Below are 52,150 nucleotides of genomic sequence, written 5' to 3'. Positions count from 1 at the left end.
GTGCGCGCGGGCCGGTCCGGCCCGCGCGCACGCGGCGATGTTTGGCGCCCTCCGGCACAATGACTCCGTGACGCAGTGGGAGTACGCGCGGCTGGAGTACCGGTCGACCGGAAGCATGGGCATGGATAAGTACCTCGATTGGCGGGCCACGTTCCACTACCCGGGTGGCGTGCAGTCCTGGGGTACGGATGAGAGCTTCAACGATCTGCCCCACCTCAACCGGGCGGGCGCGGAGGGCTGGCAGGTCTACGATCGCGCCGCGATGGTCGTCGGCCAGCCGCAGCGCCTGCACGCCCTCACCTATTCGATGAAGCGACCGGTCACGTAACTCCGCTCGCGGCGACCGCCGGCGCGGCTTCCGGCAACGACCCGCGGGGCGCCCCAGGGTGCTTCGCGGGTGTGGTCGCGCCACGATCCGGCTCGGCCGCGCTCCCCCGGGGTTCGCGCCCGATCGCCGTCCCACGGCACGGCCGCGTCATCGTCCTCTGTGGAGAGTCCTTTCCCTGGAGGAACCCGGTCGGATCGTCGTGACCGAACCGTACGTTTCCCCGCTGTTAACGTACGATTTATCGAGGGTTAGCAAGAAGTTCTCAGTTTCCCGATCCGTGCGAAGCATCCAAATTGGGCACGTACACTGCACGCGTGCGACGGTGGTTCTGGCTGTCATTGACGGCTTTTTTCCTGATGGGCACCGCATGGGCCATCGCCCTGCCCGCGAACGGCACCTATGACGAGAAGGACCACGTCGCTCGCGCCTACGCGGTGGTCACCGGGCAGCTCACGACCGACAAGACGATCGTCAACCGGCGCGGCGACGTCACGCCGGCCTTCCTGGCCCCGGCCAGCCTGCTGCCGAGCGGCTCGACCGTGGACTGCACCTGGGCTCCCCTGCCGCCGAAGCCGGCGAGCTGCCAGCAGTGGACGTCCGACCGGCACAAGATCCTCACCCAGTCGGCGGCCGCGACGTACAGCCCGATCTACTACCTGCCGGTCGGCCTGCCGTTGCTGGTCGCGCCCGACATGACCGGAATCATCCTTGCTCGCCTGATATCGGTGCTGTTGGCCGCCCTGCTGCTGGCGTGCTCCGTGGGCGCCGCCATGCGGATGGGCAGCCGGCTGTTGCCGGTCGGCATCATGCTCGTGTGTACCCCGCTGGTGATGAACCTGGCGAGTTCGATCAACCCGAACGGCCTGGAGATCGTCTCCGGCATCCTGGTGTTCAGCTCGCTGCTGGCCCTGGTGCGCGCGCCCGACGAGCGGCTGGACGACAGATCCGTGCGGCGGCTGCTCGTGATGGCGTGCGCCGGCTCGCTGCTGCTGCTGACCCTGCGCGAGCTCGGACCGGCGCTGCTGGCGATCGACGTGGTCGCCTGCGCGCTGCTGGCGCGCCGAGGCCGGATCGGCGCGCTGTGGCGACGCCGGGACCTCCGCTGGGCCCTCGGTGTCTGCTGGGCGGTCGGCCTGGTGTTCGCGGCCGGGTGGCTGGAGTATTCGGGGTTCGCCAACATCGCCACCAACGCGCGAGCGGCCCTGCACCTGTCGCTGGGCCAGGAACTGCACGAGATCGCCTCGCAGCGGATCCCGTTCTTCGTCCGTCAGATCGTCGGCGAGTTCGACTACGGCGAGACCCACGTGCCGACGTACGTGATCGCCGCCTGGTACCTGCTGATGGCCGCGCTGGTGGTGCCGTGCCTGCGGTACGCGAGGCTGCGGTTCGGCGCGGTACTGGTCGCGCTCCTGGCGGTCTGCCTCGCCATGCTGGTCGTGCTGGACCTGCACTTCCTGCCCGAGATCGGCTGGTTCTCCCAGGGCCGGTACGCGTTGCCGTCGCTGGTCGGCGTGGTGCTCGCGGCGGCCAGCACGAACGGCTTCGAGCGCAGGCTCGCCGGCCGCCGCTGGGCGTGGGGCTACCCGGCCGCGCTGGGCGCGGGTGCCACCGTGTTGAACGTGTACGCGCTGTCCCGGGTGATGACGCGGTTCCGGGCCGGCGTCGCCGCGCCGCTCAACCCGTTCTCCGGCTCGTGGCACCCGCAGCTCGGTTCGGTGCTTCCGCTGCTCGCCGCGTTCGCCGGCTCGGCCCTGCTCGTGGTGGTGGTCGCCTTCGCCGCCGGGGACCACCGGCCGGCCGAGGTCCCCGCGACGGCACCCGACCAGAGCCGGGCATCCGCGGCCGTCTGATCCCGAACGGGCGGCGCGCCCGCGAATCCCCGGCGCGCCGCCGGCTCGTCCGATGACCGGCGGCGATCGACCGCCCGGGCCACGACCGTCAGCTGGATCCACCAAGCGCGGCGGGCACGTCCAGATCCCGCACCGCCATCGCCGTGCGCTCGATGATGCCGCGGCTGACCTCGTCGGGCTGGTACTTCGGCTGGATCGGGCTGCGTCCGATGGTCGCCAGCCACAGGAAGTACGGGTAGAGCGACTGCTGGCGGTAGGCGAGGAACGCGGCGTCGAGGTCCAGGGCCGCCCTGCCGCCGCTGGCAACCTCCAGTCGCTCCAGGTAGAAGGCGAGGAGCTCACGCTCCCAGGCACGCCGATCGTCGACCGCGAGACCGGACGTGATCGTGTAGGCGACGTCGTAGGCCCAGCTTCCCCGAAGGACGATCTGCCAATCGGTGAAACCCATGCGGCCAGCCGAGGTCAGGTAGGTGTTGCCGATGTGCGAGTCGCCGTGCAGGAGCGTCTTGGGCCCCTGGCTCGCCACCTCGAGCGACCTCTTGAGCACCCGATAGAGACTGTCCTGATTGGACTTGAGGTCCTCGGGTATGACGCCTTCGGCGCGCCGAGCGCCGACCTTGGCGCGCTTCTCGATCCTGACCAGCTTGTCGAGGTTGTAGAAGTGGTCGCTGGGCAGCTTCAGCCACGGATGGCGTTCGAGTTCGGGGTCGTTCCAGTAGCGCCCGTGCCAGGTCGCCATGCTGGTCAGCAGATCCTCGATCTGTTCGCGCGAGATCGGCGTCGCCGGCGTGCAGAACGTCGCGCCTTTGGTGGCGACGATGTCCTCCAGGATGGAGATCGAGCGCCCCGAACGCAGGTCCACCCCGGCGTGGTAGCCGTGGGGCGCCTCGATGTCGAGGCCCGGCCGGAGGTGTTTGAAGAACACGGGTTCGCCCGTCAGAATGCCGGCGAGTTCCAGCGTGAGGCGCTGGCTGAACGTCCGCGTCGCCTTCGCGAACAGCCGGGTCGGTAGGCCGGCGGCACGGCCGGCCTCGTTATAGGTGACCGTGAATCGCCAGCGGGTCGACGTGCCGGCGCTGCGATCCTCGGGCACGAACGACTCGACCGCCGCCCCCGGGTGTTCGGCGCAGAGTACGGCGGTCAGCCATTCGCTGGTGATTTCCCGATCCGAGACGGGAATGTCGGCCGAACCGGCCGCGCGAGGGCGTTGTAGCCGTTCCCGGACCAGGTGACTGCCGACCCGCGCCGCCCCCGACGCCGCCGCGATCGCCGGATTGCCCGTGCGTACCCCTGCTGCCACGATTGCCTCCCCAGGCATCGACGACCACCAGACCATGCTGAACAGACGCCAGGAAATCCGGGCTACCTGCCCACACCCCTACAAGAGGCAGATTTGATGACACAGAGGATAAATGACTGAGATCACCGAGCCAACCCCACCTCGATCCCGGCCGAGTCGCGCGGTCGACCCGCAAAACGCACCGCGGGCCGGCGACGCCCCGGCCGCCGGTCAGAACGGCTGGGGACGTCGCGGGGCCCGCGACGCGAGGAACGGTGGAGTCAGCTCAGACCGGGAGCCGATACCTGGGCCGGGCGGCCCGGCAGGGTCTTAGGGTCTTCGATCATCCCGTTCGCGGTGATCGGACGAGTCACCGCCCGCGTCGCCGGCGACCAGAGCAGGCTGGCCTCCCCGGCGAGCAGGATGATCCAGATCCCACCGTTGGTGCCACCGAGCAGCCAGTCCTCCAGGGCGATCGAGGGCACGAGGGCTACCGCCGCGATGGTGAACCAGGCGGGCGGCAGGGGTTTCGCGGGCCGGCGGATCAGCGCGTGCCACACCACCAGCAGCACGCCGAACACGAACGCCAGGATGCCGAGCACGCCGCCGCGCCGGAACGCGCCGACCGCGGCGTTGTCGGTGTTCAGCTCGACCCCGGGGTCGTTGGCCCGGGTGACCACCGCCCGCGAGGTCTTCGCGTCGCCGAAGATCTTCTCGGCCACGCTGGCGTGCTCCCAGTCCTTGAGCACCTGCTTCCAGGTGTCGGTCCGGCCGCTGGTCACGTTCGAGGCCGTGCTGGGCGGGGCGGTGGTGGTAGTGGTGCTGGTGTTGTGCGTGGCGAACCGGGTCTTGACGATGAAGCCGGAGCCACCGGAGATGGCCAGCACGATGCCGAGCATCACCAGCGGGGTCAGCACGGCCACCCACGGACGCTTGTAGGTCGGCAGGTCGGCGCGGCGCCAGCGCCACACCATCAGCGCGTGGATCAGCGCCGCGACGACGGCGACGCCCCACGGCGTCCGCGAGTTGGTCAGAACCAGCACGAAGCACGCGAACCCGGTCGCCGCCAACCGCTGCCACCAGGCGAACGCGCGATCCGGCGCGATCCGGAGGCTGGCCACGATCATCAGCCCGGCCAGGGCGTTGGGTTGGAAGAACAGTCCGTTTCCGCCCCAGAACCGGTCCTTCATGTCCAGCGCACCGTAGTTGTGCGGCGGGATCGCGTGCACGGAGTCGAACATGCTGCCCGAGCCGGCCAGCATCAGCAGCGAGATGGCCACCAGGATGGCCGCCACGATGCCCACGCTCGGGTCGCCGCCACCCTGCGACCTCGGGCGCTTGGCCGCGGCCATCACGCCCATGGCGGACAGCGCGAAGACCCCCGCGTACGCCACGCGCTCGCCGGCGACGACGACGTGCGCGACCAGCACCGCGCCGATGACGCCGAACACCCAGTACGGCAACCCGAGCCAGGCCCCGCCCATCCGCGGCAGGTCACGCAGGCTCTTGTGCCAGGGCCAGGTCCAGAATGCGAAGACGACGCCCTCGATGGCCAGAATGCCCCAGATGAAAATCGGCTGATTCGTGAACGTCCAGGTGGAGATCCCCGCCCCGGCGAAGAACGTGCCGACCACCGCGCCCCGCCACGTGATGCCCGGCAGCGTCACGGCGAATGCGGCCAGCGCGACGGCGATGCCCGCCGCGATCAGCGTCTTGATGCCCTCGACCACGCTCCCGCTGTCGACTAGTTCAATGACAGCGGCGGCCACAGCGATGGCTATACCGATGGCAAATGCCCAGTTGCGCCGTCTATGAGGGGTGACCGTAGTCATTCGGTAAAGGTCCTCGCTTTACTCACGTGAGTCATGGCCCGAGACCGCGCCTCGCGGGCCCGCCGCCGTCCGAGCACAAAGTCTCGCACGGCCCTGCGCGGCCGTGACGGCACCAACCACACCTGCATGAACGTGACGTAATCCGTGAGGCCGGGGCGGCCGTGCCGGTGCGCCTCACGCAGCAGGTCGAGGAACACCCGGGGGTCACCGCTGTCCGCCGCCATCGAGCTGATTACGCCCATCGCCAGCGCCGCGTACGCCCGCGGGGTCACCCTGCTCCGGCTCTCCTTGAGCCACTGGTACTGCTGGCGCCACGGCGAATCGAGGCTGATCCGCTGCCGGTTCTCGTCGGCGTACCAGATGACCAGCGCCTGCTCGGCGTACTCCAGGCCCACGCCCTCGATCTCCAGGGCGCGCAGCGTCCAGTCCAGCTCCTGCATCCGCCGCAGGCCGTTGGTGAACGGAACCTTACGGAGCAGTTCCGTCGGGGCCATGATGGTCGAGGTCTGGATGAAGCCGTCGCCGTGGAACAGGCCCCGGCGGACGGTGAAGTACTCGCTGAGTGGCTGGCCCGGCTCGGGCAGCCGGCGCGGCATCACGAACTCGGCGCGTGGGGTGCGCACCGACATCCGGCAGGACACGATGGGCAGCGCGTGCGAGGACGCCTTGGCCAGCGCCAGCTGCGTCTCCAGCTTCTCCAGCAGCCACTCGTCGTCGTCGTCGAGCAGGGCCACGAACGGCGCCCTGGCCTCCTGCGCGCCGACATTGCGGGCGTTCGGGGCGCCCCCCGACTCGGGCAGCTCGACCAGGCGGAGACGCTGGTCGTCGGCGTACTCGGCCAGGGCCCCACGGGTGGATTCGTCGGGTCCGTCGACGACGACAATGACCTCGATGTCCCGCAACGTCTGATCCAACGCGCTCCGCACGGCCCGGGGAACCAGCTCGGGACGGTTGCGTGTCGGGATGACGACACTGACCTCAGGTCTTTGCACCATGGACGAGCCCATCTGTCTCGGCGACGATGACCGGACGCTCCCGGTCACCCACAAGAAACACCGTGTAGCGGTCGGGAAAGTTGCCTTGCCTGGGCAGCCGATGTCGCGATAACGCGGACACGGCGCATTCTTCCGGCGGGTTGGCCAGGCACGGACACCACTGTGAGGCTGTTAGGAGAAGGCCAGGACAAGCTCTGATGGTCTTTCGGTGAACAACAGCGACACAAGGAGAAAGGTAACGGTCCGCGCACGCACGGCAATGGACCCTACTCCGCGGCGGCGATGACCCTTCGGGTGGGCGGGTACCGTTTCGGCTATGAAGATCCTCGCGGCTAGCCCGTACCACCCGGCTCAGCAGCCTTTTCCCGCCGAGTTCCGAGCGACGGCCGCGTGATGCGTACCGACCCCCGCACCGTCCCGGCGCCGGACAATCCGGGGCCGGACAACCCTGTGCTGAACAACCCTGTGCTGAACAACACCGTGTTGAACAACACTGTGCTGGACAACCCGGTGCTGGCGTCGCTGCGCGGGGCGCACGCCCACCTGGCCGAGGTGAACGGCCGAGCCGCCCGGTACCTCGCCGACGTCAGCCCGTTCGCCGCCCTGGACAGAACCGCTCTGGACGCAACTTCTCCAGACGGCGGCATCGACCCGCGCGCCTGGGACGACCTGGCGGCGCTGGTTGGCCCGGCCACCACCGTGCTGCTGGCCGGCGACGACCCGGCCCCACCGGAGGGCTGGGAGGTCACCATTCGGTTCCCCGGCGTCCAGCTGACCGGCGAGGCGGTCACCGGCGAAGCCGCGGTGATCGCCTCCGGCCCGGACGCGGGAGTCGCCTCCGACCAGGATCGGACCGCCGGACCGCGGCTCGTGATGCTCGACACAGCCGACGTCCCGGAGATGCTCGAACTCGTGTCGCGCACCCAGCCGGGCCCGTTCCTGCCCCGGACCATCGAGGCGGGCACGTACCTGGGCTTGCGCGACAACGGTGCGCTGGTGGCCATGGCGGGCGAGCGGATGCGCCCGCCCGGCTGGACCGAGATCAGCGCCGTGTGCACCGACCCGGCGTACCGGGGCCAGGGGCTGGCGAGCCGGCTCATCCGGGTACTCACGGCGGGCATCCGGGCCCGGGGCGAGACGCCGTTCCTGCACACCGGGGCGTCCAACACCGGCGCGATCCGGGTATACGAGGCGCTCGGCTTCACCCACCGCCGGACGGTGACCTTCGCCCAGGTGCGGACCCCCGGACGCTGAGGCCCGATGGGCGCCGTTGACGAGGTGGTGGGGTTCGCCAGCGACCTGATCAGGATCGACACCACCAACACCGGGGACGAGGCCACCACGGTCGGCGAGCGGGCCGCCGCCGAGTACGTGGCGGGCAAGCTCGCCGAGGTCGGTTACGACGCCACGTACCTGGAGAGCGGTGCCAGGGGCCGGGGCAACGTGGTGGCCCGATTGGCGGGTGGCGACCCGGGGCGGGGCGCCCTGCTCGTACACGCGCACCTGGACGTGGTGCCGGCCGACGCCGCCGACTGGTCGGTGCATCCGCTCTCGGGCGAGGTCGCCGACGGGTACCTGTGGGGCCGGGGCGCGATCGACATGAAGCACATGGTGGCGATGAGCCTGGCCGTGGCCCGGCAACTCAAGCGCGAGGGGCACGTCCCGCCGCGCGACCTCATCTTCGCCTTCGTGGCCGACGAGGAGTCCGGCGGCTTCCGGGGTGCCCGGTGGCTGGCCGAGCACCGCCCGGACCTGTTCGAGGGCGCCACCGAGGCGATCGGCGAGGTCGGCGGCTTCTCGGTGACGCTGCGCGAGGGCGTGCGGGCCTACCTGGTCCAGACGGCCGAGAAGGCGGCGCTGTGGCTGCGGCTGCGCACCCGGGGGCAGGGCGGGCACGGCTCGCTGCCGCACGCCGACAGCGCGCTGGCCACGCTCGCCGACGCGGTGACCCGGCTGCACCGGCACAGCTTCCCCGTGGTGTGGACCGATCCGGTGCGGGAGTTGGTCACCGCGCTCGGCCGGCTCACCGGCCACCCGATCCCAGCGGACGACCCGGAGCCGGCCATCGCCGCGCTGGGCGAGGCACCCGGGCTCGGTGGGCTGTCCCGGCTGCTCGCCGCCGCGCTGCGCGACACCGCCGCGGTCACCATCTTCAACGCGGGGCTGAAGGCGAACGTCATCCCGGGAAGCGCGACGGCCGAGGCGGACTGCCGGGTGCTGCCCGGCCGCGAGGAGGCGTTCGTCCGCGAGCTGGCCGCCGTGCTGGGGCCCGGCATCGAGTGGGAGTACGACAGCCTGCCGGCCATCGAGACCACCTTCGACGGGTCGCTGGTGGAGCGCATGCGCGCGGCGATCGGCGCCGAGGATCCGGGCGCGCCGCTGCTGCCGTACCTGCTGCCGGCGGCCACCGACGCCAAGTCGTTCCAGAGCCTGGGCATCCGCCATTTCGGCTTCGCCCCTGTGCGGCTGCCCGCCGAGCTCGACTTTCCCGCGCTGTTCCACGGAGTGGATGAGCGGGTGCCGATCGACGGGCTGAGGTTCGGCACCCGGGTGCTGGAGCGGTTGCTGCGCGACTGCTGAAGTCAGCCGGCCGCCTCGAAGGCCCGGCCAACGTCGGTGACCGACGGTCCACTGTGGAACAGACCGGTGCTCGGCCCGGAGTCCGCGGCGGGCAGGCCGAACCAGGCGTAGCGCTGGACGTAGGACAGCCCGCCGAGCATCTTCGCGGACGCGGTGACGAACGCCGCCTGCTGCTGCTGGCTCGGGTAGCTGGTGCCACCGGCGAAGTTGATGAGTGCGTACTCGGTCAGCCAGATGGGCTTGTGGTACCGGTTGTAGACGGCGGACAGGTACGACTTGAGCTCGTTGACCGCGTTGGTGGTGGTGAAGTCCGAGCCGTACCAGTGCAGTGCGATGAAGTCGACCCGGTACCCGCGGCTGGCCGCGCCGGACATGAACTGGTCCAGCCAGCCGCCGGGGGTGTCCCCGCCGGTGGCCACGGCCGGGCTGCCCAGTGTCAGGCCGGTGCCCATCAGCTGCGGCCAGAGGTCGAGCGCCTGGCCGACGCTCAGGTTGGCCTGGTCCGCGCGGTCCGGCTCGTTGAAGCCCAGCAGGTAGTGTCCGGCGCTCTTGGCCTGGCCGAGAGCGGTGGCCGTGACGCTGGCCGATCCCCAGATCATCGGCACGAAGCCGACTCCGGACGGGGTGGTGACGCCCTGGTGCGTGGTGGACCAGGTGTAGTACCAACTCGCCTTTGACGCGGCCAGCGCCTGGCTCACACCGGTGAAGTTCCACACGCACACGCCCTTCTTCGCCGACACCACGGCGGGCGGGGGCGGCGCGGGCCGGGTGGTCGGCGGCCTGGGCACCCGTGAGGGCGACGGCGACACCGGACTGGGCGATTGCGGCACCGGGCTCGGCGAGTACCCGGCGGCCGAGGCGGCGGTGGAGGCAGCTACCGAGGCGGACGGTGACCCGGCCGCGGCGGCCGGCGCGGCGGCCGATCCGCGGCCGAGGTGTACGGCGGCGAAGGCCCCCACCGCGAGGACGGCGGCACAGGTGGCGGCCGCGGCGACGGCGCCCACCGGCCCGCGTGGACCGAGCCGGAGCACCGAGCGCAGGCCCCGGCCGGGCGCGGCGTGCGCGGGCCCCGACGGGCGCGACGGCCCCGACGGGCGCGACGGCCCGGCGCCACGGGCGGCCGGATGCCCGGGAGTGGGCTGTCCCGCGGCCGGATGCCCGGGAGCCGGATGCCCGGGGATGCCGTACCGGGCCAGCGCGCCGGCCGGTACGGGTACCAGCCCGACACCGGCGAGCAGGCGGTCCATGGGCAGCATCCCGTTGCCGAGGCCGGCGCACGTGCGACAGTCGCGCACGTGCCGGGCCAGCCGCTTGCGCCACAGCGCGCTCGGCCGACCGTCCCAGCCCCGGATCAGGTCGAACAGCTCCGGGCAGCCCGGGCGGGCGCGCAGCGCCCGGACGACGGTACGGGCCGTGTACATCTGTTCCTTCATCCGCTGCACCCGTACCGCCGCGTGCGGTCCGGACAGGCCCAGCGCCATCGCCAGCTCGGCACGGTCCAGCTCGCCGGCCTCCTCCAGCCACCACAGGGCGAGCAGGTCGCGGTCGTCCTCGTCCAGCCACCGGGTCGCCTCGGCCACCTCACGGCGTTGGTCGGTGAGGCCGAGCCGCAGGATGGACAGCTCGGCGAAGTCCGCCGCGGGGTCGGCCACGGCCCGCGCCGCGTCCAGGTCGGAGCTGCGCCCCAGCGCGGCCCGGCGATGCTGTTCGTGGTCGCGCACCTGGCGCACGGCGATCGCCACCAGCCAGGACCGGAACGCGTGCGGGTCGCGCAGATCGGGCAGGTGGCGCACCACCCGCATCAGGGTCTCCTGGACCACGTCGTCGACGTCGGCGTGCCCGCCCAGCGCCCGGCCCACGATGTTGTAGACCAGCGGCAGGGACTGCGCCACGAGGGCGTCCAGCGCCCGCTGGTTGCCGCCCCGGGCGGCCTCGACCATCGCGGTGTCGGGCCCGCTCCGACCGGCCGCACCCATCATGCCCGCGCTCCCTTCGCACCCGTACGGTACGGCCGCTGTCGCGGCCGCCCTATCGGGGACCCGCTGACCGCCCGTGGATAACGGAAATCCTCGCGCGGATTCCGGCGCGACGACCGCCGCGGCCGAGCACGGTGCCAGTTCGCCCGGGGACGCTCGGGCGCGGTGCCGGCCCGCCCGGCACGGTGGGGCGCGGTGCCAGCCCGACCGGCACGGCCGGGCGGGGTGCGGCCGGGGCGGCCGTCATCGGCAGTCGCGTTCCCTGCCGCCTGGTGGGTGCCGGCCCGGAGCCCACCCCGTCTCCGGGCCGGCACCAGCTGGGGCGGGGTCGGGTCAGGACACCGCGCGGCCCGGTGCGACCAGACCGGTCTCGTACGCCACGACCACCGCCTGCGCCCTGCTGGTCAGGTTCAGCTTGGTCATCGTCCGGTTGAGGTGCGTCTTGACGGTGGCCTCGGCGACCACCAACTCCCCCGCGATGTCGGTGTTGGACAGCCCGCGCGCCACCAGGCGCAGCACCTCGATCTCGCGGCCGGTCAGCCCGCTCAGGCTCGGCGGCGGATCCTGCCTCGGCCGGCCGTGCCGCACGTACGCGCTGACCAACCGGTGGCTCACGCTCGGCGCGAACAGCCCCTCGCCGCCCGCGACGACGTGGATCGCCGCGACCAGCCGTTCCGGGGCGGTGTCCCGCAGCAGCACGCCGCGAGCCCCCGCCCGCAGGGCCGCGTCGACACACTCCAGGCCGGTCCCGCACAGCACCAGCACGCGGGGACGAGGCGAGGCGCACCGGGCCAGGACGGCCTCGGTCACCGCCACGCCGCCCATGCCCACGCCACCCACGCCCATGCCACCCACGCCCACGCCGCCCAGGCCGTCCCCGCCCACGACGTTCATGCCCGCCACGTCCATGTCGATGAGCACGACATCCGGACGGCGCGCCGCCGCCAGGGCCACGGCCTGCTCCCCCGTCGCGGCCTGGCCCACCACCTCCAGTCCGGTCGCGGCCTGGATCAGCGCGGCCAGGCCGGCCCGGGCCAGCGCGTGACCGCCGACGATGAGCACCTTCGTCGCCCGCCCACCGTCCACCGCGCTCGTCGCCACGGCGGCATCCCGCGCGGCGGCCACCAGCGCGGCGCCGTCCGGCCGCGGCGCGCCGGCCACCACCGGCGCCCACCGGTCACCCGGCGCGCTCATCACCGGCTCCCTCATCCCCACCCCGGTCCGATCGCTGTCCGTCGCACGGGCGCCGTCTCCACCCGTGGCGGCGCGGCGTCGGGATCGACCGATCGGTCGACCCGTCGTCGCCGCGCCGGCACCGGTCCCCCGATGGGCGCGCGGGACGACAGCGACCCGCGCCGCTCGACAGCGTCCCGCACCCGGCTTGCCAAAGTCCTTGCCATCGCCGTGACGAGGACCGGAAGCTCGGCTGTCGAGGGATCACGCCGCTCCCGCGGCCCGGCGGCGAGCCGCGGCGGCCGGGCCGATCCGGTGAGGCGCGGCCGGGCCGCGGGGCGGTCAGGCGCCGGTGGCGCGTGCCCCGGCGCCTACCGCGCCGGGGTCGGACGCGAGGCCGGCCGTCGGCCGCGACTGCCGGGCGATGACCCCGAGCCGGGCGTTGACCGCGAGCCAGGCCGCCGAGCCCAGCACGAAGGCCAGCGCGGCGATCACGTATCCGTCGCCGTACGCCAACTGCCACGCGGTCCAGCGCAGTTCGGCGCCGGAGTCGTGCGGCGCGACGCGCAGCAGCCCGGAGGGGTGGATGCCGATCGCGGGATCGGTGCCGCCGTGCGCGGCCACCCGCAGCGGCCACCACGCGAACAGCGCGACCAGTGCCGCGACCGCGACGATCCCGCCCGCCGCGCCCCGGACACGCCCGCGCGACACGATGCTCCGAAGACGCCAGGAGGACCCGGCACTCCCGAGAGGCGCAGTGCCCCGAAGGCGCCCCAGGGGCGCGGCGCCCCGAAGGCGCCCCAGGGGCGCGGTGGCGAGGGCGAGGGCGGGCACCACGTAGACCCAGTGGTGCGACCACGAGATCGGCGAGACCAGCAGCCCGGTCGCCGCGCAGAGGCAGACCCCGAGCAGCTCGTACCCGCGGCGGCCGGCCACCACCGCCGTGACGAGCCCGGCCACCCCGACGGCGAGCGCGGCGACGATCCACACCGCGTGCGCGTCCGGCCCGTCGCGCAGCAGGCGGAGCACCAGACCGTTGAGCGACTGGTTCACCAGGCGCACCGGGCTGTCCCCCGGCTGGCTGAACCGTCCGCCCCAGTAGTCGACCGAGTCGCGTCCGAGCAGCGCGAAGCCGATGGCCACGGTCCCTGCGAAGGCGGCCACGCTCGCCGCCGCGGCGCGGATCCGCCCGGTCAGCAGCAGGTACGGGATGAAGATCAACGGGGTGAGCTTCAGGCCGGCCGCGATGCCGATGGCGATGCCCTTGCCGCGCGCGGTGTCCGGCGCTGCGAAGTCGACCAGCACCAGCGCCAGCAGGATCAGGTTGATCTGGCCGAAGTGCAGGGTGAGGTCCACCGGCTCCAGCCACAGACCGACCGCCGCGACGGCCAGCGCCCAGCCCAACCGACCGGTACGGGTCGCGCCGCCCGGCCCCCCCGTCGTGGGGGTGGCCAGCCGCACCGCGGCGTACGCCGACAGCACCAGGCAGCACAGGCCGGCCACGGCCAGGATCAGCTGCCACACCGGGAAGCTCAGCGGGCTGCCCGCGGCGAACAGCAGCGCGGCGAACGGCGGGTACGTGAAGGGCAGGCGCGCCGCCCCGAACGCCTGGGCGTACAGCGCCCCGGAGCCGTGCAGCACCGCCGAGCCGGCGGCGCGGTAGACCAGCGCGTCGGACTGCCGCCAGTAGACGCCGGGGCCGGTGGCCACCAGCGCCACCCAGCCGGCGACCGAGACCACGAACAGTCCCGCGCCGGCCGCGAGCCGGTTCACGGGCAGCCCGGCGATGGGGCGGTCGGTACCGGTACGGTACGGGCCCGGTGCAGCACCAGGTAGCCGTCCCGCTGGTAGGTGACCTGGTACCCGTTGTCCTCCAGGTACCGGACCCGGTCGAGCTGATCCGTCAGACCGCAGAACGGGAACTCCGCGGTGTGCACGTCGGCCACCACCCACGGCGCCCAGCGCGGCAGGCGGTCCCACAGCAGTACCGTGTCGCGCCCGGACAGCTGCGGTCCGAGGGTGTCCGCGGCCTCGACGGTGACCCCGGGCGGCACCTGCGCGACCGCGGCCGCCGCCGCGCGCTGGGCGGCGTCGCGCTCCCAGGCCGAGGAGTGCGGCAACCGTTTGAACGCGAAGAACGGCAGCGACACGAGCGCCACGGCCAGCACGGCACAGGCCCATACCAGGGTGGTGCGCCGTCCGGCGAACGCGGCGATCCGCGCGCCCGGCCGTGCGCCGGCCCGCCGACCCGGCCGTGCGCCGACCGGGCCGGTAGCGCCGGGCCCGTCCCGGTCCGCCCGGCCGGCGAACCACCGTTGGAGGCGTGCCGCCCCGTCGACCCCGGCGGCGAGCAGCGGTATCACCAGGAAGGAGTTGTAGTGGAAGGAGAGGCCCCACCAGGTCGATTGGTCGGAGAGCATCCGCTCGGCCAGCAGCACCAGCGCCATGACCAGGTACGGCGACGCCAGCGGGGCCAGCGCCGCCATGGCCAGCAGCCAGAGCATCGTGCGCACCTTCATCTCCGGCTCGACGAAGGTGCGCAGCGCCTCGACCGGGTGGGTCACGATGTGCCAGGCCGCCGTCGGTACCGTCGGCCCGAACTGCCCGTACCGCCAGTAATAGTCCGCCTGCCCGCCGAAGGCGGGAATCACCAGCCGGGTCGTGACGGCGACCGCCACCAGCCCGCCGACCGCCAGCGCCAGTCCGAGCCACAGTGACTGGCGGCGGCGCGGGCCCGGCCGGATGCCGGCGCCGAGTACGCACAGCCCGAACGCGCTGACCAGCAGGCCGATGTCCTCCTTGACGGTCAGCAGCGCCGCTGCCGCGAGCGCGACGTGCCACCACCGGCCCCTGCCCCGGCGCAGCGCCGAGTAGCGCTCGAACAGCAGCGCGGTCAGCACCGGCGCGAACGCGGCCTCGTGGAAGTCGAACGAGACCGCCTCGGCCACCGGCCAGGCCAGCGCGTAGCCCACGGTCACCAGGTAGGCCGGGAGCACGCCCAACTCCCGGCGGACGAAGGCGAACAGCGGCACGACCGCCGCGGCGAACAGCAGCGCCTGCGCGACGAGCAGCGTCGTGGGACCGTTGTGAATCCAGTACAGCGGGGCGAGCACGGCGAGGATCGGCGAGAAGTGGTCGCCCAGGATGGAGAACCCGGTGCCGAAGCCGTTGTGTACGCCCTTGACGATCGCCACGGGCAGCCCGAACCGGCTGTAGGAGCGCTCCGCCTGGTCGAAGATGACCAGGTCGTAGGTACTGGTCCGGAACGTGTGGTACTGGCTGAACGCCAACGCGCCGTAGAGGACGGCCGCGAGGCAGGCGATGAGGGCGACGCCCATCCGGTGACCGGCGACCAGCCGGGAGCGGATCGTCGCACCCGCCCGCGCCGCCGCGCTCCCGGGCGACGCCGGCGCGGCCGGCACAACCGCCTCCGGCGGGGAGGCGGCCATGGACGCGGTTCCGGAGGCGGAGTCCCGCTCGGCCGTGGTATCGCTCACCGCGACCCGCCCCCGGCCCGATCCCCATCGCTGCCGGCGGTGCCGCCCCCGGGCGGACCCGGGTCGACGGTGCCGCCCTCGATCGGACCCGGAGCGGTGGCGGCGCGCCGGCTGCGGCCGGTGAGTGCCGCGCCCAGCCCGGCCGCGCACAGGTCACCGAGGGTCATCAGCAGCCGGGAGACCAGCGCGATGGCGGTGGCGTCCCCGACCCGCAGCACCGCGCCGAGCGCCGCGACCAGCAACACTTCGCGCACGCCGACCCCGGCCGGCACGAACACCGCGAGGAAGCCGGCGGACCACGCGAAGGCGAACCCGCCGATCGCCACGATCGCGGCCCGGCCCTCCGGCGCCCCGAGCCGCACCGCGAGCAGCCAGACCTGCGCGCCGTACGGCACCCACGACGCGAGCGCCCAGGCCAGGGCGGTGGCCACGGCGCGCCCGGTCAGCGGCTGCTCCAGCGGGGCGCGGCGGGTCAGCCGCAGCACCCGGTTCAGCACCGGGTTGAGCACCCGGGGGTGCAGGCAGGCCAGCATCACCGGGGCGAGCAGGAACGCCCAGCGGTAATCGGCCGTGGCACCCCGGGCCAGGAACGGCAGCGTGACCAGCGCGGCGATCAGCCCGGCGACCAGCGACAGCAGCATGGTCAGCAGCGACGCGGTCGCCGACCGGCGACGGGGAATCTGGTACGCCCGTCCCAGCTCCATCTGCGCCAGCACCGGCCAGATCGAGCCCGGCACGTACTTGCCCAATTGCCCGACGAACACCACCCCGGTGGCGGCGCGCAGCGGCAGCGGAGAGCCGAGGGCTGCCAGCAGGACCCGCCAGACCTGCATCCCGGCGGCCAGGCCGAGCAGGACGGCCAGTAGCGCGCCGGCCACCGGCGCGGCGCCGAGCTGTCCCAACGCGGACCGCACCGCCGGCCACTGGTCACGGATCTCCAGCCCGCACAGCCCGGCGGCCACGATCACGAAGCCCCAGCGCACGACGCGACCGGTCAACAGCCGGCCGATCACGGACAGCCAACCGCGCACTGCGCTGCGCGACGGCGGTGGGTCGGTTGGCCGCGTACCGGCCGGCGCGGCGGCGACCGGCTGCTCGGGCATGGTGCGAGCTTAGTGAGTCGCCCCGAGCCCGATTGACGGCGGGAAGTAGTCGATCACGAGGAGGATCCCGCCGGGAGCGTTTCCGGTGGCCGCGCCGGGAGCGTTTCCGGTGGACGTGCCGGCCGCACTAGGGTGGAGCGTCATGCGGGTACTCGTCTTCGGCACCTACGACGCCGCCATGCACCCGCGAGTCGCCACGATCGCCGAGGGCCTGCGCGGCAGCGGGGCCGAGGTGATCGAGTGCAACGTGCCGCTGGGACTGTCCACCGCCGACCGGGTCGCGATGCTCACCCAGCCGTGGCGGGTGGCCGCGCTGCTGGTCCGGATCATCCGGTGCTGGGCCGCACTGGCCCGGTCCGCCCGGCGCGTACCCCGGCCCGACGCGGTGCTCGTCGGCTACCTGGGCCACTTCGACGTCCACCTGGCCAGGCTGCTCTTCCGGCGGGTACCGGTGCTGCTCGATCACCTGGTCGGCGCCAGCGACACGGCCCGGGATCGGCGGGCCGGCGGTGGCGTGCGCGGCACGCTGCTGGGGCTGATCGACTCGGCCGCGCTGCGCGCCGCCGACGTGATCATCGTTGACACGGACGAGCACCTCGCCGTCCTGCCCGACCGGCACCGGGGCCGGGCGGTCGTCGTACCGGTGGGAGCGCCCGCCGCGTGGTTCGCCGCGGCCGCCTCTGCCGCAGCCGACCCTGTCGCGGCCGACCCTGCCGCGGCCGAACAGGCATCGCCGGGGCCGGCGGAGGCAGGGCCGGCACCGCTACGCGTGGTGTTCTATGGCCTGTACACACCGTTACAGGGCACCCCGGTGATCGGCGCCGCGCTTGCCGCGCTGACCGGAGCCGGCGCGCGAGTGACCATGATCGGCGCCGGACAGGACGCCGCCGAGACCAGGCTCGCCGCGCGGACCAATCCGGACGTGCGCTGGCTGGACTGGGTAGCGGCGGACGAACTGCCCGCGCTGGTTGCCGGGCACGACGTCTGCCTGGGCATCTTCGGCGCCGGCCCGAAGGCGCTGCGGGTGGTGCCGAACAAGGTGTTCCAGGGCGCCGCCGCAGGCTGCGCGATTGTCACCTCGGACACCCCGCCGCAGCGCCGCGCGCTGGGCGACGCGGCGGTGCTGGTCCCGCCCGCCGACCCCGACTCGCTGGCCCGCGCCCTGCTGCGCCTGGCCGGCGACCGCGCCGAGCTGGATCGGCTGCGCCGGCTCGCCGGCCGGCTGGCCGCGGACAGCTTCGCCCCCGAGCGGATAGTGGTGCCGCTGCTGAGGCACCTGAAGCCGATGCTGGACGAGCGCCCCGGCGGCCCCGCCACCGGGGCGCCAGCCGGTACGGTGGTCGCTGCCGTGGGACCCCACGGCGGTACGGATGGAGGGCAGAGCAGGTGACCGAGTCAACGACGCCCGGTGCGACGGCGACCGATCGGCGGCAGCCGCCCCGGGGCGGGCTCGACGCGATCGCCCCGCTCACGCCCAACGCCTGGCTGCGCTTTGACCTGGTCGGCCGGATGCTGCCCGCCGGCATCGGTGACGTGCTGGAGATCGGTTGCGGGCAGGGCGCACTCGGCGCGCGCCTGTCCCTGCGCTACCGGTACCTGGGCGTGGAGCCCGATCCAGAGTCGTACGGCGTGGCCGCGCGGCGGGTGGCCCGGATCGGCGGCACCGGCGAGGTACGCAACGTGACGGTCGAGTCACTCGGTGACCGCCGCTTCGACCTGGTGTGCGCCTTCGAGGTGCTCGAACACATCGAGGATGACGCCGCCGCGGTGACCGGGTGGGCGTCCCGGCTGCGTCCGGGCGGGTGGCTGATGCTGTCGGTGCCGGCGCACCAGCACCGGTTCGGCCCGGCCGACCGGATGGCGGGGCATTTCCGCCGGTACGACCCGGAGGTCATGACCGGGTTGCTGAGCCGGTGCGGGTTCACCGACATCGACGTGCGGCAGTACGGCGTCCCACTCGGGTACGTGCTGGAGGCCGCCCGCAACGCGGTGGGCCGGCGCCGGGTGGCCCAGCAGGCCAACCTGTCCATCGAGGAGCGCACCGCCGGGTCGGGCCGGCTCCTGCAGCCCAGCGGCGGCGGGTACGGGTCGGCCGCGCGCTGGGGAACGGCGCCGTTCCGGCTCGCGCAGCGCGCCTTCCCCGGCGCCGGTACCGGCCTGGTGGTCCGGGCCCGGCTCGCCGGCTAGTCCGGTCTCGACCGGACTATCAGGTCGGCGAGCAGCGCCATCGAGCCGATGATCAGCCCGGTCAGGAAGATCAGCACCGTGTTGGTGGCCAGCCGCACCGGGTGCACGGCGATGTCCACCACGCCCTTGACCACGCCGATGGCGAGCAGCCAGAGCGCGAGCGGCATGAGCGCCTTGATCGGGTTGAAATACATCACCATGCGCAGTACCTGCAGGATGTAGCGGTACCCGTCGGCGACAAAGCGGAACTTGGAGTTGCCCGACCGCCGCGAATACTCGATCGGCAGGTAGAAGATGTCGTGCTGGTTGGACAGGAAGGCCAGCGTGATCGTCGTGACGCAGGAGAAACCGGCCGGCAGCAGCCGAAGGTACGGCTGGGCCACCTCGCGCCGGAACGCGCGCAGCCCCGAGTTGAGGTCCGGGATCCGCTGGTCGATGAGCCACTCGGCGACCTTGCGGATGAACCATTTCGCCGGCACCCGCAGCAGCTTGTAGGTGCCCTCCTCGCTGGTGCGGGCGCCCACCACCTGATCGATGGCGGGATTGTCGTCCAGCATCCGCACCAGTTCGGGGATGCGCTCGTTCGGGTAGGTCATGTCCGCGTCGGTCCAGACCACGATGTCGCCCCGGGCGGCCTGCGAGCCGATCCGGCGCACCGTGCCCGCGCCTCCGTTACGCAGGAAGGGAACCACCCTCACGTTGGGGTACGACAGCTCGGCCTCACGCAACACACCCAGTGTCGAGTCCGTCGACGCATCGTCGACGGCGAGCACCTCGTAGCTGTAACCCGAGGCGTCCATCGCGTCGCAGATGCGCGCTATCTCGAGCTTGACGTGCGCTTCCTCGTTGTAACACGGCAGCACGATGGTGACGCGCGGCGGCGGCGCGTCGGCGTTCTCGCCGAGGGGTGGAAGCGCCGGGGCACCGGGCAGTAAGGCCGTTCGTTCCGGGTCGGCGAGCATCGCCTTTCCGACTCCCATCGTCACATCGGATTCCGCTTCACTCGGCCCAGACACAGGTCTGCCGGTGCCGCAGCTCCGCAGCCATCGCCCTGGCCCCCTCTGGCGAGAATAGTCCTACCGTGCCCAGCCGGCTTTCCAAGGCCGCTTGCGAAGGGGTCCTCCTGCGCCACCGTCAGGGTCGCGCGACCCAGAAGTCAATGTTCAGCGCCATCGTGCCACTCGGTCGCCGGACCAACTGCTGCTGGTCCTGACGCGTGCGCAGCTTCATCACCCTGGTAGCGCGAAGGCCCATCGCGTGCAAGGGATCGTACTGGGTGCCGGCGATGACCGGGGTACGGCCCGCGGTCCTGATGCTAGCCACCACCTGATCGACCGACGCCGGGGACTGTTCGATCAGGCTGGCGACGGGAAGCTGGCACTGATTGCGAATCGTGGGCGCGAACAACGTGTCCGTCAACACCACAGAGTCATTGGGCCGCAACGCCGCGCACACCTCGCGCATCGCGGCCAGCTCACCCAGCTCGGTGCGGTCGGAGGCCACCGGTCCGGTGGCCTTCCAGATCGGTACGAGCATGGCGACGGCCACGGCCGCGGTGGCGACCCAGGGCAGCGCGACCAGGCCCACCCCGCGCGCACGCGTGGCTCCGCTTCCCGCCGCGGCGAACCGGTCGGCCAACTTCCGCATTTCCGCACGAGCCAGGCGGTTTCCCGCCGCCACCGCCCAGGTGGCGAACAACACCATGCCGGGCAGTACCTCGACCACCAGCCTCCGGTCCGCCCAGGGATGGTCGGGGGTGATGCCGGGGCGCAGCAGCACCAGCACGGACGAGCACAGATACACCAGCAGCACGCTGGCCCACGCCAGGTCGCGACCGCGCAGCACGCGGACGGTCAGCGCCACCGCGCCGACGAGCGCGGCGGCCAGCACCGGCCAGCCGAGGTACCAGGAGACCCACCAGAGGCTCTGCTCCGCATAGCCGCGGCTGCCGTCCAGGGGCAGCCCGAGCCGGGCCTGCGCGGTCTCGGTGAACTGCATGACGCCGGCGTCGGTGGTCGAGTGGTCCACGGAGACGTACGGCCGGATGACGAAACCGAGCGCCACCACCAGAACCGCGCAGCCGCCGACTATCGGCACGATCCGCCACCATCGGCTCACCCACAGCGACCGGCCGTACCGCTTCGTGACGAGCGCGCCGATGAGCGTGACGGCGATGACGCCCACCATCGCGACGACCATCAGCTTGACCGAGGAGATGTTGACCTGGACGTACGGGCGCGTGACAAACCCGGCGTCCACCAGCGCCAGGCCCCCGCTGATCGCGGCGCCGACCAGGAACGGCCACACGGCCGCGCGCCGGACCAGCCACAGCCCGGCCAGCACCGGCAGGGCCAGCGCGAAGTCGATGCCGAAGTCCAGCCGCACCAACTCGCCACCGGCGAGCACCAGGCCGGCGACGAAGGCGTGCCGGCGAATCGGACCCAGGCCGGCCGGAGCGGTCTCGCCGCCGCCCCGGCGCAGCGCGACCACCAGGTCGACCAGCAGGCAGCTGCCTCCGGCCAGGATGAGCAGCGCCAACGGCTCGGAGAAGGTGCTCTGCGCGACGCGCAGCACCGGCCAGGCACCGGCCAGCAGCAGGGCCGCGAGCGGCGCCCAGCACGCGCCGACCAGTCGCGCGGTCAGCCCGGCCACGGCGAGGATGGCACAGGCGCCGATGACCGCCGGCAGCACCAGCATGCCGCCCCAACCCCAGCCCCAGTCCACGATGCCCAGCAGGACCGGCCATCCGGTCATGAACTGCGGCACCAGCTGGCTGCCGTGCTCGTAGAAGGCCGGGCTGCCGAAGCCGAGATCGCCGGGCGTGGGCCCGAACGCGGCCAACGGGTACGGGTAGGTCAGGCCGTGGTGGTGGGCCAGCCAGTAGGCGATCTGGATGTAGGAACCGGCATCACGACGCGGAATCACGTGTTCGCTGTGAGTAAAGGCGGTGAACAGTCCGGATCCGACCGCCACCGCGAAGGTGGCCACCACCGACCACCATGGGGCCGCAATCCGCTGCCGTCGCAGCAGCGCCAGGCCCAGCCAGAGCATGACCAGCGCCACGACCGCCGCCACCGGCAGCACCACCACCGGCCGGAACACGCCGAGCGCCGCGAGCGGAAACGCGGCGAACACCACGCCGGACAGCACACACACCGGCGCCAGCGACGCCACCCAGAGCACGCGACCGGCCAGCGGCCCGCGATCGGTACCGGTCAGAAACGGGCGGGCCGTACGGGCGGCGGGCCGCAGCAGCCCGCCGGCGCGGAGCACCCCCGACCGCGCCACGGCGGAGCGCGGCCGAGTACCCGCGACGTCTCCCCCGCCGGCGTCGGGCTTGCTCTCGGCCACATCCGTGCCAGACACGCTGGGCGCCTCCCCACCTCACCGGCCGCTGGTGGGCCGCGTCTGTACGGATGGTAGCGAGACATCCTCGGGCACAGGTGCGGCCGGCACCATTGCCGCAACTCGGTCAGGACCCGACGCGGCCTCCGTTTGCCCAGTCTGCAACGAATCTGCACACCGCGCTCGTTGCCGTTCCGCCCCCCGCTTCAATAGCATGGGTACCCGCTGGGACCTCGCCGCGTGCCTCCTATCGCGTGGGCAAACGCGAGCGGCACCATTCCGATCCTCCGCGCGCCGAAGCTCGAGCTGTGTGGGGGTGCTCGCCTGCGCCACAACCCGGCTCGGCTGCGCTCCCCGGGCCAATGGCGCCCAGATCCCCCATCAGGAGACGGACATGCTCAGCAGAGGGCGGCGCGTCGCGCTGCTCAGCGCCATCGTCGCGACCAGCGCCGCGCTGGCCACGGCCGCCATCGCCAGTACCACGGCGCAGGCCGCCACCACCGGATGCCGGGTCGCGTACTCGGTCACGTCCCAGTGGTCCGGCGGCTTCACCGCCAGTGTCAACCTCACCAATCTCGGCGACCCGCTGTCGGGTTGGACCCTGAAGTGGAGCTTCACCGCCGGTCAGCAGGTGACCACGGGCTGGAACGCCACGTTCAGCCAGAGCGGCAGCGCGGTGACCGCCACCGACGCCGGCTACAACGCCGCCCTGGGTAGCGGGGCGACCACCTCAATCGGGTTCAACGGCACCTGGACCGGCAGCAACCCGGTGCCGACCAGCTTCACGCTCAACGGCGTGGCGTGTACCGGCACCGTCGGCACGACGACCCCGACGCCCCCCAGGACGGGGACCGCGTCGCCCACGAGGTCGCCCACCCCCACGCCCACCAGGACGACCACGCCCACCCCGACCAGGACGGCGACGCCGACCCCCACCTCCGGCGGCGGGAACCCGCCGGCGTGGCCGACCGCCACCGGTAGCGTGACGGTCACCGCGACCATCAAGGTGTCCGGCACCTACGACGGCGGCATGCGACGGTACACCGCGGTCGGCCTGGGCGGCGGAGACCAGGACGAGGACCAGCAGCCCATCTTCGACCTGCCCAGCGGGGGCACGTTGCAGAACGTCATCATCGGCGCACCCGGCGTCGACGGCATCCACTGTGAGAACACCTGCACGCTACGCAACGTCTGGTGGGAGGACGTCGGCGAGGACGCCGCCTCGCTCAAGGGCAGCAATTCCTCGCAGACGATGACCATCGACGGTGGCGGCGCCCGGCACGCCGACGACAAGGTGTTCCAGCACAACGGGCCGGGTACCTTCATCATCCGCAACTTCCAGGTATCCGACTTCGGCAAGTTGTACCGCTCCTGCGGCAACTGCTCGTCGCAGTACAAGCGGGCCGTGCAGATCTCGAACGTGTGGGTCACCTACCCGGGCAGCGCGCTGGCCGGCATCAACACCAACTACGGCGACACCGCCAGGTTCTCCGGCATCACCATCATCGGGGACACCAGCAAGAAGATCAGCATCTGCGACAAGTACACCGGCAACAACAGCGGCGACGAGCCGCCGAAGATCGGCAGCGGCGCCGACGGCACCAACTGCATCTACTCGGCGTCGGACATCACGTACCGCTGATCCGCCCCGGGTACCGGGCGCGGGGTGCTTCCACAGTGGACAGTGGCCCCGCGCCCGGAAACCGGAACAATGGCGGGGAGTTCACGCCCACCGACAGGAGCGAGCGGATGGCCCACGTGTTCGACCCCGACACCGTTCACGAGTGCGCGCTGGCCTGCATCGGAAAGCCGAAGCCGGCCATGTTCGACGCCTTCGCCGAGGCGATGGAGAGCAGGTACCCCGAGCGGCTGGACCTGGACCAGCCCTGGATTTTCAGCAACGCCGGGGGCGCGATGATCCAGATGAAGCTCTACTACGCGTCACTGTCCGAGTACATCATGATCTGGGGCACCCCGATCGGCTCCGAGGGGCACTCCGGGCGCCACGCGGTCGGCTTCTGGGACACCGTCATCGACGGTGAGATGTGGTATTACGGCGAGGGCCAGTTCGAGAAGCGGGTCTACCAGCCGGCCGACCGGGTGTATGTCGGCGCCAACCAGGCCCGCGCGATGAACTTCACCGACGGAGTGTGGGCGGTCGAGTACGCTCGCGGCCCGCTGCCGCTGTCGGTGCCGTTCGGGGTGGCCGACGAACTGGTCAGCACGCTGGACTTCAGCACCGCCGCGCAGACCCTGACCGTGTACGCCTCGCTGGTCGGCCACCACTGGCGGCAGCCGGACCCGAACGGCGGCCCGGCATCGACGCTGCGCCGCATGCTCGGCACGGCGCTGGCCACCGTCGGTCCGGCGCTGACCAGCGTGGTCCGGCCGCCCGAGCCCGACGACCGGATCCCGTCGGACCGCTGACCCGACCCCCGCGGACCCCGGGTCGGGCATCCCGGCCCGGGGTCGGCGCGTCAGGCTCCGGCGCGTCAGGGTTCGGCGCGTCAGGCTCCGGAGCCCGGCCGGGCCGGGCGCGGCATCGGCCGCCGAGCCCGGTGCAGCCGGGCCCTCGCCTTGTAGTACGGCGACAGTCGCAGGATCGACGCCCGGGCCAGCGGCGCGGCCGGCCGCACGAACCGCCGCCGCCAGCCGAGGCTGACCGCGACCGCCTCCACGATGTCGTCGAACGTGTGCCGCTGGTAGTGCAGCAGCCGCTCGCTCTCCTCGGTGTCGAGCCAGTCGGTGGCGTACGGCGCCGCGCTGAACGCGTCGTCCGGCAGCGGGTCCACCCCCATCGCGGCCAGCATCCGGGTCAGGTACTCCCGGTAGGTGAGCTGGCAGGTCTGGCCGCCGCCGATGAACATCGCCCGGCCCCACACCGCCGGGGTCTCCAGCGCGTTGGTCAGCGCGAGTCCCGCGTCGTCGGCGTGCAGCGACTCGATCCGGTTGTCCAGCCCGATCTCGAACATGATCGGATGCGGCTCCCGCACGCCCAGGATCGGCACGTCGGCCAGGCGGAAGATGGCCCACTCCAGGCCCGACGCCCGGATCATCGCCTCGTCTTCGATCTTGTGCGCCGTGTACGGGCTGGTCGCCACGAGCGGATCGTCCACCCGTCGCGGCGGCTGCCGGTCCAGCGTGAACCCGTGCACATCCAGCGTGGAGCTGAACAGCAGCCTCGGCGCGGAGTCCTGGGCCAGGCAGGCGGCGACCACGTTCGCGGTGCCGCCGACGTTGACCTCGCGCGCCTGGTCGGCGTGCTCGTCCGCGCCGGGCGGGATCATCGCGGCGAGATGGATCACCACGTCGACCCCCTCCACCGCCCGCGCCACGGCGTTCGCGTCGGTGATGTCGCCCCAGGCGACCGTCGCCTCCGGCGCCCACTGGCGCGCCATCCTCCGGTTGACGGTGCTCAGCCGGGCGAAGCAGCGCACCTCGTGACCGCGGTGCACCAACTCGGGCAGGGTGTGCGAACCGATGTTGCCGGAGGCGCCGGTGAGTAGTACCTTCATCGACCCCCCTAAAGGACGTAGGGAATGAGAGCCCGCCGGGTCGGCGGGTAGTCGACGAACCGCTGCCGGTACCAATCGTGGTGGTCCAACGCGCGGGGAACCAGGTTCGCCGCCGTGTAGACCGCGAACGCCACGCCCGGCAGGGCCCAGGTGGCCAGCGCCCAGCCGCTCCACTCCACGATCTCGCCGAGGTAGTTGGGGCACGACACCCAGCGGTACGCGCCGCCGCGCGGCACCTTGTAGCCGCTCTCCCCCGGCCCGCGCAGCCGGCGCAGCGTGCGGTCGGCGCTGAGATTGAGCGCCAGCCCGACGCCGAACAGCACGGCACCGGCGAGGAACCGGGGATCGGCCAGCCAGCCGAGCGGGTACCGGCCCGCCTGGGAGACCCAGCGCGCGTTGATCGAGGCGTTGAGCAGGTTGAACACGACTGCCATGGACGCCACGCTCACCGGCATCCGGGTGCCACCGCGCAGCCGCCAGGGGTACACGAAGGCCCGGTACAGGTAGTGCAGCTCCCAGCCGGCGAGCAGGACGAGGGGTACCGGGTCGGCCCGGTGGTCGCCGAGCACGTACACGATGGCGAACACCAGTGCGGCGGGGCTCTCCATGAGCAGCCAGCCCAGCCGGGCCGGGATCGTCGGGCCCCAGCCGCCCCGCGCGTACCGCCCGTAGGGCGCGCGGATCAGGCGGAGCCCGACGAAGGTGGCCACGCCCAGCGCCAACTCCAGCGACACGAACGCTCGGTAAAGGCCGGAGGCTGGCACAGGCGAAATTCTAGCCACGGTTGACCGGAATCGGCGAAGACCGACACCTTATCCGCCAATTACGGCGGCGAGCGTCGCGTAGAGCAGGTACCCGTTCAGCACGATGATGACCGCCGCGATGCCGCCGGTGACCGCAGTGGTGAGCGGGCGGTTGGCGAGCCGGCCCATCACGTCCGCGCGGCGGGTCAGCAGCAGCAGCGGCACCAGCGCGAACGGGATGCCGAAGGACAGCACCACCTGCGAGACGACCAGGCTGGCCGTGGCCGGTAGCCCCAGGCCGAGTACCACCAGCGCGGGCAGCATGGTCAGCCCGCGCCGGACGGGCAGTGGGATGCGACGGCGCACGAAGCCCTGCATGACCACCTGCCCCGCGTACGTGCCCACGCTCGAGGAGGACAGGCCCGAGGCGAGCAGCGCCACCGAGAACGCCAGCGCCGCGCCGCCGCCGACCAGCCGGCCGAGCCCGGCGTGCGCGGCCTCGATCGAGTCGACGTGTGCCATGCCCGAGCGGTGGAACAGGGACGCCGCGATGCACAGCATGGCCAGGTTGATCAGCCCCGCGACCCCCAGCCCGACCAGCACGTCCAGCCGCTGGAAGCGCAGCAGCTCGCGGCGCTGCGCCTCGTCGCGGCAGGCGACCCGGGACTTGGTCAGGGCCGAGTGCAGGTACACCACGTGCGGCATCACGGTCGCCCCGATGACCCCGGCCACCAGCGGCAGGCTGCCGCCCGGGAAGCCCGGGACCAGGCCGGCACCGACGCCGGGTGGATCCGCCCCGACCGTCACCAGGTCGTACGCGAAGCCGAGGAACACGATGCCGAGCAGCGCGCCGATGGCCAGCTCGAACCGGCGTCGCCCGTACCGCTGCTGCAGGCCGAGGATCGCGAAGGCGACCACCGCGGTCATCAGGCCGGCGGGGAACAGCGGCACGCCGAACAGCAGGTTGAGCCCGATCGCCGCGCCGACGAACTCGGCCAGGTCGGTGGCCATGGCGATCAGCTCCGCCTGGACCCACAGTCCCCGGACGACTGGCCGGGGCAGGTGCTCGCGGCACAGCTCCGGCAGGTCGCGACCGGTGGCCAGGCCGGCCTTGGCGGACAGGTACTGCACCAGCATGGCCATCAGGTTCGCGGCCACGATGACCCAGGCCAGCGCGTACCCGTACCGGGCACCGGCGGTGACGTTGGTGGCGAAGTTGCCCGGGTCGACGTAGGCCACCGCGGCGACGAACGCCGGCCCGAGCAGCGCCACCACCCCGCGCACCCGACCCCGCGAGCGCAGTTCGCCCAGGTCCAGTGGCGCCTCCCCGGCCCGTGGACGGGCACGTGCGCCACCGGGCCCGGGCCCGACAGGTGAGCCGCCGGCCCCCGGACGGGCGTCCGGACCGCCGGACGCCGGTCGGACACCCGGGTCGACGGATGCCCGACCGGCGACCCGCACCCACAGCGCGGACTCTCCGGTGCGCGGAACCACGCCCTCAGCCGATCGACGGGCCGAGCCCGAGCGACTGTGGCGTGCTGGAGTCGGGCGAGGGCTGGTGCAGCCCCTCGTCGAGCGCGCCGTACTCGGTCATCAGCGCCGGGCTGCCACCCCACGGCGTCTGCTCCTCGGCGATCAGGGTGTTCGTGGTGAGCAGCAGCCCCGCCACGGAGGCGCCGTTCTGCAGCGCCGAGCGGGCCACCCGCAGCGGGTCGACGATGCCCATCTCGATCATGTTGCCGTAGCGACCCTGCAGGGCGTCGAAACCGTCGTCCGGGCCGCGCCCGACGATCTGGGCGACGACCTCCTGCCCGGAGTACCCGGCGTTGGTGGCGATCAGGTACGCCGGCTCGGTCAGCACCCGCCGCACGATCTCGACGCCCACCGCGTTGTCGTCCTTGACCTGCAGGTCGGACAGCGCACCCTCGGCGTGCAGCAGCGCCGCGCCGCCACCGGCGACGATGCCCTCGGCCATCGCGGCCCGGGTGGCGGACAGCGCGTCCTCGACCCGGTGCTGCAGCTCCTTGAGCTCGGCGTCGGTGGGCGCGCCGACCCGGATGACCGCCACCCTGCCGGACAGCGAGCCGATCCGCTCGGTCAGCACGTCCTCGTCCACGCCGAAGGTGGCCCGGCCCAGCTCGGCGCGCAGCTGGTCGAGGCGGAACAGCACGCCGTCGGAGGAGCCGGCGCCGCCGACGATGGCGGTGCGGTCGGCGGTGACCCGCACCTGGTCGGCCCGGCCGAGCTGGTCGATGGTCATCGTCTCCAGGGTGAAGCCGCACTGCCGGCTGTACACCGCCCCGCCGACCAGCGCGGCGATGTCCTCCAGCTTGTGCAGCCGGCGGTCGCCGAAGCCGGGCGCGCGCACGGCGACGCACTGGAAGGTGCGGTTGACGTGGTTGTGTACCAGCATGCTCAGGGCGGTGCCTTCGACGTTCTCGGCGATGATGACCAGTGGCCGGGGGGCCCTCATGATCTTGTCGAGCAGCGGCATCAGCTGCTGCACTTTGGTGATCTTCTCGCTGCACATCAGGATGTACGGGTCGTCCACCACCGCCTCGAGGGTGGCCGGGTTGGTCACCAGGTAGGGCGACAGGTACCCGTTGTCGAACTGGAAGCCCTCCACGAAGTCGACGCTCATCCCGTGCGCGGCCGACTCCTCCACCGTCACGACGCCGCCGTCGCCCACCGTGTACAGCGCCCTGGCGATCACCGTGCCGACCGTGTCGTCGTCGTTGGCGGAGATGGCCGCCACCCGGGCGTAGTCCTCCTCGGTCACGACCGGGTGCGCCACCTGGCGCAGGTGCTCGACCAGCCGGGCGACGGCCAGGTCGATGCCCCGCTTGACCAGCACCGGGTTGGCCCCGGAGTCGATCGCCGCCATGCCCTCACGCACGATCGCCTGGGCGATCACGGTGGCCGTGGTGGTGCCGTCGCCGACGATGTCGTTGGTCTTGATGGCGGCTTCCTTGACCAGCTGGGCGCCCATGTTCTCGAACTGGTTCCTGAGATAGATCTCCCGGGCGATGGTCACGCCGTCGTTGGTGACCACCGGCGACCCGGTGATCTTCTCTAGGACGACGTTGCGCCCCTTGGGGCCGAGCGTCGACTTGACCGCCTCGGCCAGCTGGTCGACACCGGCCATCAGCAGGCCGCGGGCCTGCGCTCCGAAACGTAGTTCCTTGGCCATCGGGACTCCTCACGAGGTTGGGTGTCAGCGGGGACTACGGAACCGCGCAGGACCGCGCGATCAGGGGACGAGGATGGCGCGGCCGCGCACCCGTCCGGCGTCCAGATCGGCGAGCGCGTCGAGGGCGGCGTCCAGCGGGTAGGTCCTGGTGTGCAGGGTGACCTTCCCGGCCTGGGCCAGGACCATGAGCTCGGCGAGCTCGGTGTAGGTGCCGACGATGTTGCCGACCACGTTGCGCTCGGTGGAGATGATGTCCAGCGTCGGGATGTGTACCGTGCCGCCGTACCCGATCACGAAGTAGGAGCCGGCCCGGGCGGTCATCGCGAACCCGTCCTGCTCGGCGCCCTGCTCGGCGACGAAGTCGAGGACCACCTCGGCGCCGGCGCCACCGGTGAGCGACAGGACGGCGTCGAGCTGCCCGCCATCGGCCAGCACCGTGTGGTGCGCGCCCAGCCGCGCGGCGAGCTTGAGCGCCTCGGCGTTGCGGTCCACCACGACGATGGTGGTCGCGGTCAGCGCGGCCAGGCACTGGATGCCGATGTGTCCGAGCCCGCCCGCGCCGATGAGCACGCAGGTGGTCCCCGGATAGAGCAGCGGGACGGCCTTGCGCACCGCGTGGTAGGCGGTGATGCCGGCGTCGGCCAGCGCGGCCACGTCCTGCGGGCGGGTCTGCGGGTCGAGCCGGACGCAGGCCCGGGCCGACGTGAGCAGGTACTCGGCCATCCCGCCGTCGCCGGACAGCCCCGGGAACGAGCTGTTGACGCAGTGCATGTCCTGCCCGGCCCGGCAGGCCCGGCACAGCCCGCAGGTCGGGGTGGGGTGCAGGATGACCGTGTCGCCGACCGCGACGTTGGTGACGGCCGGCCCGACCTCGTGTACCCAGCCGGCGTTCTCGTGCCCGATCGTGTACGGCAGCGGTGGGTGCATCGCGGCCTCCCACTGGCCCTCGACGATGTGCAGGTCGGTGCGGCACACCCCGGCACCGCCGACCTTCACCACCACGTCGAGTGGCCCGGTGGCGGTCGGCTCCGGCACCTGCTCCACCACCGGTTGCTGGTGGTACCCGTGCAGCCGGACTGCCCTCATAGCTCCTCCTCGCCTTGCCCTCGGTCGGCGTACCTGTGCCGGAGCATGCCCCGGCAGATGCCGGTGTTCGCCTCGACGCCGACCCGGGTGGTGTGCGCCCGGCGCAGGTGCAGCGGCACCTGGCCGGCCCCGACCGGTAGCCCGGTGGCCGGCTCGATCAGCAGCGGCGCGTCGTCGCCGGCCGGCAGGCCAAGCTCGGCGCGGCGGCGGCGCAGCCGGTCGAGCGCGCGGCCGGCGGGTGCCTCGCCGAGAGTCAGCTCGGCCAGCCGCTCCGGCGTCGACCCGGCCCGGACCAGCGGCCGGCACACCTGGTCGGTGCCGGCGAGCACCGCCTTGCGCAGGAAGCCGGCGCGTAGCTCGTCGAGTTCCCCCCGGGCCTGACCCTCAAACGACCGGGCGAACCCGGCCCGCGCGGCCACCCCGCCGTTGATGGCATCGGCGGCGAAGTGGTCCTCCAGCACCACCTCGGTGCGGCGTACCCCTTCCACGGCGCAGACCGCGTCGTACGCGTCGGCCACCATGAGGAAGGCGAAGTTGGGCGCGCAGAAGTAGGTGGGCAGCCGCAGCCGCACGCTCGCGTCGCCGTCCGCGGAGACGGTGCACGCCCGAACGAAGCCGAGCGCCGTGATGGGCTCGTCCAGCTCCGGATCGCGCACCGTCTCCAGGGCGGCGAGCACCATTGCCACAGTTGTCATGCCTGGTCGACCAGCGCGGCGGCGTCGCGCTGAGCCGGCACGCCGGCGCCGGCGTCCAGCCGGCACTCCGCCGGTACCTCGATGCCGTACAGCCGGGCCGCGTTCAGGCCGAGGATCTTCTTCTTGGTGGCCGTGGTGACCCTCGGATAGTCGGAGAACTCGTCGCTCGGGTAGTCCCAGTCGACGAAGCCCTCGATCTGCCACTTGGGTTCCCAGATCCCGTAGTCGCTGCCGAAGGTCATCTTGTCCTCGCCGACCCAGAACAGCAGCTCTCCCATGACCTTCGCGAAGAACTTCGGCCGGGCGTGCATGAGGCCGCCGATCACCACGGACAGGCCCGCGTACACGTTGGGCTCCTGGGTGGCCATGAAGCAGAAGTCCTCGATGCGCGGCAGGCCCACGTGCTCGACGATGAAGTTCAGCTCCGGGAAATCGGTCGCCGCGTGGTCCACATCGGACACATCGAAGGCGTCCTTGTCCAGCGGCCAGATGGTCGGGCCCTTGTGTACGTGGATGTTCGTGACGCCCAACTCCCGGCAGGCGTCCAGGTACCGGTACGCCTCGGGGTCCTTCAGGGTCCAGCCCCGGGAGCCGTCCCGCCACTCGGCGGTGTAGAGCTTGACTCCCTTGGAACCATGGCGCTCCACGTTGGCCGCCAGCGCCCTGAGCCCGTCGTCGCCCTCGCGCGGATCCCACCGCGTGTTGGCGATGAACCTGCCCGGGTACTTCTCGCCCAGCGCGGCATTCCGCTCGGTGGTGTTGAAGCCCTCCCGGTACCACTCCTTGAGGTACGTCGGCTGGAAGACCGCCACGTCCACGTGTCCCTCGTCGAACACGTCGCGCATGAGGTCGTCCTCGGTGTACTTCTGGAACTTCTCGATCGGCCAGTGCGTCTCGGCGGGCCCGAGCGCCTGGTACGCGTGGAAGCACTCGATCCAGCCCTTGGCGTACTGCTCGGCGCCGGGCACCCAGTTGTCCGGGGCCGCGTTCCAGTAGTGCATGTGGCTGTCGACCACGAAGTACTTCTCGCCGTCCTTCTCGTACACTGGTCCTCCCTTACCCCGCCGTCAGGTCGAATCCGAGGTACTCGGCCGCGTCCTCCGGATTGGCGAACATGATGGTCCGGTCGTCTTCGTGGATCATGCGGCCGTAGTGGGTCGACATGTTCTCCTCGAACTCCGCGGCGTCGAAGTAGCCGGGCTCCTCGCCCAGCGCCTCGGAGATCTCGTCGTAGACGATGTCCATCCGGCCGATCGCGTCGACCCGGATCATCGACGGAAGCGGCAGCACGGTCACATTCGGCTTGTCGCGCATGACGTCGGCGACCACGACGCCGACCTGGTTGTTCATCAGGGTGAAGCCGCACCGGTTGGACGCCGTGTTGTCCGACTTGAACGGACTCTCGGCGATCGTGAACGTGGTCACTGCGAAAGCTCCTTCGGTGTCGTCAGCTCCAGGTCGGACAGGACGCCCGCCAGCCTGCTCTTGGCCGCGTCCAGCGCGTCCTCGAAGCGCGGCGGCTTGGCGTCCGGCTGCGACCACAGCGGCTGGAGCTTGCGCGCCGCGGCGATACAGCGCGGTATCCAGGCCGACAGCCAGCCCGCCATCAGCGCCTTGTTGTGGTCGGCAAACTCGCGGTCCCGGGTCAGCAGCTCGAACATCGCCGTGGTGTAGCGCAGGTCCCGCTCGGCGTAGTCGTACTCTTCCGCGCCGATGATGGTCGGCGTGACGAAGTCGCCGTTGCGGGGCGCCGAGTGCTGCACCAGGTGGCTGCGGAACAGCTCGCCGACCAGCGGCTCGAACACCACGTTCGCGGCGAAGATGGCCTCGCACCAGTCGTCGGTGGCGGTCAGCCCCTCGGCCGCGTCGCGGACCCCCTGCCAGATCGGGTCGTTGTTCCAGGCGTCGAGGTGCGCCACGCCGTCGAAGCCGTCGATCTCCTCCGACAGCGTCAGGTTGTACAGGGCGAGGTCCTGGGCGGCGCGGATGCGGTGCATGCTGTTGACCGAGATCGCGTTGTTGTGCATGTTGGTGGGCGCGCGGCGGTTGGCGTTGGCGAACAGGTACAGGCCAAGCCCGTGGTCGACGTGCATCCAGGCGCCGACGTTGCGCTCCACAAAGCGCACCCAGTTCGGGTTCCACTGCTCGAACGCCTTGGCCTGCCGGGCGTTCTCGACGTTCTGGGTCACCTGCCGGACGACGTTGGAGTTGTACCGGTACAGGCTGAGCTCCCACTCCTCGTTGGGGTCGCGGAACTCGTGCCAGCCGTGCGCCGGCCAGTCGTAGCCCCGGCCGCCGGAGCCCGGGAAGCGCTTGGGCTCCGGGCGGTCCGATCCCCAGGCCTTGCAGGCCGTCCAGTCCAGCGGGTAGCCGCCCCGGCCGTCGGCGAACCCGTACAGCCAGCCCTGGGCGAGGTAGTGCCGCGGATCGGGCTGGACCTCGACCGTCACATCCTCGTAGTGGGTCTGCTTGCGCTTGGCCGGGGTGAAGTAGTTGAACCGGCGCGAGGTCGAGTCCGGGAACTCCTTGGCCCCGGCCTCGGCGTCGGTGAAGACGGGCTGCGGCAGGCTGCGTTGCTTCGGCACGCTCTGCTCTTGCGCGGTTGTCATCGGGTCTGTCCCCCAACCTCTGTCGTACCGGTGGTGGTGAACTTGTCGTAGTAGATGTGCTTGCCCGCCACGCCGAGCGCGGTCAGCAGCGGCATCGCCGCCTCCACCATGGGCGGTGGCCCGCACAGGTACGCGTGGGCGCGGGACAGGTCGCTCTCGTGGCGCTTGACCACGTCAGTGATCAGGCCCGTCTCGCCGGTCCAACCGTCGCCCTCGGCCGGCTCGGACAGCGCCGGCACGTACCGGAAGCCGGGCAGCGTCCGTTCCAGGGCACGCAGTTCGTCCTCGAAGCACAGGTCCCGCCGGGTCCTCGCGCCGTAGTAGAAGGTGGCGCGCCGGCGGAGGCCCCGCTCGGCCATCGAGCGCAGCAGGGACAGGATCGGCGCCATCCCGGCGCCCCCGCCGACGAAGACCAGGTCGGCCTCGCTGTCGCGCAGGGTGAACACGCCGAACGGGCCGGTCAGCTCCAGCCGGTCGCCCACGGCCAGCCGGGCGTCCAGGAAGTGCGAGAACAGCCCGTCCGGGTACACCTTGATGACGAACTCCAGCTCGCCGCTGCCCCGGCTGGACGTGTTGGCCATCGAGAACGAGCGGCTGGCCGCCGAGCCGGGCACGACGATGTCGACGTACTGCCCGGGGAAGAACTTGATCTCCCGGGGCTCGACCAGCCGCAGCACGAGGTGACGCAGGTCATGGGTGACCGGCCGGATCGCGACCACCTCGGCCACCGCCTGCTGGATCGGCAGCCCCGAGCGGATCATTTCCTCGTCGTAGTTGAGCAGTTCGATCGTCACGTCCTCGTAGACGTGCGCCCGGCAGAGCAGGGTGAAGCCCTCCTCCTTCTCGTAGTCGGGCAACGCGAAGGTGGAGTACCTGTCCAGCTCGATGTCGTCACCGTCGAGGACGAACGACTTGCAGGAGGCGCACTGGCCCTCCTTGCAGCCGTGCATGAGCATGATGCCCTGCTCGGCGGCGGCCCGCAGGACCGTCTGCCGCTCGTCGACCTCGATCTCGATGCCGACCGGCTCGAACCGCACGACATGCTTGTCTGCCATGGCTGACTGGCTCCCCTCGCGGATCACGCGCGGCGTATCCGGGTGCGACAGGGCCGCGACCGCGCGGGCCGCGACCCTGTCCCGGGTCGGCCTCCGGGCCCCTCAGTCCTCGGTGCGGGCGTAGCGCCCGGCCGGGCCGCCGCGCACGTAGTTCGCGTGGTACGCGGCGCGCTCTTCCGGCGACATCTCGTTGAGCAGGACGTTCGGGCTCTGTAGCGGCGGCATGCGGCGCAGGTGGTCCAGCGTCCACATCTTCTTCGGGTCGAGGTCCAGGTGCGGCTGCGCGACCAGGGTCTTGCCGTCGTCGCGCACGTATCCCATGTCGGTGACCACGTCGGCCCAGTTCCAGCCGTGGTAGAGCGTCTCCCACTCCCGGGCGCCGATGAGCTGACCCATGTTGGGGGTGGACCGGCCCTGATAGGTCGGCCGGAACGCCACGGTGTCGGTCCACCGGCAGGCCTCGTGGCAGTAGGTGCGCACGTGGCCGTCTACCTCGTCGATGACCATGTCCTCCCGCACCAGGCAGGGCACCATGCAGGTCCAGCACCGCTGCGGGTACTGGTAGTCCACGTCCTCGGCCACGATCGGGTGGTGTCCGTTGGGCCGGGACAGCCGGTTGTAGTTCTCCCACCACTTACCGTACCTGTCGTACCAACCCGGGTACTTGTACTCGAACCACTCGAAATCCTTGTCGGTCATCGGGTCGATCCGCCAGTAGTTGGCCAGCCAGCCGGTGGAGAAGAACTGCGCCACCTCGTGCACGTAGCCCTTGTTCCAGATCTGGTTCCACGCCTCCTCGATGAGGTCGTGCGGGATCACCAGGCCGTACTTCTCCAGCGGCACCAGGTAGCTGCGGTAGTAGTCGTCGTAGATCCACCGCCGCCACATCTCGGCGTAGCTCTCCCGGTCCTTGCGCCGGTCCTTGGTGCCGTACTCGATGAAGGTGCCGATCGCCGCGTCCACCACCCGGTGGTTGTTCCACCATGCGTAGCGCAGGTCGCGCTCCAGCAACTGGTGGTTGCTCTCGTCGGACAGCGCCATGAGCAGAGTCGCGTACCCGTTGCTGATGTGCCGGGACTCGTCGGACTGCACCGAGTGGAACACCGTCGGCAGCAGGTAGTCGCCGTTGGCGGCGGCCTCGGCCGGCATGGCCACGAACAGCGTGTTGGTGAACGCCGTCTCGGCCACGATGGTCAGGTAGATGCTCGCGGCGGTGATCGCGTCGCCGGTGATGAACCCCTCGGCGAACTGCCGGCCGATCGTGCCGCAGTAGTCGTTCTGGAAGTTGCGCAGGCTCGAGTTGAAACCGGCCGGGTCGATGTAGTTGTTCATGTACAGGCGCTTGAGGTTCTGCTGGATCGTCGAGTGCCGTACCTCGTCGATCATCTGGATCGCCTGGCCGTTGTGCAGTTCGGGATTGGGTACCGTGCGGAACAGCAACGGCATCGCCCGCGCGGCCGAGATCTCCGGCAGCGGGATGATGCTCAGGAACAGCTTCTGCCACTCCAGCCAGCGCTCCTGCACCTGGCGGAACATGTTGCCGCGGATCGCGCCGTCCGACGCGCCGTAGACCCGGTGGTCCTTCTCCTCCTGCATCGGGAAGTAGGAGCGCAGGACCTGCTTGAGCGGGTCCTTCTTCTGCGCCTTCTGGAAGGTGTAGTCGGTCCCGTACTGCGATACCGGCTCGTGGTAGATCGGCTCCCAGGACAGCTCCTGGATCTTCTGGTGAGCCTTCGCAACGCTCTGACGGCTCATGGTCACTCCTCACCCGTCGCTCGGGTCGGCTGAGGCTCACCCGTCCTCAGCCGCGATCGCGTTGTGCCGCGCCGCCGGCATCCGGCCGGGCCGGCCCTCGTACGCTGAAATCACACCGCGTGGTGACGCCGGCTCGGATCTCATCATGAGACGGTCCCGTCGCCCCGCCGGCCGAACGCTCGCCGCTCGCCGAGACGCTTACCGCTCGCCGAGACGCTCACCGCTCGCCGAACATCGCGGCCCGCACCTCGGCGAGCTGTCGCTGCACGTTCGCGGATACCCGGCGATCCCCCTCGGCCGCGGGCTCGATTCCCAGCGCCCGCAACAGCTGCGCCGCCGGCACGCCGGGGTCACCGGTCTCGCCGAGCACCGGGTGCAGGCCCTGCGCCGCCAGGTGGTGAAAGACCACGTTGACGACGCTCCACGGGTTGTAGCTCTCCGGCTGATCCATCGCGGCGCTCCTGTCCGTGGCGGTTCCGGCTCGGCATGTCATGACCGTGTGCAGGCATCAGACGGCGTAAATGGCACGTTGGCGGTCTCAACATGAGACACGTCCGGCCGGCCCCGCGCCTATGTTGTAACCACGACGAAACCTTTCACCGCCGGCCGGCGGCCCACGCCGGCGCGAGCGGTCCGGGAGGCGGGGGGACCCGATGTCGCCCAAGGCACGTCACCACGATCCGACCGAGGGGGACCGGCTGGCGAGGACCCGGGAGCGGTTCCTGACCGCCGACGCGTTCGAGCCCGACCAGGTGCGCGACACGATCCTGGCATCGTGGTGGCGGTCCCGGCGGTGGAACGTGGCCGCCGACCGCATCGACCTGTCCTACGTCCGCGACCCCGACCTCGAGACCCCGCTGTTCCGCAGCGCGATGCCGGTGCTCCGGCACCTGCGCGAACACCTGGACGGCCAGCCGATCAGCATCATCCTGACCGATCCGTCGGGAATGGTGCTCAGCCGGCTCAGCGCCGATCGTGACCTCGACCGGCACCTCGACAGCGTGCGCCTCGCCCCCGGCTTCAGCTACGCCGAGGAGTTCGTGGGCACCAACGGCATCGGTACCGCCCTGGAGGGTGGCCGGCCGATGCACGTGTTCGGGCACGAGCACTACGCCGAGCACCTGGAGGATCTCGCCTGCGCGGGTGTGCCCATCCAGCACCCGATCTCCGGTCGGACGGTCGGCGCGGTGGACCTGACCTGCTGGCGCCGCGACGCCGGCCCGCTGCTGGTCGCGCTCGCCAAGACCACCGCCGACCAGATCCGGATGGCGCTGCTCACGGACAGCCGGATGCGGGAGTTCGGGCTGCTCCAGGAGTATCTGCGCACCTGCCGGCGCACCGCGGGCATCGTCTTCGCGGTCAACAACGACACGGTGATGATGAACGAGCACGCGCGGCGGCTGCTCGACCCGGCCGACCAGTCCGTGCTGCTCGCCCGGGCGAACGAATCGCTGGCCGACGCCGCGCCGCGTACCGTGCGGGTCGAGCTGCCCACCGGCCTGACCGCGCGGATGTACTGCCGGCCCGTGCTGGCCGGGGGGCGGCCGGCCGGCGGCGTCGTGCACGTCAAGCTGATCGAGGCCGGCGGCCGGCAGGCGGTGGATGCCGGCGGGGCGGCGAGCCTGGCGATCGTGCCCGGGCTGGTGGGCTCGGCACCGCTCTGGCTGCGCGCGTGCCACCAGGTGGAGGCGGCCTACGACACCGGGGAGTGGCTGGCGCTGACCAGCGAGCCGGGGGCGGGCAAGCTGGCCGTGGTCCGGGCGGTGCACCAGCGCCGCCGGCCGGCGGGCCGGATCCGAGTGCTGGACGCCGAGCAGGCCGGCACCGAGGACGGCTGGCTGGCCGGCGCCCGCCGCGAGCTGCAGGACGGCGAGGGCGCCCTGATCGTGCGTCACGTGGACCGGCTGCAGCCGGGGACGCTGCGGGTGCTGGCGGCCGAGGCCGAGCGGGCCCGGGCGGCGGGGCGGGCGCGTGCGCTGTGGGTGGCCGTCACGCTGACCGAGGCGCCCCGGGACGACGACCTCGCCGAGCTGCTGCGGTTCTTCCCGGGTACGGTCGAGCTCCCGCCGCTGCGCCATCACATCGAGGACCTGCACGACCTGGTACCGCTGTTCCTGTCCAAGCTCAACCCGGACGGCCGGCTGGTCTGCTCCACCGAGGCGATGCAGTTCCTGCTGCGCTCCAGCTGGCCGGGGAACACGGCGCAATTGTGGCGGGTGCTGCGCTGGGTGGTGCGGCACCGGCGCACCGGCGCCATCCACCCGCACGACCTGCCGCCCGAGTGCTGGACGGTCAGCCGCCGGCTGCTCAGCCCGCTGGAATCGATGGAGCGCGACGCGATCGTGCGCAGCCTGCTGGACTTCGACGGCAGCAAGGTCAAGGCCGCCGAGTCGCTGGGCATCTCCCGGGCGACGATCTACCGGAAGATCCACGAGTACGGAATCATCGCTCCGGGCGGCTGAGCTCCGGGCGGTGGCTTGCCACCCGGATCGCATTCATGGTTATATATCAATGCCTTGCGGCTTGGGGTCTCGCGCTGGCGACCAGGTTGGGCGGACCGCCCGCCGCCGTCGAGCTGTCTTCTCTCCCCTCGATAGCCGCGTCGGGTCGATCCGCCGTGGGACAACCTGGCTCGCTTTCCCGTTCATGGGTCAAGCGACAGGAAGGCACTCCCGTGAGACTCCGACTCCGATACAAACTGCTCGGGGCCGCCGCCGCGCTCGGCCTGGCGGCGGCGGGCACCGTGGTCGCGCTGGCCATGCCGGCCAACGCGCACGGCGCACTGCAGATCCCCGGCAGCCGCACCTGGCTGTGCTACGAGGACGGGCTGACCTCGACCGGCCAGATCATCCCCAACAACCCGGCCTGCGCCGCGGCGATCGCGCAGAGCGGCACCACCGGGCTGTACAACTGGTTCGCCGTGCTGCGCTCGGACGGGTCGGGCCGGATGGCCGGCTTCATCCCCGACGGCAAGCTGTGCAGCGCCGGCGCGACGAACTTCGACTTCTCCGGGTTCGACCTGAACCGCCTGGACTGGCCGATCACCCACCTCACCTCGGGGGCGACCATCCAGTTCCAGTACAACAAGTGGGCGGCCCACCCGGGCACGTTCCGCCTCTACATCACCAAGGACGGCTGGGACCAGAGCGCCCCGCTGAGCTGGGACGACTTCGAGACGACGCCGTTCTCCTCGGCGCCCGACCCGCCGTCGATCGGCGACCCGGGCAGCGTCAACTCGTACTACTACTGGACGGGCACGCTGCCGCAGAAGACCGGCCGGCACCTCATCTACTCGGTCTGGCAGCGTTCGGACAGCACCGAGACCTTCTACGGCTGCTCCGACGTGGTCTTCGACGGCGGCAACGGCCAGGTGACCGGCATGGGACCGGGCAGCGGCTCGCCGACCCCGACCCCGACCCGCACGGTCTCACCGACCCCGAGCCGGACGACGTCCTCACCGTCGCCATCGCCGAGCCGCACGGTCTCGCCAACCCCGAGCCGGACGACGTCCTCACCGTCGCCGTCGCCGAGCCGGACGCCGACCCCGCCGCCGACCGGTGGTGCCGGCTGCCAGGCCACGTACCAGGTCACCAGCTCATGGCCGGGCAACTTCCAGGCCAACGTGACGGTGACCGCGGGCTCCGCCGCGATCAGGAGCTGGACCGTGACCTGGACCTTCGCCAATGGGGAGTCCATATCCCAGATCTGGAACGGCACGCTGAGCGGTAGCGGCGGGAACGTCAGCGTGGCCAACATCGGCTACAACGGCGCGCTTTCGGCCGGTGGGTCAACGTCGTTCGGATTCCTGGCCAGCGGCACGCCGGGCACGGTCAGCGGCCTGACCTGCACCAGCACCTAGGGCCGCCACGCCCGACCAGCAGACCCGCCGGCCCACCCGGGCCGGCGGGTTTGAGGGCTGCCGGCGAGGGGTACCGGCCGGCACGTGACCGGCGTGGAGATGGAACCGGCCGGGGACGACGATCCGATGTGGGAGATCAGAGCGTGCCCGGAGTGCGGCGTGGTGGTGCTGATCGCCGCCCGCCCGGTCCCTGACGACTTCGACGCCGAGTACGCCGAGCGGCTCGATGCGCACCGGCGCCGCCGCCACCCCTCGGACTGAGCGGCGGGCCGGCCCGCTGCCCGGCCCGGCATTCGCCCTCCGGATCCGGCCGGCCGGCGCGCGGCGCGGACCGCTATAGGACGATGCGACCTCGTCTCGTCACTGAAGGCGCAGGGCGTACCGATCGACGGCGTGGGCTTCCAGGGGCACCTCGCCACCCAGTACGGCTCTCCGGCGAACCTGCAGCAGAACCTGCAGCGGTTCGCCGACCTCGGGTGGATGTCGCGATCACCGAGCTGGACGTGCGCATGCCGCTGTCCGAGACGGCCGCGCAGGACACCACCCAGGCGACGTACTACACCAATGTGATCAAGGCGTGCCTGGCCGTCAGCCGGTGCGTGGGCATCACGTTGTGGGACTACACCGACAAGTACTCGTGGATCCCCAGCGTCTTCTCCGGCCAGGGCGCCGCCCTGCCGTGGAACGCGAACCTGGCCAAGAAGCCGCTGTACGACACGATCGCCGCCGCCCTCGGCGGGCCGGCCTCCCCGCCGAGCTCGTCGCGCCCGACGACCGCACCGCCCACCACGACCCCGCCCACCACCGCACCTCCCACCACGGCACCGCCCGCGTCCGGCGGGTGCCACGTGACGTACCAGGTGACCAGCCAGTGGAACGTGGGCTTCACGACCAACGTGACCATCAGCGACACCGGGTCGAGCCCGATCAACGGCTGGACGCTGCGGTGGACCTTCACCAACGGGCAGAAGGTAACCCAGGGCTGGAACGGCAACTTCACCCAGAACGGTGCCCAGGTCACGGTCACCAACGTGAGCTACAACGGCACGATCCCGGCCGGCGGGAGCACGTCGCTGGGCTTCAACGGCTCGTGGACGGGCGCGAACGCGACGCCGACCGGCTTCACGGTCAACGCAACCGCCTGCGGGTGACCCGCGTGAGGGGCGGGCGCGTGGGCAGCGCCCGCCCCGCCGCCGCGAGCGGGGGTCAGCGGCGATGTCCGCGATTGGCAGGACATTCGTACCGGGCAGGTCCGGATCGATGACACTGACGTCGGCGGGGGTGCCGGCGGGACAGTGAGGTGGTCAGATCACGCCCGAAGGGAAACCCGATGCGACGGATCGCACCCGCCATCCTGCTGTTCTTCTTGTCCCCACTCGTCGCCGAGTACCTGCTGGGCGACTTCACGCTCGCCTTCCTGTACGGGCTCCTGCTGCTGGCGCCGATGTACGGCGGCGGGGCCCTGCTGATCCGCGAGGTGGTGCGCCGCAGCGGTCGCGGCTGGCCGAGCATCGTCCTGCTGGCCCTGGCCTACGGGGTGTTCGAGGAGGGCATTACCACGCAGTCGCTGTTCGACCCCGACTACGCCGACGCGCACCTGCTCGATCACGGGTTCATTCCCGCGCTGGGGATCGCGGTGCCGTGGACGCTGTTCGTGCTGACCCTGCACACGGTCTGGAGCATCAGCGTGCCGATCGCGCTGACCGAGGAGCTGACGGCGAACCGGCGTACCAGCCCGTGGCTGCGCACGCCGGGCCTGACCGTGGCCACGGTGCTGTTCGTGATCGGGTCCGTGGCCACCTTCGCCACCTCGTACGCCACCGACCACTTCGTCGCGCCGTGGCCGGCGCTGGCCGTGGTGGTAGCGGTGGCCGTCGCCCTCGTGGTGGTGGCGCTGCGGTTGCCCCGGGTCGAGACCGTACCCACCCCGACCGGTGACACCACCGCGGCCGGCGCTCCCATCGCCGATCGCCCGGCCGCGCCGCCGGCCCGGATCATGTTCGTGGCCGCCCTGGCCGCCGGCTTCGTCTTCATGTCCATCCGGCACCTGCCGACCTGGATCGGGCCGGCCGTCTTCGCCGCCGGCGCGCTCGCCACGGTGCTCGCGGTGCGGGCCTGGTCGCGGCGGCCGGGCTGGAACGGTTGGCACCGGATGGCGCTGGCCGGCGGCGCGCTGCTCACCTACGCGTGGAACGGCTTCCTCGAGCAGCCGATCATGGGCGACGGGCCGATCATCACTCCGGTCAGCCACGTGGTCTTCGGGTTGGCGGCGGTCGCGCTGCTCGCGCTGGAACTGCGCGCCGTGCGGTCCCTGCCCCGGGCGACGCGGCGCACCGGCCAACCGGCCGCGACCGCGGTGAACCCCGCCGGCTGAACTCCCGGAATCGTTCAGCGCGGGCCGCGCCGGCCAGTCGGCGCGGCCCGCGCTGCTCAGCGTTCGCCGAGGAAGTCCGTGATCAGGGCGGCGATCTCGCCGGGCCGCTCGGCGACCATGGCGTGGCTCGCGCCGGCCAGCGGTACGACCCGCAGGCACGGATTGTCCGCGACGCTGGCGATGCGCTCGGCGACGCCGCGGCGGAAGGCCGCGTACAGCTCGTGGAACGGCCGCTGCTCCGGCAGGTCCTCGGTGGCGAGCACGAGCAGCAGCGGGCAGCGGGTCTGCCGGTACGCCGGGATCAGGTCCAGCGACTCCATGGCCACCCGCAGCTGCTCGGTGAGGGTGGGGTCCGGCCGCAGCAGGGCGGTACCGTCGTCCCGCTGGACGAGTCCGCGCCGGAACCCCTCCACCCAGTCGTCCGCCGCGCCGCCGTGACCGCGGGCCGCAGCCCGGGCGGACTCGATCGCCGCGTCGACCTGCTCCGGCGCCATCGGGCGGGCCATCGCCGTCGCCATGCCCGTGAACAGCTCGCGCAGCCGGTGGAGTTCGGCCTCGGCCTCGGCCGCGGGCATGCCGGAGAGCTGGTCGGCGCGGCTGGGCGGCGGGTTGCCGTCCAGGCTGACCGCGCCCGGGCACTCGGGGTGCCGGTGCGCCCACAACGCGGCGAGCATCCCGCCCAGCGACATGCCGGCCACGGCCGGTCGGACCAGCCCGAGCTCGTCGCACGCCGCGGCCAGGTCGGCGAGCACCGCGTCCCAGCTCCACGGCCCGTCGCCGGAGCGGCCGTGCCCGCGCAGGTCCACGGCGACCACCCGGAACCCGGGGCGCAGCGCCGCCGCGAGCGTGGTCATCGTGGCGAGGTTGCCGCCGCCGCCGTGCAGGAGCAGCAGCGGGCGGCCCTCCCCGCCGAAGTCGCGGGCGGCGATGGGCACCTCGGGCGTGGTGAGCAGCAGGTCCTCGGTGGTGAGCGAATCGGTCATGGCCGGCGGGATCCTTCCTCGAGCTGGAGCAGTCGGGCACGGATGGAGGCCGGCACGACGCCACCGTCCGGGTGGCGCCGCAGCTTGCCGCGCGCGATCAGGTCATGCACGCCCTGCCGGGTGATGCCGAGCATCGCGCCCGCGACCGGGTACGGCACCGACTCGGCGACGGGGTGTCCAACCCGGTACGCCAGCACCTGACCCAGCGGCGAAGACCACCAGTGCACCGGCGGATCGAACGGCCCGTCACCCGGGTACAGCGTCGACATCACCCGCATGACCGCCCCGACGGCGACCCGATCGTCGTCGCCGGTCATCTGCCACGCCCACCGGTCGACGCGACCGCGCAGCAGCCCGCGCAGCTCGTCCGCCACGCCGCCGGCCCCCTCCCGGGCCCCGGCCCGTGGACCGGCCGTGTGGAGGGCGGTGGCGTCGGAGTCGGCCGCGTCGAGGTCGGCGGCGAGCAGGATCTCCAACGGATCGAGCAGCTTGATCTCGATGATCCGTTGGAGCTGATCGACGAGCTGCGCGCGGGTCGGCGGCACCCTGACCTCCCTGAGTACTTGACACACATCGTCAAGTACTTGACGAGAACTGTCAAGGCACCGACGCGCGGCCGGGCCGGTCGCGGTGTCGCGACCGGCCCGGCCGGCGGATCGAGGGTCAGGACGCCGCGTTCGCGTCCATCCATGCCTTCAGCGCGGGGCCCGACTCGAAGCTGGTGATCATGGCGTACCGCGGCGCGTCGCCGACGTGGTACACGGCGTGCCACAGCCGTTCGGTGTCCACCACGAACTGCGCGCCGGCCGGCAGCGGGATGTGATGCTCGGTCGACGGGTCGTCGCGCTCCTCCCGCAGCACCATGTAGCTGTCGGGGTTGTCGGTGAGATTCAGCCAGGACCGCACCACCCACCCGGCGCCCTCGGGGTTCAGCCGGTTGTTGTCGTCCTGGTGCAGGTACCGCCCGGTGACCGAGGCCAGGTCGGTCGAGGGCTGCAGCTTGATCACCCGTACCCGGCCGTAGGGCGCGCCGACCGACGTCACCCAGTTCCGCAGGGCCGGGGCAACCTCCACGTTCTTGGTCCACACGCCGGCCTTGTCCGGCTTGCCGTGCTCCCAGAACCCGCGGGGATCGTCCTCGCCGGTAGCCGAGGCGAGCACCGCGAAATTGGTGTCACCGCCCGACTGCCAGTCCAGGTACGTGAGACCCTCCCACTCACTCGGGTCGATCCTCCCGGCGAACGGCCGGAGAATCGCGAAGCCGGTCTCGGCAAGAGCCTCCAACGTCTCGTGACGCGGTTGGACCGTTGTCATATGTCACCTCTACTGCACCTTGAAAGACGTAATTTTCATTGATAATACGGACATAAGCCGTGTACGAGGCCTATTTCAGGAGATAAGCGGCAGTTGATTCAGCGCTGTGACGTGAAGAGGTGGCCGCCTGCGACGGACCCGCGATCCCGCCCGCACTCCGCCTTGCGAGCCGGGGCGCGGTCACCAAGATCGAGGGTCGCGGGACGGACGCGACGGCGACCGGCGGGGTATACCTGATCGATGGCCGAAGATTCCTGCGCGACGCAGATGCGCGACGCCGCCGCGGCGCTGCTGGCGGCGCTCGACGACCAGGCGACGAGCCTGGCCCACCTGCCGTTCGAGGACGACGACTCACGCCGCTGGATCGAGTACCGGCCCCGACCGCGCCCCGGCGCGTGCCTGTCGGACCTGTCCCCGACCGCCCGCAAGGCCGCGCACCGGCTGCTGGCCACCGGCCTGAGCCCGCACGCGTACGCGCAGGCGATCACGATCGTCGGGCTGGAGGAGGTGCTGGACCGGCGGGAGGGCTGGGCGCGCGGGCGGCACAGCGAGGACTACTGGGTGACGGTGTTCGGTGAGCCGGCGGGCGCGGGACCGTGGGCGTGGCGTTTCGAGGGGCACCACCTGTCGGTGACCATGACGGTGCGCGGGGACGAGGTCTCCCCCGCCCCGGTGTTCTTCGGGGCGAACCCGGCCCGGGTCAGCTACGCCGGGCGGGACCTGGTGCGCCCGCTGGCCCCCGAGGAGGACCTGGCCAGGGAGCTGCTCGACGCCATGGGTCCGGCCGGCCGCGCGGAGGCGGTCGTGGCGGACGACGCGCCGGCCGACATCCGCAGCTCGGTGCGGCCCCGGGTGGACGCGCCGGTCGGGCCGCCCGGCATCGCCGCGACCCGACTCGACCCGACCGCCCGCGCCGTGCTCGACCAGCTGGTCGCCCTGTACCTGAGCCGGCTGCCGGACCGGCTGGCCGCCCGCGAGGCGGCCCGGCTCGACCGGGACCAGCTGCACTTCGCCTGGGAGGGTCCGCTGCGCCCGGGCCAGCGGCACTACTACCGGGTACAGGGCCCCGACCTGCTGCTGGAGTACGACAACACCAGCGACGAGGGCAACCACGCACACACCGTGCTGCGCCGGCCGGACAGCGACTTCGGCGACGACGTGCTGGCCGACCACCGGGCGCGGCAGCACGCGGACGAACCCGCCGGCTGACCGTCACCCGGCGAGCATCAGGGGCCGCGAGGCGGGGCCGCCCAGCGGGTCGAGGCGGCGTGCGGGTCGAGGCGGCGTGCGGTGCTCAGCCGGGGCCTGTCGAGCAGCGGCCGTAGCTCACGTCGCCCAGGTCCGGGAAGGCCAGCCACTGCAGTTCGCCCTCCCGACCCGACTGCTCGTAGAACACCTGGAAGCCCACCGGCGCCGCACCCGGACACGATTCGAGCACGTCGAACGTGACCGTCAACCAGGTGGCGGCGCCGAGCTGGAGCAGATACGGCATCGAGCTCGGCCGGGGCGACAGATCGCCGCAGCCGCCCCATCCGCTGTCGACCTCCCGCAGCATGCCCAACGGCAGGTACGGCGCGACCTGCCGCAGCATGAGGTTGTCCCGCGACTCGTTGACCACCTCGATGCCCAGCTGCAGCTGGTTGCCGATCTGCGTGGCGCACCGATCACCGGTGGCGGCCAGCTGCGGCGGCGACGCGGAGGGCGACGGCGCGGCGGTGGGGAGGGTGGCCTGCCGGAGACCGACCAGGTATCCGGCCAAACCACCGACGACCAGGGCGATCGCGACCAGGCCCGCCAGTCGCGATCGCCGCACGCCCGGCAGGACGGATCGGCGCCGGGCGGCGGGCCGGTCGTCGCCGCGCTCGACCGACAGGTCGATGAAGCCGTCGTCTTCGGGCCGGTGTTCGTCAGACCGGTGCTCGTCGGGCCGGTGTTCGTCAGACCGGTGCTCGTCCGGCGGGTCCGCGCCCCACCCCGTCGCCATCCGGTCAATATAGACCCGGATCGCTCGCAGCGGCGGGCCGGAAAGGGTCGGCCGGGGCGGGCCGGACGGCAGTGTGGATCGTTGAATCCCGGTGGGACGAAACCGGCCGGTCCGATGAGGGTGCTCACCGTCAACGCGGGCTCGCACAGCCTGCACCTGGTGTACGTCGAGGACGGCAACCAGGCGCAGCGGCTCGACTCGGTCGAACCGCCGGGATCGGGTGCGGCACGCGACGCGGTCGCGCGGTTCCTGGCCGACCAGCGGTCACCCGACGCGGTGGGCCACCGCCTGGTACACGGTGGAGAGGCGGTGCGCCGCTCGAGCGTGGTCGACGACCGGCTGCGCGGCCGGTTGGACTCGGCCGGCGCGCTGGCTCCCCTGCACGTGCCGCCCGCCCTGGACCTGCTGGACACCCTGCGCGCCCGGCTGCCCCGGGTACCGCACGTGGTCTGCCCGGACACCGCGTTCCACGCCGACCTCCCGGAGGTCGCCGCGACCTTCCCGCTGCCGGCGGCCTGGCGACAGCGGTGGGGCCTGCGTCGGTACGGCTTCCACGGGCTGTCCTACGCGTGGGCGCTGCGACGCGCGGCGGCGCTGATGGACCGGCCGGTGGAGCAGCTACGGGTGGTCATGGCGCACCTGGGCGGCGGGTGCTCGGTGTGTGCCGTGCGGGCCGGCCGCAGCCTCGACACGTCGATGGGCTTCACGCCGCTGGACGGCGTCCCGATGGGTACCCGCAGCGGGGCGGTGGACCCGGGCCTGCTGCTGTGGCTGCTGGGTACGGAGCCGGACGGCGGCGCGCGGCTGAGCGTGGCGGAGCTCGCGGACGGGCTCAACCACCGGTCGGGGCTGCTCGGCCTGTCCGGGGGCCGGTCCAACGACACCCGGGATCTGGTCGACGCTGCCGGCACCGATCCGGCCGCGGCCCTGGCCCTGCGGGTGTTCGCCTTCCGGGTGGCCCGCGAGATCGCCGCCGTCGCCGCCAGCCTCGACCGGCTCGACGCACTGGTGTTCACCGGTGAGATCGGCTGGGACCAGGCCGAGGTGCGTCAGGCCGTCTGCGCCGGGCTGACGCTGCTGGGGGTGCCGTCCCCGCAGCGCGGCAACCGGGACGACGACGGGCCAGTGAGCCCCGCCGGTGCGGCGGTGGCGGTGCTGGTCGTCGAGCCCCGCGAGGAGCTACAGCTGGCGGCCGAGACGGTCGCCGCGCTGGAGGCCGGCAAGCCATGACGCGGGGGCCGGCAAGCCGTGGCGGCCGGCGAGCCGTGATGGACGGCGCGGTGGTCCGGGGCGGGTCGCGCTGGCCCGGCAGCACGCCCGGGATAGCCCCGAACGGCTGATTACCGACAAGCCACTCAATCGACGCTTATCACCGTAAGAGCGGCACGCCGGCACTCGGTCCCGTACCGGACGCACCCCTTTTCCAACCCCTGTGCGGTACCCTTCCGCGAGGTTATTGGCGCAGGTCACGAGCGACTTAACGAGTACCGGCGGATGGTCTGCGCGAACGGGTGCGAACGGAGTTTGCTCGAATGGCTACTGTCGGTTGCCAGAAACGTTGAGGTACCGTTTCTCAAATTCGCCGTCGTCAAGACAAGCGTATGAGGGGGGTGGGAAAGTGCCCGTCACCGGGCAGCGTGTCGTCCGCCGGGCCCTGGGCCGACGGCTGACCCGCCTGCGCATGGCGAGTGGCAAGAGCCGGCGTGAGGTCGCCGAGGCGAAGCTGGGCATGTCCGAACCAACCCTGCATCGCATCGAGACCGGCAAGGTGCCGGTGAGCGGCGCGAACGTGCGCGCCCTGTGCTGGCTGTACGGCGCCGACCAGAGCGTGACCGATGCGCTGGCCCAGCTCGCTCTCGGCACCTCTCAAGAAGAGTGGTGGGACACGAACCCGGTCATCCCCGACTGGTTCAAACTGTTCGTCGGCCTGGAGGTCAGCGCCCGCCACATCCACAGCTACGACGGGGAAATCATCCCCGGTGAGCTGCAGACCGAGGAGTACGCGCGGGCCATCTTCACCGCCGAGCAGCCCGGCGACGAGGAGCACGCCCAGCGCCAGGTGACGCTGCGCCTGCAGCGCCAGAAGACGCTGTTCGGCCGCGGCCCGGAGCTGACCACCATCCTCGGCCAGGGAGCGCTGACCCGGCCGGTCGGTGGCGAGGCCGTGCTCCGGGCGCAGATCGAGCACCTGCGCCAGCTCGACGAACGCGCCAACCTCGAGATCAAGGTGCTGCCCTGGACGGTCGGCGCGCACGCGGCCATGGCCGGCGCGTTCCGCATCCTCGACTTCGAGGAGGTCGACGATCCCGACATCGTCTACCTGGAATCCCACGTCGGCGCGCTTTATCTAGAAGAACCCGGCGAGGTCGACGAATACCGGCGCATTTTTAAACTCATCAACCACGAGGCCGTACCAATCCGCGATTTCGTATAAACGGTATCCCGACCGAAAAGCGCGGTACTCGTCCGCACTGGTGGCCGCCACATTCCTGGGGGCCACCCGTGCTGGCTGGAGAAGGGTCAGCTCGGGGAGCGGTAATGAGCACAAAGGTTGTCATCGTCGGGGCGGGGTACGCGGGCGTCAGCGCGGCCGAGAGGCTGGCCCGGAGCGACGTTCGAGTCACGGCCGTCAATCAATGTACCGATTTCGTCGAGCGGATCCGGCCGCACCGGCTGACGGCCGGCAACCACACCGCGACGGTCGCGCTGACCGCGCCGCTGCCCCCGCTCCACCACGCTCGTGCTGGACACGGCGCGGTCGAGCGACGCGGCCGGGCGTCGGGTGCTGCTCGCCCGACGCGTGGCCGCCCGACCGGTGGCCGGGCGGCCGGTGCGCGGGCTACTTCCAGGTGTCGTTGATGGTGGCCGCGCCGCTCGGCGGCGTGGTGTAGGTGCGGTTGGCGCCGCTCTCCCAGGTGACGTTGCCGCCGCCGTCCCTGACGATGTACTTGTACTCGATGGCGGTGCTCGGTGGCAGCGCCACCATCACGCTCCAGGTCGGGTAGCCGGCCGAGGACAGCGGCAGCGCGCTGGCGGTGTTCCAGCTGCCCAGCGCGGGGATCGACCCGACCAGGTACACGTTCTGGCCGAGGACGGTCGTCTTGTACTCGTTGAAGGTGATGGCGTCCGTGCCCGTCGATCCGTTCCAGGTGTCGGTGACCGAGGCCGAGCCGGAGGCGGCGGTGGTCAGCGCGTGGTTTCCGCCCGGCTCCCAGGTGACCGTGCCGGCCGCGTCCCGCTCGATGTACTTGTACTCCACCCGTGTGCCGGCCGGCAGGCCGTCGACCGTGACGCTCCAGGTGGAGCCCGAGCGCGTCATCGGGATCGCGGAGGCCGGCGCCCAATTGCCCAGCGCGCCGATCGAGCCGACCAGGTAGATGGGGGCCGCGGTCGGGGCGCCGGTGACGGTGAACCGCTCGCCGACGCCGGAGCCGCCGGTGGGCGGTGGCGAGGTCGGGGCGCCGCCGATGCGGGTGTTGACGTCGATGGCGACCGCGTCCTTGGCGGCGACCCCGACGCTGGCCACCCCGCCGGACACCGCGACGGTCGGGCCGGAGCACGAGGGGCCCGAGACGTTGCCGTGGATGAGGTCGCAGTAGGTGCCGTCGGGCAGGCCGGTGGTGAAGGTGCGGGTCGCGGCCGAGGACTCGTTGTTGATGGCGATCCACGCGTCGGAGCCGCGGGAGAACGCGATGAGGTTGGAGCCGTCGGAGTACCAGTTGGCGACCGGGTCGTTGTTGGCCAACGCGAGGTTGTGCCAGGCGACCAGATTGGCCACGCCGGTGAGCCGGTCGGTGCAGTACCAGCCGCTGCCGCACGTGGTGTTGGAGACGTAACCGTTGGCGCCGGATGGCGGTGAGTCGTCCGTACCGTTGAAGGTGAAGCCGGAGTACACCTGCGGGGTGCCGTACCCCCAGGCGAGCAGGAACTCGGTGGCCAGGTTGTAGGTGGTGCCGTCCTTGTAGCTCAGGGTGGAGCCGTCGCGTTCGGTGTCGTGGTTGTTGACGAAGCTCGACGAGTACCCGCTGGGCAGCAGGCTCCAGGAGCCGAAGTTGCCGAAATTGGCGATGCTGCCGGTGAACTGCGCCTTGAGGGCGTCCGCGTAGTCGAAGCCGAGCAGGCTGCCGGTGTTCTCGAAGGAGGCCGGCTGTAGTTGGGCGTTGCTGGCGCCGAGCGCGACCTCCTGGGTGATGTACACCGGGGCGCCGGTGAGCCTGTCCGGGGCCAGCAGCGCCTCGATGGCGGCCAGGTCGGCGTGCCCGAGGTGCTTGGCCGCGTCGACGCGGAACCCGTCCACGCCGTACCCGATGAGCTTGTTGAGGTAGCCGGCCAGAGTGCCGCGCACCTTGGTGGTCTCGGTGCGCAGGTCGGGCAGGTTGGACAGTTGGCACTCGGTGACCTGCTGGTAGTTGTTCCAGTCGGAGATCTGGTTGGACGAGACCGGGCAGTCGTTCGGGTAGTTGTGGAAGTCGGCGGCGGTGTAGTCCGGGTACGACACCGACGGGGTGTAGGGCACACCGCCGTAGCTGGTACCGCGGCCGGTCTGGGCGGCGGCGTGGTTGATGACGGCGTCGACGTACACCTTGACGCCGGCGTTGTGGCAGGTGGTGACCATCGACTGGAACTGGGCCTCGCTGCCCATCCGGCCGCTGAGCTGGTAGTCGACCGGCTGGTAGATCTCCCACCAGGGGTGGCCGGAGGTGTCGAGGGTGTCCTCGGGCGGCGCCACCTGCACCGCCGCGTAGCCGTCCGGGCCCAGGACGCTGGTGCACTCGGTGGCGACCGAGCTCCAGTTCCACATGAACAGGTTGGCGGTGACGTCCCTGGTCGGGCCGGCCGCGAT

At 71.7% G+C, this 52,150-nt stretch carries 44 protein-coding genes and 1 pseudogene; 18 read left to right on the top strand and 27 right to left on the bottom strand.

Annotated elements, in window-relative coordinates; translation table 11 throughout:
- On the top strand, positions 1–328 hold a 328-nt coding region (locus ABEA87_RS40240), incomplete at its 5' end, for a hypothetical protein (protein ID WP_345638936.1).
- A 314-nt stretch (positions 329–642) separates the two neighbouring features.
- Entirely contained in the window at positions 643–2,178 is a 1,536-nt protein-coding gene (locus tag ABEA87_RS40235; protein WP_345638935.1) for a DUF2142 domain-containing protein, read from the top strand.
- An 88-nt stretch (positions 2,179–2,266) separates the two neighbouring features.
- Here the strand turns inward: ABEA87_RS40235 and ABEA87_RS40230 are convergent, their stop codons facing one another.
- The 3 genes from ABEA87_RS40230 to ABEA87_RS40220 all read right to left on the bottom strand — a co-directional run bounded on the left by ABEA87_RS40230 (position 2,267) and on the right by ABEA87_RS40220 (position 6,284).
- A complete protein-coding gene (locus tag ABEA87_RS40230) occupies positions 2,267–3,514 on the bottom strand; it encodes a phosphotransferase (RefSeq protein WP_345638933.1) in 1,248 nt (415 codons plus the stop codon).
- Between the two features lie 224 nt (positions 3,515–3,738).
- Complete coding sequence (locus ABEA87_RS40225) at positions 3,739–5,187, bottom strand: O-antigen ligase family protein (protein ID WP_345638931.1); 1,449 nt, start codon at positions 5,185–5,187, stop codon at positions 3,739–3,741.
- Positions 5,188–5,285: 98 nt separating this feature from the next.
- Positions 5,286–6,284 (bottom strand): glycosyltransferase family 2 protein, encoded by a 999-nt coding sequence (locus ABEA87_RS40220; protein WP_345638929.1) that lies wholly within the window; start codon positions 6,282–6,284, stop codon positions 5,286–5,288.
- Positions 6,285–6,677: 393 nt separating this feature from the next.
- Here ABEA87_RS40220 and ABEA87_RS40215 point away from each other — a divergent pair, with 393 nt between their 5' ends.
- Complete coding sequence (locus ABEA87_RS40215) at positions 6,678–7,538, top strand: GNAT family N-acetyltransferase (RefSeq protein ID WP_345638928.1); 861 nt, start codon at positions 6,678–6,680, stop codon at positions 7,536–7,538.
- A gap of 6 nt (positions 7,539–7,544) precedes the next feature.
- Positions 7,545–8,864, top strand: a complete 1,320-nt coding sequence (locus ABEA87_RS40210) for a M20/M25/M40 family metallo-hydrolase (RefSeq protein WP_345638926.1) — start codon at positions 7,545–7,547, stop codon at positions 8,862–8,864.
- Between the two features lie 2 nt (positions 8,865–8,866).
- Here ABEA87_RS40210 and ABEA87_RS40205 read toward each other — a convergent pair whose 3' ends face one another.
- The 5 genes from ABEA87_RS40205 to ABEA87_RS40185 form a co-directional block, all read right to left on the bottom strand.
- Positions 8,867–10,843 (bottom strand): sigma-70 family RNA polymerase sigma factor, encoded by a 1,977-nt coding sequence (locus ABEA87_RS40205; RefSeq protein WP_345638925.1) that lies wholly within the window; start codon positions 10,841–10,843, stop codon positions 8,867–8,869.
- Positions 10,844–11,173: 330 nt separating this feature from the next.
- Positions 11,174–12,034, bottom strand: a complete 861-nt coding sequence (locus ABEA87_RS40200) for a response regulator transcription factor (protein ID WP_345638924.1) — start codon at positions 12,032–12,034, stop codon at positions 11,174–11,176.
- A gap of 321 nt (positions 12,035–12,355) precedes the next feature.
- Positions 12,356–13,786, bottom strand: a complete 1,431-nt coding sequence (locus tag ABEA87_RS40195) for a glycosyltransferase 87 family protein (RefSeq protein ID WP_345638922.1) — start codon at positions 13,784–13,786, stop codon at positions 12,356–12,358.
- Positions 13,783–15,510, bottom strand: a complete 1,728-nt coding sequence (locus ABEA87_RS40190; protein ID WP_345638921.1) for a DUF2079 domain-containing protein — start codon at positions 15,508–15,510, stop codon at positions 13,783–13,785. The genes ABEA87_RS40195 and ABEA87_RS40190 overlap by 4 nt, the downstream gene beginning before the upstream one ends.
- Positions 15,507–16,613, bottom strand: coding sequence for a lysylphosphatidylglycerol synthase domain-containing protein (locus ABEA87_RS40185; RefSeq protein ID WP_345638919.1), 1,107 nt, complete (start codon positions 16,611–16,613; stop codon positions 15,507–15,509). Before ABEA87_RS40185 ends, ABEA87_RS40190 begins: the two co-directional genes overlap by 4 nt.
- A gap of 142 nt (positions 16,614–16,755) precedes the next feature.
- On the opposite strand from ABEA87_RS40185, the gene ABEA87_RS40180 reads away from it, so the two are divergent.
- Complete coding sequence (locus ABEA87_RS40180) at positions 16,756–18,003, top strand: glycosyltransferase (protein WP_345638917.1); 1,248 nt, start codon at positions 16,756–16,758, stop codon at positions 18,001–18,003.
- Entirely contained in the window at positions 18,000–18,800 is an 801-nt protein-coding gene (locus ABEA87_RS40175; RefSeq protein WP_345638916.1) for a class I SAM-dependent methyltransferase, read from the top strand. The genes ABEA87_RS40180 and ABEA87_RS40175 overlap by 4 nt, the downstream gene beginning before the upstream one ends.
- On the opposite strand, the gene ABEA87_RS40170 is transcribed toward ABEA87_RS40175, so the two are convergent.
- Positions 18,797–19,780, bottom strand: a complete 984-nt coding sequence (locus tag ABEA87_RS40170; protein WP_345638914.1) for a glycosyltransferase family 2 protein — start codon at positions 19,778–19,780, stop codon at positions 18,797–18,799. The genes ABEA87_RS40175 and ABEA87_RS40170 overlap by 4 nt on opposite strands.
- 154 nt (positions 19,781–19,934) lie before the next feature.
- Positions 19,935–22,166, bottom strand: a complete 2,232-nt coding sequence (locus ABEA87_RS40165) for a hypothetical protein (RefSeq protein ID WP_345638912.1) — start codon at positions 22,164–22,166, stop codon at positions 19,935–19,937.
- A 373-nt stretch (positions 22,167–22,539) separates the two neighbouring features.
- Here ABEA87_RS40165 and ABEA87_RS40160 point away from each other — a divergent pair, with 373 nt between their 5' ends.
- Positions 22,540–23,787, top strand: a complete 1,248-nt coding sequence (locus ABEA87_RS40160; RefSeq protein ID WP_345638910.1) for a pectate lyase — start codon at positions 22,540–22,542, stop codon at positions 23,785–23,787.
- Positions 23,788–23,894: 107 nt separating this feature from the next.
- Complete coding sequence (locus ABEA87_RS40155; protein WP_345638908.1) at positions 23,895–24,572, top strand: hypothetical protein; 678 nt, start codon at positions 23,895–23,897, stop codon at positions 24,570–24,572.
- Between the two features lie 80 nt (positions 24,573–24,652).
- Here ABEA87_RS40155 and ABEA87_RS40150 read toward each other — a convergent pair whose 3' ends face one another.
- The 12 genes from ABEA87_RS40150 to ABEA87_RS40095 all read right to left on the bottom strand — a co-directional run bounded on the left by ABEA87_RS40150 (position 24,653) and on the right by ABEA87_RS40095 (position 37,244).
- Entirely contained in the window at positions 24,653–25,660 is a 1,008-nt protein-coding gene (locus ABEA87_RS40150) for an NAD-dependent epimerase/dehydratase family protein (RefSeq protein ID WP_345638906.1), read from the bottom strand.
- Between the two features lie 8 nt (positions 25,661–25,668).
- Positions 25,669–26,424, bottom strand: a complete 756-nt coding sequence (locus ABEA87_RS40145; RefSeq protein ID WP_345638905.1) for a DUF1295 domain-containing protein — start codon at positions 26,422–26,424, stop codon at positions 25,669–25,671.
- 48 nt (positions 26,425–26,472) lie between these two features.
- Entirely contained in the window at positions 26,473–27,897 is a 1,425-nt protein-coding gene (locus ABEA87_RS40140) for an Nramp family divalent metal transporter (protein WP_345638903.1), read from the bottom strand.
- Between the two features lie 4 nt (positions 27,898–27,901).
- On the bottom strand, positions 27,902–29,593 hold the full coding sequence (gene groL, locus ABEA87_RS40135) for a chaperonin GroEL (RefSeq protein WP_345638902.1): 1,692 nt from the start codon (positions 29,591–29,593) through the stop codon (positions 27,902–27,904).
- A gap of 60 nt (positions 29,594–29,653) precedes the next feature.
- Complete coding sequence (locus ABEA87_RS40130; RefSeq protein WP_345638901.1) at positions 29,654–30,679, bottom strand: NAD(P)-dependent alcohol dehydrogenase; 1,026 nt, start codon at positions 30,677–30,679, stop codon at positions 29,654–29,656.
- Positions 30,676–31,374 (bottom strand): iron-sulfur cluster assembly protein, encoded by a 699-nt coding sequence (locus tag ABEA87_RS40125; protein WP_345638899.1) that lies wholly within the window; start codon positions 31,372–31,374, stop codon positions 30,676–30,678. The genes ABEA87_RS40130 and ABEA87_RS40125 overlap by 4 nt, the downstream gene beginning before the upstream one ends.
- Positions 31,371–32,420 (bottom strand): amidohydrolase family protein, encoded by a 1,050-nt coding sequence (locus ABEA87_RS40120; RefSeq protein WP_345638897.1) that lies wholly within the window; start codon positions 32,418–32,420, stop codon positions 31,371–31,373. The genes ABEA87_RS40125 and ABEA87_RS40120 overlap by 4 nt, the downstream gene beginning before the upstream one ends.
- A gap of 10 nt (positions 32,421–32,430) precedes the next feature.
- On the bottom strand, positions 32,431–32,799 hold the full coding sequence (mimD, locus tag ABEA87_RS40115) for a propane 2-monooxygenase effector subunit MimD (RefSeq protein WP_345638895.1): 369 nt from the start codon (positions 32,797–32,799) through the stop codon (positions 32,431–32,433).
- Positions 32,796–33,983, bottom strand: coding sequence for a ferritin family protein (locus ABEA87_RS40110; protein ID WP_345638893.1), 1,188 nt, complete (start codon positions 33,981–33,983; stop codon positions 32,796–32,798). The genes mimD and ABEA87_RS40110 overlap by 4 nt, the downstream gene beginning before the upstream one ends.
- Positions 33,980–35,038, bottom strand: coding sequence for an NADH:ubiquinone reductase (Na(+)-transporting) subunit F (locus tag ABEA87_RS40105; RefSeq protein WP_345638892.1), 1,059 nt, complete (start codon positions 35,036–35,038; stop codon positions 33,980–33,982). Before ABEA87_RS40105 ends, ABEA87_RS40110 begins: the two co-directional genes overlap by 4 nt.
- Before the next feature lie 102 nt (positions 35,039–35,140).
- Positions 35,141–36,793, bottom strand: coding sequence for a ferritin family protein (locus tag ABEA87_RS40100; protein WP_345638890.1), 1,653 nt, complete (start codon positions 36,791–36,793; stop codon positions 35,141–35,143).
- Positions 36,794–37,010: 217 nt separating this feature from the next.
- Positions 37,011–37,244: a hypothetical protein gene (locus ABEA87_RS40095; RefSeq protein ID WP_345638889.1), complete on the bottom strand. Its 234-nt coding sequence runs from the start codon at positions 37,242–37,244 to the stop codon at positions 37,011–37,013.
- Positions 37,245–37,446: 202 nt separating this feature from the next.
- Here ABEA87_RS40095 and ABEA87_RS40090 point away from each other — a divergent pair, with 202 nt between their 5' ends.
- From ABEA87_RS40090 to ABEA87_RS40065, 6 genes and pseudogenes are all read left to right on the top strand, one after another.
- Positions 37,447–39,255: a sigma-54-dependent Fis family transcriptional regulator gene (locus ABEA87_RS40090; protein ID WP_345638887.1), complete on the top strand. Its 1,809-nt coding sequence runs from the start codon at positions 37,447–37,449 to the stop codon at positions 39,253–39,255.
- 212 nt (positions 39,256–39,467) lie between these two features.
- Complete coding sequence (locus ABEA87_RS40085; protein WP_345638885.1) at positions 39,468–40,652, top strand: lytic polysaccharide monooxygenase; 1,185 nt, start codon at positions 39,468–39,470, stop codon at positions 40,650–40,652.
- 84 nt (positions 40,653–40,736) lie between these two features.
- Complete coding sequence (locus ABEA87_RS40080; protein ID WP_345638883.1) at positions 40,737–40,913, top strand: P-loop NTPase family protein; 177 nt, start codon at positions 40,737–40,739, stop codon at positions 40,911–40,913.
- 132 nt (positions 40,914–41,045) lie between these two features.
- Positions 41,046–41,320, top strand: a pseudogene (locus ABEA87_RS40075) (endo-1,4-beta-xylanase); the annotation flags it as partial.
- Between the two features lie 180 nt (positions 41,321–41,500).
- The gene (locus ABEA87_RS40070; protein WP_345638937.1) at positions 41,501–41,803 is read left to right on the top strand and encodes a cellulose binding domain-containing protein; all 303 of its coding nucleotides are present in this window, start codon (positions 41,501–41,503) and stop codon (positions 41,801–41,803) included.
- A gap of 179 nt (positions 41,804–41,982) precedes the next feature.
- Positions 41,983–43,026 carry a hypothetical protein gene (locus tag ABEA87_RS40065; protein WP_345638882.1) on the top strand — a complete coding sequence of 348 codons (1,044 nt, stop codon included), beginning with the start codon at positions 41,983–41,985 and terminating at the stop codon, positions 43,024–43,026.
- A gap of 56 nt (positions 43,027–43,082) precedes the next feature.
- Here ABEA87_RS40065 and ABEA87_RS40060 read toward each other — a convergent pair whose 3' ends face one another.
- The 3 genes from ABEA87_RS40060 to ABEA87_RS40050 all read right to left on the bottom strand — a co-directional run bounded on the left by ABEA87_RS40060 (position 43,083) and on the right by ABEA87_RS40050 (position 45,323).
- Complete coding sequence (locus ABEA87_RS40060; protein ID WP_345638880.1) at positions 43,083–44,009, bottom strand: alpha/beta fold hydrolase; 927 nt, start codon at positions 44,007–44,009, stop codon at positions 43,083–43,085.
- Positions 44,006–44,554 carry a hypothetical protein gene (locus ABEA87_RS40055; protein WP_345638879.1) on the bottom strand — a complete coding sequence of 183 codons (549 nt, stop codon included), beginning with the start codon at positions 44,552–44,554 and terminating at the stop codon, positions 44,006–44,008. Before ABEA87_RS40055 ends, ABEA87_RS40060 begins: the two co-directional genes overlap by 4 nt.
- 118 nt (positions 44,555–44,672) lie before the next feature.
- On the bottom strand, positions 44,673–45,323 hold the full coding sequence (locus tag ABEA87_RS40050; RefSeq protein WP_345638877.1) for a hypothetical protein: 651 nt from the start codon (positions 45,321–45,323) through the stop codon (positions 44,673–44,675).
- A 240-nt stretch (positions 45,324–45,563) separates the two neighbouring features.
- Between ABEA87_RS40050 and ABEA87_RS40045 the strand changes: the two genes are divergently transcribed.
- Positions 45,564–46,532: a DUF3500 domain-containing protein gene (locus tag ABEA87_RS40045; protein ID WP_345638875.1), complete on the top strand. Its 969-nt coding sequence runs from the start codon at positions 45,564–45,566 to the stop codon at positions 46,530–46,532.
- Between the two features lie 85 nt (positions 46,533–46,617).
- Here the strand turns inward: ABEA87_RS40045 and ABEA87_RS40040 are convergent, their stop codons facing one another.
- Positions 46,618–47,307, bottom strand: a complete 690-nt coding sequence (locus tag ABEA87_RS40040) for a hypothetical protein (protein ID WP_345638873.1) — start codon at positions 47,305–47,307, stop codon at positions 46,618–46,620.
- Positions 47,308–47,421: 114 nt separating this feature from the next.
- Here ABEA87_RS40040 and ABEA87_RS40035 point away from each other — a divergent pair, with 114 nt between their 5' ends.
- From ABEA87_RS40035 to ABEA87_RS42825, 3 genes are all read left to right on the top strand, one after another.
- Positions 47,422–48,537, top strand: a complete 1,116-nt coding sequence (locus ABEA87_RS40035) for an acetate/propionate family kinase (RefSeq protein WP_345638871.1) — start codon at positions 47,422–47,424, stop codon at positions 48,535–48,537.
- 388 nt (positions 48,538–48,925) lie between these two features.
- A complete protein-coding gene (locus tag ABEA87_RS40030; protein WP_345638868.1) occupies positions 48,926–49,741 on the top strand; it encodes a helix-turn-helix domain-containing protein in 816 nt (271 codons plus the stop codon).
- Between the two features lie 104 nt (positions 49,742–49,845).
- Complete coding sequence (locus ABEA87_RS42825; RefSeq protein ID WP_425571039.1) at positions 49,846–50,166, top strand: FAD-dependent oxidoreductase; 321 nt, start codon at positions 49,846–49,848, stop codon at positions 50,164–50,166.
- Here ABEA87_RS42825 and ABEA87_RS40025 read toward each other — a convergent pair.
- A partial coding sequence (locus ABEA87_RS40025) for a carbohydrate-binding module family 20 domain-containing protein (protein WP_345638866.1) occupies positions 50,147–52,150 on the bottom strand: 2,004 nt, incomplete at its 5' end. The two genes, ABEA87_RS42825 and ABEA87_RS40025, sit on opposite strands and share 20 nt — an antisense overlap.

Source organism: Rugosimonospora acidiphila, from assembly GCF_039543385.1.
Lineage (GTDB): Bacteria > Actinomycetota > Actinomycetes > Mycobacteriales > Micromonosporaceae > Rugosimonospora > Rugosimonospora acidiphila.
Note: the sequence above shows the minus strand (reverse complement) of the source record. Positions and strands in the feature narration are given on the sequence as shown.

What these genes read in the sequence shown, in the direction of transcription:
- ABEA87_RS42825 (WP_425571039.1), top strand. Translation starts at nt 49,846, where the DNA reads ATGAGCACAAAGGTTGTCATCGTCGGGGCGGGGTACGCGGGCGTCAGC.
- ABEA87_RS40185 (WP_345638919.1), bottom strand. Translation starts at nt 16,613, where the DNA reads ATGCCCGAGCAGCCGGTCGCCGCCGCGCCGGCCGGTACGCGGCCAACC.
- ABEA87_RS40170 (WP_345638914.1), bottom strand. Translation starts at nt 19,780, where the DNA reads ATGGGAGTCGGAAAGGCGATGCTCGCCGACCCGGAACGAACGGCCTTA.
- ABEA87_RS40220 (WP_345638929.1), bottom strand. Translation starts at nt 6,284, where the DNA reads ATGGTGCAAAGACCTGAGGTCAGTGTCGTCATCCCGACACGCAACCGT.
- ABEA87_RS40045 (WP_345638875.1), top strand. Translation starts at nt 45,564, where the DNA reads ATGGCCGAAGATTCCTGCGCGACGCAGATGCGCGACGCCGCCGCGGCG.
- ABEA87_RS40215 (WP_345638928.1), top strand. Translation starts at nt 6,678, where the DNA reads ATGCGTACCGACCCCCGCACCGTCCCGGCGCCGGACAATCCGGGGCCG.
- ABEA87_RS40105 (WP_345638892.1), bottom strand. Translation starts at nt 35,038, where the DNA reads ATGGCAGACAAGCATGTCGTGCGGTTCGAGCCGGTCGGCATCGAGATC.
- ABEA87_RS40040 (WP_345638873.1), bottom strand. Translation starts at nt 47,307, where the DNA reads ATGGCGACGGGGTGGGGCGCGGACCCGCCGGACGAGCACCGGTCTGAC.
- ABEA87_RS40060 (WP_345638880.1), bottom strand. Translation starts at nt 44,009, where the DNA reads ATGACCGATTCGCTCACCACCGAGGACCTGCTGCTCACCACGCCCGAG.
- ABEA87_RS40150 (WP_345638906.1), bottom strand. Translation starts at nt 25,660, where the DNA reads ATGAAGGTACTACTCACCGGCGCCTCCGGCAACATCGGTTCGCACACC.
- ABEA87_RS40155 (WP_345638908.1), top strand. Translation starts at nt 23,895, where the DNA reads ATGGCCCACGTGTTCGACCCCGACACCGTTCACGAGTGCGCGCTGGCC.
- ABEA87_RS40095 (WP_345638889.1), bottom strand. Translation starts at nt 37,244, where the DNA reads ATGGATCAGCCGGAGAGCTACAACCCGTGGAGCGTCGTCAACGTGGTC.
- groL (WP_345638902.1), bottom strand. Translation starts at nt 29,593, where the DNA reads ATGGCCAAGGAACTACGTTTCGGAGCGCAGGCCCGCGGCCTGCTGATG.
- ABEA87_RS40205 (WP_345638925.1), bottom strand. Translation starts at nt 10,843, where the DNA reads ATGATGGGTGCGGCCGGTCGGAGCGGGCCCGACACCGCGATGGTCGAG.
- ABEA87_RS40230 (WP_345638933.1), bottom strand. Translation starts at nt 3,514, where the DNA reads ATGGTCTGGTGGTCGTCGATGCCTGGGGAGGCAATCGTGGCAGCAGGG.
- ABEA87_RS40180 (WP_345638917.1), top strand. Translation starts at nt 16,756, where the DNA reads ATGCGGGTACTCGTCTTCGGCACCTACGACGCCGCCATGCACCCGCGA.
- ABEA87_RS40100 (WP_345638890.1), bottom strand. Translation starts at nt 36,793, where the DNA reads ATGAGCCGTCAGAGCGTTGCGAAGGCTCACCAGAAGATCCAGGAGCTG.
- ABEA87_RS40110 (WP_345638893.1), bottom strand. Translation starts at nt 33,983, where the DNA reads ATGACAACCGCGCAAGAGCAGAGCGTGCCGAAGCAACGCAGCCTGCCG.
- ABEA87_RS40200 (WP_345638924.1), bottom strand. Translation starts at nt 12,034, where the DNA reads ATGAGCGCGCCGGGTGACCGGTGGGCGCCGGTGGTGGCCGGCGCGCCG.
- ABEA87_RS40210 (WP_345638926.1), top strand. Translation starts at nt 7,545, where the DNA reads ATGGGCGCCGTTGACGAGGTGGTGGGGTTCGCCAGCGACCTGATCAGG.
- ABEA87_RS40050 (WP_345638877.1), bottom strand. Translation starts at nt 45,323, where the DNA reads ATGACAACGGTCCAACCGCGTCACGAGACGTTGGAGGCTCTTGCCGAG.
- ABEA87_RS40160 (WP_345638910.1), top strand. Translation starts at nt 22,540, where the DNA reads ATGCTCAGCAGAGGGCGGCGCGTCGCGCTGCTCAGCGCCATCGTCGCG.
- ABEA87_RS40090 (WP_345638887.1), top strand. Translation starts at nt 37,447, where the DNA reads ATGTCGCCCAAGGCACGTCACCACGATCCGACCGAGGGGGACCGGCTG.
- ABEA87_RS40035 (WP_345638871.1), top strand. Translation starts at nt 47,422, where the DNA reads ATGAGGGTGCTCACCGTCAACGCGGGCTCGCACAGCCTGCACCTGGTG.
- ABEA87_RS40125 (WP_345638899.1), bottom strand. Translation starts at nt 31,374, where the DNA reads ATGACAACTGTGGCAATGGTGCTCGCCGCCCTGGAGACGGTGCGCGAT.
- ABEA87_RS40065 (WP_345638882.1), top strand. Translation starts at nt 41,983, where the DNA reads ATGCGACGGATCGCACCCGCCATCCTGCTGTTCTTCTTGTCCCCACTC.
- ABEA87_RS40130 (WP_345638901.1), bottom strand. Translation starts at nt 30,679, where the DNA reads ATGAGGGCAGTCCGGCTGCACGGGTACCACCAGCAACCGGTGGTGGAG.